Origin of the sequence: Streptomyces sp. NRRL F-5630, from assembly GCF_000719475.1 — a bacterium.
Lineage (GTDB): Bacteria > Actinomycetota > Actinomycetes > Streptomycetales > Streptomycetaceae > Streptomyces.
The window spans coordinates 1-42837 of the sequence record NZ_JOGO01000052.1; the positions used below are offsets into that span (position 1 = coordinate 1).

Consider the following 42837-nt stretch of genomic DNA (forward strand, 5'->3'; position numbering starts at 1 on the left):
CACGGCCCTCCCGCTCGGCCATAGGATTGCCCCCGTAGTCCATGAACCGAGACCCCAGAAGGATCGCCGCATGCCTGGCATTACGCGCGAGGAGGTAGCTCACCTCGCACGGCTGGCGCGCCTGGAGCTGTCCGCGGAGGAGCTGGAGCACTTCGCAGGACAGCTGGACGACATTCTCGGCGCGGTGGCCCGCGTCTCCGAGATCGCCGACCAGGACGTACCGCCGACCTCTCACCCGTTGCCGCTGACCAACGTCATGCGCGCGGACGAGGTCCGACCCTCGCTCACCCCCCAGCAGGCGCTCTCCGGGGCCCCCGCGCAGGAGCAGCAGCGATTCAAGGTTCCCCAGATCCTCGGGGAGGACTGACGCGATGACCGACATCATCAGGCTCACCGCCGCCGAGACTGCCGAGAAGATCGCCTCCGGCGAACTCACCGCCGTCGAGGTCACCGAGGCCCACCTCGCCCGGATCGAGGCCGTGGACGAGAAGGTCCACGCCTTCCTCCACGTCGACCGCGAAGGCGCGCTCGCGCAGGCCCGCGCCGTCGACGAGAAGCGGGCCCGCGGCGAGAAGCTCGGTCCGCTCGCCGGCGTCCCGCTCGCGCTCAAGGACATCTTCACGACCGAGGGCGTGCCCACCACGGTCGGCTCGAAGATCCTCGAAGGCTGGATCCCGCCGTACGACGCGACCGTCACCCGGCGCCTCAAGGACGCCGACGTCGTCATCCTCGGCAAGACCAACATGGACGAGTTCGCGATGGGCTCCTCCACCGAGAACAGCGCCTACGGTCCCACCGGCAATCCCTGGGACCTCACCCGCATCCCGGGTGGCTCCGGTGGTGGCTCCAGCGCCGCGCTCGCCTCCTTCGAGGCGCCGCTCGCGATCGGTACCGACACCGGGGGCTCGATCCGCCAGCCGGCCGCCGTCACCGGCACCGTCGGCGTCAAGCCGACCTACGGCGGTGTCTCCCGCTACGGCATGGTCGCGTTCTCCAGTTCCCTCGACCAGGGCGGCCCCTGTGCCCGTACGGTCCTGGACGCGGCGCTCCTCCACGAGGTGATCGCCGGCCACGACCCGCTCGATTCCACGTCCATCGACGCCCCCGTCCCGCCCGTCGTCGAGGCGGCGCGCAACGGCAGCGTCGCGGGCATGCGCGTCGGCGTCGTCAAGCAGTTCCGCGGCGAGGGCTACCAGGCCGGTGTCGTGCAGCGCTTCGACGAGTCCGTCGAGCTGCTCAGGGAGCTGGGCGCCGAGATCGTCGAGCTGGACTGCCCGTCCTTCGACCTCGCGCTCTCCGCCTACTACCTCATCGCGCCCTCCGAGTGCTCCTCGAACCTCGCTCGCTTCGACGCCATGCGGTACGGGCTGCGCGTGGGCGACGACGGCACCCGTTCGGCCGAGGACGTCACCGCGATCACGCGGGGTGAGGGCTTCGGGCCCGAGGTCAAGCGCCGCGTCATCCTCGGTACGTACGCGCTCAGCTCGGGCTACTACGACGCGTACTACGGCTCCGCGCAGAAGGTCCGCACGCTCATCACCCAGGACTTCGAGCGCGCCTTCGAGCAGGTCGACGTCATCGTCTCGCCCACCACGCCCACCACCGCCTTCCCGATCGGTGAGCGCAGCGACGACCCGATGGCGATGTACCTCGCCGACCTGTGCACCATTCCGGCGAACCTCGCGGGCAACGCCGCGATGTCCCTGCCCTGCGGTCTCGCGCCGGAGGACGGGCTCCCGGTCGGGCTCCAGATCGTCGCCCCGGCGATGAAGGACGAGCGTCTCTACAAGGTCGGAGCCGCCGTCGAGGCCGCTTTCATGGAACGCTGGGGACACCCGCTGCTTGAGGAGGCACCGTCGCTGTGAGCAACGCACTGAGCAAGGCCAAGGGTTTCAAGAAGTCGAAGACCGGCACCTACGTGTCGATCGGCACCACCGCCTTCGGCGCGATCAACGTCGTCAAGCAGGTCAAGCGCGCCCGTAGCGAGGGCGACAAGCTGCGCCTGGTCGACGCGGTCGTGACCGGCGTCGGCATCATCACCGGGCTCGCCATCCTCTACCGGGAGCTGAAGCGCCTCGGTGACGACGACGTCCTGCTGGGCTGAGAGGGAAAGTTTCACCGTGACCGTCACCGCTGACCTGGTGCCGTACGAGGACGCCCTCGCGTCCTACGACCCCGTCATGGGCCTTGAGGTCCATGTCGAGCTCGGCACCAGGACCAAGATGTTCTGCGGGTGCTCCGCCGCTCAGGGCGCCGAGCCCAACGCGCAGACCTGCCCCACCTGCCTCGGCCTGCCCGGCGCACTCCCGGTGGTCAACGCCGTCGGCGTCGAGTCCGCGATCCGTATCGGCCTCGCGCTCAACTGCTCGATCGCCGAGTGGTGCCGCTTCGCCCGGAAGAACTACTTCTATCCGGACATGCCGAAGAACTTCCAGACCTCCCAGTACGACGAGCCCATCGCTTTCGACGGTTACCTCGACGTACAGCTGGAGGACGGCAGCGTCTTCCGCGTGGAGATCGAGCGCGCCCACATGGAGGAGGACACCGGCAAGTCCCTCCACATCGGTGGGGCCACCGGACGCATCCACGGCGCCTCGCACTCGCTGCTCGACTACAACCGCGCCGGCATCCCCCTCATCGAGATCGTCACCAAGCCGATCGAGGGAGCGGGGGAGCGCGCCCCCGAGGTCGCCCGTGCCTACGTCGCCGAGCTTCGCGAGGTCATCCGTTCCCTGGGTGTCTCCGAGGCCCGGATGGACAAGGGGCAGATGCGCTGCGACGTGAACCTGTCGCTGCGCCCCAACGGGACCACCCCGCTCGGCACCCGCAGCGAGACGAAGAACGTCAACTCGCTGCGCTCCGTCGAGCGCGCAGCTCGCTACGAGATCCAGCGGCACGCCGCCGTGCTCTCCTCCGGGGGCGCGATCGTGCAGGAGACCCGCCACTTCCATGAGGAGGACGGCTCCACGACCTCCGGGCGGATCAAGGACAACGCGGAGGACTACCGGTACTTCCCGGAGCCCGACCTCGTGCCCGTGGCCCCGCCGAAGGAGTGGGTCGAGCAACTGCGCGGTGAGCTGCCCGAGCTGCCGCTCGCCCGCCGCAACCGGCTCCGCGAGGAGTGGGGTGTCGGCGCGCACGAGATGCAGTCGATGCTCAACGCCGGCGCCCTCGACCCGATCGTCGCGACGATCGATGCCGGGGCCCCCGCTGACCAGGCCCGTAAGTGGTGGATGGGTGAGCTGGCCCGTCACGCGAACGAGTCCGGCCGTGCGCTCGAAGAGCTGCCCATCACCCCCGCACAGGTCGCTCGCGTCACCGCGCTCGTGGCCGCGGGCGATCTCAACGACAAGCTCGCCCGTCAGGTCATCGACGGCGTGCTGGCCGGAGAGGGCGATCCTGACACGGTCGTCGAGAAGCGCGGTCTCAAGGTCGTCTCCGACGAGGGCGCTCTCGGCACCGCCGTGGACGAGGCCATCGCGGGCAACGCGGCCATCGCCGACAAGATCCGCGCCGGCAAGGTCGCTGCCGCCGGGGCGCTCGTCGGCGCCGTCATGAAGGCGACCCGTGGCCAGGCCGACGCGGCTCGGGTCAAGCAGCTCATCCTGGAGAAGCTGGGTGTGAGCGAGTAGCCACTCGGCCTCTTCGAGGGCCGACGAGGGGCGGTTTCCCACTGCGAGGTGCGGAGCCGCCCCTTTTGGCGTATAGGTGTGCTCTCGGTGTGGTGAGCGGTAAGCGGGAATGCTCGGCGGGTTCGCCTACGGGTACGCCCTGATTGCGGCGGGTTCGGTGTGCGGGTGTTCACTGTGGCGGGTTCGGCGTACGGATGTGCACTGAGCTGCACTGTGCGCACAGGTGGTACACCCCGATCATTCGGTGTACGGACGTACACCGAACGGCGTTCGGGTGCGCGACTGCGCGCCCGACGGGTGTGGAGCGCCGCCCTCCTGAGAAAGTCCCGTAGGGCGGGAATAAGACACTGTGAGGCCGCACACGAAACGGTCAAACGATCAGGTTTTGCTGCCACAGTTTCCGAAACCGACCGCTCCAGGCCGGTTGCAGGGCCTGCCGCCTCGGGCGTTCGCCGTCGCGTTCGCGCCATGTGGCTCCCTCCGCACGTCCACGAAGCCCCCGGGAGCCGTCCGTGGCAGCACTCGCCCGCTGGTGCGTCAAGCACCGTCTTCTCACCGTCGTCCTGTGGCTCGTGGTCCTCGCGGGCACCGCGATGGGCGGGCTGCTCGCCGGTTCCGCGTACTCGAACGACTACGACGCCCCGGGCACCGAGTCCGGTCGCGCGACGCGGCTCCTGGAGCAAAACTTCCCCGGGCTCGCGGGCGACAGCGACACCGTCGTGTGGCACACCGACGAGGGCTCGGTCCGTGCCGCCGCCGTCGAGCAGACGATGGGCCGCACCCTCGACGACCTCGCCGACCTGCCCGGCGTCGCCGCCGTCGCGGGCCCCTACCAAGGCGCCGGCGAGGGCGGCGGCATCAGCGCCGACGGCCACACCGCGTACGCCACCGTCACCTTCGACAAGTCCGCCGACGACCTCCCCGCCGGACAGGCGCGAGCCGTCGTCGACACCGCGCGGGACGCGGCGGGCCCCGACCTCCAGGTCGAACTGGGCGGCAGCGCCGTGGCCAGCACCGAATCCTCCGGGCTGCACCTGAGCGAGGCGATCGGTGTCGGCGTCGCCGCCGTCGTCCTCTTCCTCGCCTTCGGCTCGCTCCTCGCGAGCCTCCTGCCGATCGCCACCGCGCTCGTCGCCGTCGGCACCGCCTACAGCGCCATCACGCTGCTCGGCCACGCCATGACCGTCGCCGACTTCGCGCCCATGCTGGGGATGCTCGTCGGCCTCGGTGTCGGCATCGACTACGCGCTCTTCATCGTCACGCGCCACCGCAGGGCCCTGCGGCGCGGCGCGGACCCCGACGAGGCCGTCGTCGACGCGACGGCGACGACCGGGCGCGCCGTCGTCTTCGCCGGGGCCACCGTGTGCATCGCCCTGCTCGGCATGCTCGTCCTGCGGCTCTCCTTCCTCAACGGCGTCGCCATCGCCGCCGCGCTCACCGTGCTGCTCACCGTCGCGGCCTCCGTCACGCTGCTGCCCGCGCTCCTCTCGTACACCGGCCCCCGCGCCCTCAGCCGCCGTGAACGGCACAGGCTCGCCGAGCGCGGGCCCGAGCCGGAGACGCCGAGCGGCTTCGCGGCGCGCTGGTCCGCGTTCGTCGAACGGCATCCGCGGCTGCTCGGCGCGAGCGCCGTCGCCGTCGTCGCACTGCTCGCCCTGCCCACCTTCTCGCTGCACCTCGGCACCTCCGACCAGGGGAACAACCCCGCGACGTCCACGACGCGCAAGGCGTACGACCTCCTCGCGGGCGACGGCGGCGAGGGCTCCGGCTTCGGGCCCGGCGCCAACGGGCCGCTCACGCTCGTCACCCACGTCGACGGCGCGCAGGACCGGCTCGCGCTCGACCGGCTCCACGCCGAGCTCTCCGACGTGCGGGGGGTCGCCTCCGTCAGCCCCGTCACGTACGACCAGCGCGGCGACGCCGCGTACCTCACCGTCGTGCCCGCGTCCTCGCCGCAGTCGAAGCAGACCAGCGCGCTCGTCGAGCGGCTGCGCGACGACGTCCTGCCGCGCGCGGAGAGCGGCACCTCGCTCGACGTCGCGGTCGGCGGTGTCACGGCCGGGTACGACGACTTCGCCCGGCTCATCGTCGGGAAGATGCCCCTGTTCATCGGCATCGTCGTCGCCCTCGGCTCGGTCCTGCTGCTGCTCGCCTTCCGCTCGCTCGCGATCCCGCTCAAGGCCGCCGTCATGAACATCGCCGCCGTCGGCGGGGCCTTCGGCGTGGTCGTCGCGATGTTCCAGTGGGGCTGGGGCAGCGAACTGCTCGGGCTCGGCGCCTCCGGGCCCATCGAGCCCTTCCTCCCGGTGATCATGGTCTCGGTGCTCTTCGGGCTTTCGATGGACTACCAGGTCTTCCTCGTCAGCCGCATGTACGAGGAGTGGCGCGAAACCGGCGACAACCGTCGCGCGGTGCGCGTCGGCCTCGCCGAGACCAGCCGCGTCATCAACTCGGCGGCCGTCATCATGATCTCGGTCTTCCTCGCCTTCGTGCTCTCGGGCGACCGCGTCATCTCGATGTTCGGCATCGCGCTCGCCGTCGCCGTAGCCCTCGACGCCTTCGTCCTGCGCACCCTGCTCGTGCCCGCGCTCATGCACATGCTCGGCGGCGCGAACTGGTGGCTGCCGAGGTGGCTCGACCGGTGGCTGCCCCGGCTCACGATCGAAAAGCCCGTGTCGGACGACGACGCCGCCTCTAGAGTCGTCCCCCGTCCGTGTCCTGCGGACGGGAGCGGGCGCGAGGACGCGTCCGTCCACGAGGACGACCGGGTACGGACCGGCTGACCGGCCCCCCCACCCTGGAGGCACCTTGTTCGCCATTCCGCTCGGAGACGACGACGCCCAACTGCGCCCCCTGGAGACCTGGCACGCCGCGGAGTTCCTCGCCCACGTCGGGCGCGGTCGCGCTCTCATCAGCACGTACATAGGTTTCGTCGACACCGTCGTCTCGGAGGACACCGCGCGCGACCTGCTGCACAGGTACGCGATCAAGCGCGCCGCCGACGAGGGTTACCTGTACGGGATCTGGACCGGCTGCGGGCAACCAGGAGGCGGCACGCTCGTCGGCGGCGTCCTCTTCCGCGTCTTCGACGCCAAGACCGGCGTCTGCGAGATCGGCTGCTGGCTCGAACCCGCCGGGACGGGGCGCGGTCTGGTGACGCGCGCCTGCCGGGTCCTCGCCGACTGGGCCTTCCACGAGCGCGGCATGCACCGCATCGAGTGGTGGGCCGCCGCCGCGAACACCGCGAGCACCGCCGTCGCCCGCCGCCTCGGGATGACGCGCGAGGCGGTCCTCAGGGAGAGCAATCCGAGGGGCGGGGTGCGCCACGACATGGAGGGATGGGCCGTGCTCGCCCACGAGTGGGACGCGCAGAAGGACGGCGAGCCACGCGCGTAAGCCCCCGGCGCCGGACGTAGGGCCCCGCACAACCGCATCGTGCTGAGGTTCCGCACGCCCCGCTCCCGCACCCGCCGGGACACCCGGCCTCGCCGCGCGGGAGGCGCCGGTGCCGCGCGGCGTCGCCACGCTCGGCGTGACGGGCGGGCGGCGTCCGTGGCGCACCGGCTGCTGCTCGCCCTGGCCGCGAGGAGGTGGGGGGCACCGCACCTCTCGCGGTCTCTCGCTTTCACTCGAACGGGCTTACGCTGGCAGGACGGGCACCCTGCCCGGGGCGGGAGGCCCACCGTGTTCAGCGCGTTCGACATGCTCTTCAACCCCGGCCGCAAGCACACCGAGGACGAACACAGCCGCCTGGAACTCACCCGTGAGGACGTCGGCGACGGCGACCCCGGGCACGGTCCCATCGACCTGCGCTCCGGCAAGGTCACCGTCCGGGTCACGGCGACCGGCCTCGTCCCGCCCACCACGGAGAACACTCCCGAGGAGACCCCCGAGCCCACGGACCCCGAGCCGCGCGCGGTGACGGACCCGGGTGCCTGGCGGATCTGAGGGCCGGACCGTGGCGCGCTCGGGTGCGCGGCGACCGGACGGGGTCACGTCACGCGCAGTTCGAGGATCTTGTCGTCCCCCTTGGACGGGGTGCCGCGCGAGTCGGTCTCGTTGGTGAGGAGCCAGAGCTTGTCGCCGCCCGCCGCGACGACGGCGCGGAGCCGCCCGTACTCGCCCTTCAGGAACGCCTGCGGCTTCGCGGCGGCCTCGGTCCCCTTGAGCGGCACGCGCCACAGGCGTTCGCCGCGGAGCGAGGCGAGCCACACCGAGCCCTCGGCCCAGGCGACGCCGCTCGGCGAGGCGTCGGCCGTCTTCCACTGCTCCAGCGGGTCGGTGAACCCGGACTTGGCCGCCTTGCCCTCCGCGTCGGGCCAGCCGTAGTTCCGGCCCGGCCGGATGAGGTTCAGCTCGTCCCACGTGTCCTGGCCGAACTCCGAGGCCCACATGTGCTTGCCGGGGTCCCAGGCGAAGCCCTGCACGTTGCGGTGGCCCCAGGACCACACGGGCGAGTCGGGGTCGGGGTTGCCGCGCGCGGGGGTGCCGTCCGGGTTGACGCGCAGGATCTTGCCGGCGAGCGACTTCCGGTCCTGCGCGAGGCCCCTGTCGCCGGTCTCGCCCGTGCCGATGTAGAGCATCCCGTCGGGGCCGAAGGCGATCCGGCCGCCGTTGTGCGTCACGCCCTTCGGGATGCCGCGCAGGACCGTGCTCGGCGCGCCGAGCCGCTGCCCGGCGGGCTTCTTCGCGTCGTAGAGCATCCGCGCGACGCGGTTGTCCGACGCGGTCGTGAAGTACGCGTAGACCAGGTGGTCCGTCGCGAAGCCGGGCGACACCGCGAGGCCGAGCAGGCCGCCCTCGCCCTCGTGGACGACGCCCGGCACCGTCCCCGCCAGGGTCTTCTTGCCGGACGTGGTGTCGACGTCGAGGATCTGGCCGTTGTCGCGCGAGGAGACGAGCAGGCCGTCCTCGGGCAGCGGCGCGAGCGCCCACGGCGCCTTGAGCCCCTCGGCGACGGTACGGACCACCTTCACCGAGCCCTTCGCGGGCGCCGCCGACGCGCTCGCCGATGCCGTGCCCCGGGGCGCGCCGCTCGCCCCGGACCCGCTGCTCTCCGCCCCGGAAGGGGACGCGCTACGGATCGGGTCCCACGAGCCGTCGGAGCCCGAGGAGCAGCCCCCGAGCAACAGGGCCCCGGCGGTGGCCAGCGCGGCGCAGGTAAACGGAATGCCTCGCACGAAACGGTCCTCTCGGTCGGGCTCGCCCGGTCACGTCCACACGACGCGTTCCCGCGTCGGCTCCCAGCATGACGGCGCGGAGCGGCTTACGGGGCCTCGCGCGGCACTCACGTCGCGCGTCGCACGCGACGTGGGGCGGGACGTGGCGTGGGGCTAACGCGGCGTGGGGCGGCCCCGGGTACGTGATGTCGCGCGGTACGCGGCGCGTCCGCGTACGCGACGTGCTTGGGCACGCGACGCGCCTGCGTACGCGACGTCTCCCGCACGCGACGGGATGGCCCCCGCGCGACGTACACCCGTACGCGACGTGCCGCCGCCCCGCGACGTGCCGCCGCCCCGCGTCGTCCCGCACCCTGCGCACCCGCACCCCCCTGCCGCCCCCTCACCCGCCGCCCCGTCACCCCCACGCGTCCCAGCTCTCCCGCGCCCGTGGGAGTGCCGCTATCTCGCACAGGTCGTTCTCGTCGAGGCGCAGCGCCGATGCCGCGGCGTTCTCGGCGGCGAAGGAAGCGCGCTTCGTGCCCGGGAGCGCGACGACGCGCGGGTCGGTCGCGAGGACCCACGCGAGGGCAATCTGGGCGACCGTCGCGCCGTGGCGCGCGGCGACGCGGCGCAGGCCCGCGACGACCGGCTGGTTGGCGGCCATCATCTCCGCCGTGAAGCGCGGGTGCCTGGCCCGTACGTCGTCCGGCTCGAAGCCCTGGCCCGGCGTGAGCGTCCCGGTGAGGTAGCCGCTGCCCAGCGGTCGTGCCGCGAGGAAGCCGACTCCGCGCGCCACGCACCAGGGCAGCAGCACCCGCAGGGACTCGGGCGACCACACCGACAGCTCCGCCTGGACGGCGCTCACGGGGAAGACCTGCTGGATCCGCTCCAGGACCCTCACCGTCGGCGCGTACGGGGCCTCGCGGGGCGCCGCGAGCACGCCGCGCGCCGTCCGCACCGTCACGCCGCCCTCGCGCGACGTACCCCCGCGCGGCGCGGCACCCCCGCGCGCGGCGTCGCCCCTTACCGTCGCGTCGCGCACCGCCCGCGCGTCGTGCGCGCACAGCCCGAGCGCGCGGACCTTTCCCGCCGCGACGAGTTCGGCCATCGCGCCCCACGTCTCCTCGACCGGCACCTCGGGATCGGCCCGGTGCAGCTGGTAGAGGTCGATGACGTCGGTGTGCAGACGGCGCAGCGAGGCGTCGCAGGCGCGTCGTACGTACTCGGGACGGCCGTTGGCGACGAGGTGCCCGTCGCCCACGAGCAGCCCGCACTTCGTCGCGAGCAGCGCCTCCTCGCGCCGCGCGCCGAGCGCCCGCGCCAGCAGCAGTTCATTGGTGAAGGGTCCGTACATATCGGCCGTGTCGAAGAGCGTCACGCCGTGGTCGAGAGCGGTCCGCACCGTCCGCTCCGACTCGGTGCCCGAGCGCTGCGTACGCGTGTAGGCCCAGCTCATCGGCATGCAGCCGAGACCCACAGCCCCCGCGCGCAGCGCCCCGGAGCCCACCGCCCTGCGCTCCACCTGGTCTTTCCTCCCCGCCGCACGTACGCGCACCAAATTATCCGCAGTGCCCCGCGCGCCCCGCCCCGGCCTCCCCGGGGCTCCCCCGCGGTCGTTAGCCTCCTGACCATGACAGGCGATGTGTGGCTTCCCTATCCGGCCGACCAGATCCCGGGCCTGCCCGGCGAGAAGGAATCAGGACTGACGTACCGCCGCTGGGACGGTGAGGAGACGTTCCCGGCCGACCCCGCCGACTGCGTGTTCTACGTCGTGCCCTACCTGAGCGCCACCGACGTCGCGTTGCGCCCGCTCCCCGCCATGGAGAACCTCCGCGTCGTGCAGACGCTCTCGGCGGGCACCGACAACGTCGCGCCGACCGTCGCCGCGCTGCCCGAGGGCGTCATGCTGTGCAACGCGCGCGGTGTCCACGAGGCGAGCACGGCCGAACTCGCCCTCACGCTCACCCTCGCCTCGCTGCGCGGCATCCCGCGCTTCGTCGCGGGACAGCGCGCGGAGGAGTGGCGGTCCGGCTTCTACCCGGCGCTCGCCGACCGGACGGTGCTCATCGTCGGGTACGGGTCGATCGGCGCCGCGATCGAGGACCGGCTCACACCCTTCGAGTGCGCGCGGGTCCTGCGCGTCGCGCGCTCCGCGCGTGCCACGGAGCGCGGTGAGGTGCATCCGTTCACCGCGCTGCCCACGCTGTTGCCCGAGGCCGACGTCGTGATCCTCTCCACGCCGCTGACCGAGCAGACCCGCGGTCTCGTCGACGCGGAGTTCCTCGCCCGGCTCAAGGACGGGGCGCTGCTCGTCAACGTGGCGCGCGGCCCCGTCGTCGATACCGAGGCGCTCCTCGCCGAGGCCGGTACGGGGCGCGTGAGCGCGGCGCTCGACGTCACGGACCCCGAACCGCTCCCGGCCGGACACCCCTTGTGGCACGCGCCCGGCGTCCTCGTCAGCCCCCACGTGGGCGGCTCCACGTCCGCCTTCGAGCCCCGCGCGAAGCGGCTCCTGGCCCGTCAGCTCACCCGTTTCGCCGCGGGCGGACAGCCGGACAACATCGTCCTGACGGCGCGCGGCTAGGGTCCGGCCGCGCCTCGGCCCGCCGCGAGGAAGCGGCGCGGCGACCCCCCGCGCCCCTGCCGCCTCTCCCGCCCGCGTCGTCCCCGTGCGGGCGTGCTTGTTCCGTTCCGGACCCCCGTGGATGGTTTTCGCCCCACCCCGGGCCGGGAACGGAACCAGCGGACCGGCTACCGGCACGTACCGCGCACGGCTCGCCCCGCACCGTAGGCAATACGTCGGGGCAGTCACGGAGAGTAGAGAGACTATGTCGCTCTGTGACTGTTCTGGTGTATCGTCGCCGCAGGGGTGCCGTCGCGGACGGTGACGGTGCCAGGCACGAGCCGCCGGGCGGCCGGGCCGAGGACGCCGGAGACAGGGACACCGAGGGGGCGACGGGGCATGCGGGGCCTTGAGACACGGCAGCCGAGCACGTACGGGGCACGGCCCATACAGCGCGGCGGACGCGAACCGCTGCCCGGACGCACCACTTCCTGCCGCCCCACCGGACGGGTGCTCATCCCGCCCACGGGAGAGGTCCGGTGAACGCGCCCCAGGCCGTGCGCGACGCGAGCCCCGAAGAAGGCGCGAGCCCCGGGAAGCGCGGGACCCGCCGTCCCGCCCCCGGCCTCGTCGGCCAGATCCTGCTCGTCCTCCTCAGCGCCGGCTACGCGGTCGGCGCGGTCCTCGGCTGGGGCTCGCCCCGGATCGCCGCCTTCATGGGCGACTTCGGGCTCAGCCTCGCCGGGCTCGTCGCCTGTGCCTCCTGCGTGCTCTACGCGCTGCGTGGCCGCACCCGCTTCCGGCCCGCCTGGCTCCTCTTCGCCTTCTCCTCGGTCATGGCCGCGGGGGGCAACGCGGTCTGGGGCTGGTACGAGGTCGTCCTCCAGCAGAGCGTCCCGGTCCCGGGGCTCGCCGACCTCTTCTTCCTGCTCTTCGCCCCACCCGCCATCGTCGGCCTCCTCGTGCTCGCCAAACGACCCGTCACCCGCGCGGGCTGGGCCTGCCTCGCGCTCGACTCCTGGCTCATCGGCGGCTCGCTCCTCACGCTCTCCTGGAGCCTCGCGCTCGCCCACACGACGCAGTTCCGCGGCGAGAGCGTGCCCCGCGCGGCCCTCTCGCTCGCCTACCCGCTCCTCGACATCGCGCTCGTCTCGATGGTGCTCGCCCTGCACTTCAAGCGCTCGGCCGCGGGCAGGTTCGCGATCAACACGGCCGTCGGGGCCTTCGCCCTCACCGTGCTGTGCGACGCGCTCTTCACCTCGCCGCTGCTGCGGGACACGTACCGCTCGGGCCAGCTTCTCGACGCCGGCTGGTTCGCCGGCTCGCTGCTCCTGGCGTACGCGCCCTGGGTCCGCTCCACGCGGCGCGCCCCGGCCGCCGAGGAACCCGTCAGGACCCCGCCCGCGACGCGTGCGCGCACCACCACCTTCGCCGCGCTCACCCCCTACCTCGCCGCCGCCGTCTGCACCCTCGGCCTCCTCTACAGCGCCGTCAACGCGCCGAGCGTCGACCGCGTCGTGCTCATCACCGCCTGCACCGTCGTGCTCGCCCTCGTCCTGCGCCAGGGCATCATGCTCGTCGACAACATCGCCCTCACGCAGGAACTGGCCCACAAGGAAGAGCACTTCAGGTCGCTCGTCCAGGGCTCCAGCGACGTCATCATGATCGTCGCGCCCAGCGGCGTGCTGCGGTACGTGAGCCCGGCGGCGAGCGGCGTCTACGGGCGCGAGGCGGAGTCCATGCTCGGCTGCGAACTCGCCTCGTTCATCCACCCTCAGGACCTCGGCCAGGTCGTCCACGAGATCCGCCGGTTCCTCGCCTCCGACCCGGGCTCGGAGCCCGCGACACGCATCGAGTGCCGCTTCAAGTCCGGCTGCGGCGACTGGCTCAACGTCGAGTCCACCGTCAACCGGCTGCACGGCGGCCTCATCCTCAACAGCCGCGACGTCACCGAACGCGTCCGCCTCCAGGCCCAGCTCCAGCACAACGCCGAGCACGACCCGCTCACCGACCTGCCCAACCGTGCCCTCTTCACGCGCCGCGTGCGCCGCGCGCTCAAGGGCCGCCGCACCGGCGACACCGGGGTCGCCGTGCTCTTCATCGACCTCGACGGCTTCAAGGGCGTCAACGACTCCATCGGCCACCAGGCGGGCGACGAACTCCTCGTCCAGGCCGCCCGCAGGCTCCACGAGTCGGTGCGCTCGGGGGACACCGCCGCCCGGCTCGGCGGCGACGAGTTCGCCGCCCTCATCGTCGGCGACGGCAGCCGCGACGTCGCGGCCCGCGAGCGGCAGATCAAGGAGCTCGCCGAACGGCTCCGCGTCGCCCTCTCGCTCCCGTACACCATCGAGGGCCAGGAAGTGCGCATCGCCGCGTCGATCGGCGTCGCCTTCGCCGAGAACGGCCTCGGCGCGGGCGAGTTGCTGCGCAACGCCGACCTCGCGATGTACCGCGCGAAGGGGCTCGGCAAGGACCGCGTCGAGTTGTACGCCCCCCAGCTCCAGACCGAGGCCGCGCGGCGCACCGTCCTCGCCGGGCGGCTGCGCACCGCCCTCGAAGAGGGCGAGTTCGCGCTCCTGCACCAGCCCGTCGTATGCCTCCACACCGGCGCCGTCGATGTCGTCACCGCCGAGGCCCGCTGGCGCTCCGCGCAGGGCATCCTCTTCACGCCGGAGGAGTTCCTGCGCGGTCCCGGCGACGGCGAACGCGGCGGAGCACTCGGCCGCTGGCTGCTCGGCGAGGCCGTCGCGCAGGCCGCCGAGCGTCGCGACGAGGGCCACACGACGCCCGTCTCGGTACGGCTCGGCGCCCGGGCCCTGCTCGACCGGGCCACCCCGCTCAGCTCCGTCGAAGCGCTGCTCACGCGGTACGCGCTGCCCTCCGGCGCCCTTCAGATCGCCCTGCGCCTCGACGACCCGCGCGTCCCGCTCGAAGCCCTCGAACGGCGTCTCAACGTGCTGCGCAGGCTCGGCGTACGGGTCGGGCTCGACGGCTTCGGCGCGGGGCACGCCACGATCGAGGCGCTGCGCCGCCTCCCCGTCGACGCGCTCACCCTCGACCGCGGTCTCGTCGGCGGCGTCGTCGACTCGGCGCGGCACTACAAGATCACCGCCGGGGTGCTGCGGATCGCCACCGACCTCGGCCTCTACACCGTCGCCGAGGGCGTCGACCGCGCCGAACAGGTCACCGTCCTCCAGGCCCTCGGCTGTACCCACGCGCAGGGACTCGCCTTCTCCGGGCCGCTCGACGAGCACCGTCTGCGGCGAGCGCTCGCGCACGGCACCTACCCCGTCCCGGGCCGGCGTCCCGAGCCGGTACGGGCCGCCGCTGCCGGCCGCCCCTCGCTCAATGTCCTCGCGCGTTCCGCGCGGCACACGAGCTCCGCCCACCACACGGCCACCCTGCCCCTCGTCCCCACCGCCGTCCCCGTCCAGGTCCGCCCGGGGCACACGACCCGGACACCGCCCGCCGGCACCCCCGTGACCGTTCGCCCGGGCGCTCAGCACTCCGCGCCCCCGCTGCCCGTACGCGTCACCGAGGCGGCACCGCGGCTCACCGGCATGCCCTGGAGCGACCCCACGGGACGCGCGCCCCTGCCGGACGCGGGGGTGCGGGACCCCTTGGCGGGGGCGACGGGCACGGCTACCGCGAGCGACGAGGCGCCGGGCCTGCTCGTGGCCGACGGCGGAGCCACGGCGGCCGAGGCGGCCGTGGCGGAGGTCGTGGCGGGACGGGGGCCCCAGGACTCCGGCGGGGTCTACGCCGGGGCCGCGGCGCTGGCGCCGGGGGAGCCGTGGGGGACACCCGGCGGGCAGAGAAGCGGCTCTCCGGGCCAGATTCTCCCGGTAACGGCCCCGGAGCTGTCCACGGCGCCGCCCGGGGTGGGCGCGGACACCTCCTCGTCCCCGGCCACCCTTTCCTTGGCGCCTCCCGCTTCCTTGTCCCCAGCCGCCGCCCCCGTGGCTTCCGCGCCCACGGTCTCCCTGTCCCCGGGCGCCTCCCCGGCCGCCGGGACCGTCCCCCTCCAGCCGTCCGGTCCCGGAGAGGGCGAGGCCGCGCCGTCCCCTCCCGCGTGCGCGCTCACGGCCTCGGGGCTCGGCGTCGTGCAGCCCGTACGCACGTGGCCCGCCGTCGGCGCCCGGCCGCCCGTGGCACCGGTTGTCCTCGTACCGGGCGTGCTGCCCCCCGGCCTCCCGGAGGCCGTGGCGGCGCTCGGGAGCGGGCTCGCCGCGTTCCTGGGCAAGCGGCCCGGAGAGCGGCCCGGCGGGCCCCGTACCGCCGCCGAGGGAGCGGGCGCCGGACAGCCGGACGCCGCCGCGCCCCCGCAGTAACCGGCCACGGGGCCGCGACCGCCCGCGCGGTGGCACCCCGGGCTCCGCCTCCCGTCGTCAACCCGGGGCCCGTCCCCCGTCGCCAACCGGCCCCGCCCCCCGTCGCCAACCGGGGGCTCCGTCGTCAACCCGTCGCCCGCCCGGTCCCCCCGCGGTCAGCGACCCGTCACCCACCCCGCCCGGCCCCCCGCGTCAGCGACCCGTCACTCGCGCCCCCGTCGTCAACCCGTCGCCCGCTCCCTCGCCCCACCGTCCGCATCCTGGTACGTGGCCTTCACCACTCCGGTCTCCTCGCCCCGCCGAACCCCTCCCGGCCCCGGTCGGGGGCCCTTCCGGGCGGGCTCGCCGGGTGCGTGCCACACCCCCTCTGATGACCACATCGTGAGATCCACATCCCATCGGCTTGACAGTTGACAGCCGCTGGGAGGAGGGTCACTGCCATGCGCACCCGAATTCTCGTACTTGGACAGCGCGTCGGCTGAAGCCGGAGAACGAACTCCGGCACCCGCACCGACGCGCTCCCCTCGCTTGCCACCCGGCACGAGGGGTTTTTTGTTGCACAGGTGCCCGCCGGACCGGCCCCCACCGCCGCGCGAACCACCACGAAGCACACCCGCCCACCCGTACCGAGAACGCAAGCCTGAGAAGAGAATGCCGATGACCGAGCAGGCCACCGGGGCCCCGCATCCGCAACCGCGGCCCCGTTCCGGCGGACAGCAGTCCGGACACGTCGAGCGCGTGACGGGTGCGCAGTCCCTCATCCGCTCCCTCGAAGAGGTCGGGGCCGACACGGTCTTCGGCATCCCGGGCGGCACGATCCTCCCCGCCTACGACCCGATGATGGACTCGACCCGTGTGCGGCACATCCTGGTGCGCCACGAGCAGGGCGCGGGCCACGCGGCGACCGGTTACGCGCAGGCCACCGGCAAGGTCGGCGTGTGCATGGCGACCTCGGGGCCCGGCGCGACCAACCTCGTCACGCCGATCGCGGACGCCAACATGGACTCGGTGCCGCTCGTCGCCATCACCGGGCAGGTCGCCTCGGCGGCCATCGGTACGGACGCCTTCCAGGAGGCGGACATCGTCGGCATCACGATGCCGGTCACGAAGCACAGCTTCCTCATCACCAAGGCCGAGGACATCCCGCACGCCATCGCCGAGGCGTTCCACATCGCCTCGACCGGCCGCCCGGGCCCCGTCCTCGTCGACATCGCCAAGGACGCGCTCCAGGCCGACACCACGTTCAGCTGGCCGCCCACCCAGGACCTGCCCGGCTACCGCCCCGTGACGAAGCCGCACGCCAAGCAGATCCGCGAGGCCGCCCGGCTCATCAGCGCCGCCAAGCGCCCCGTGCTCTACGTCGGCGGCGGGGTCCTGAAGGCGGGCGCGACCGCCGAGCTGAAGGTCCTCGCCGAGCTGACCGGAGCCCCCGTCACGACGACCCTGATGGCCCTCGGCGCCTTCCCCGACAGCCACCCGCAGCACGTCGGCATGCCCGGGATGCACGGCAGCGTCACCGCTGTCACCGCGCTCCAGAAGGCCGACCTCATCGTCGCGCTCGGCGCCCGCTTCGACGACCGCGTCACCGGCAAGCTCGACAGCTTCGCCCCGCTCGCGAAGATCGTCCACGCCGACATCGACCCCGCCGAGATCGGCAAGAACCGCACCGCCGACGTCCCGATCGTCGGCGACGCGCGAGAGGTCATCGCCGACCTCGTGCAGGCCGTCCAGAGCGAGCACACCGCGGGCAACAAGGGCGACCTGAGCATGTGGTGGGCCGACCTGGACCGCTGGCGCGCGACGTACCCGCTCGGTTACGAGCAGCCCACCGACGGCACCCTGTCGCCCCAGCAGGTCATCGAGCGCATCGGCAGCCTCGCCCCCGACGACACGATCTTCACGGCGGGCGTCGGCCAGCACCAGATGTGGGCCGCGCACTTCATCGAGCACGAGAAGCCCGCGACCTGGCTCAACTCCGGCGGCGCCGGGACGATGGGTTACGCGGTCCCCGCCGCGATGGGCGCGAAGGCCGGTCAGCCCGGTCGCACCGTGTGGGCGATCGACGGCGACGGCTGCTTCCAGATGACCAATCAGGAACTGACCACCTGCGCCCTCAACAACATCCCGATCAAGGTCGCCGTCATCAACAACGGCGCCCTCGGCATGGTGCGGCAGTGGCAGACCCTCTTCTACAACCAGCGCTACTCGAACACGGTCCTGTCCGGCGACCCGACCGGCACCGACGCCGCCGTGCCCGGCCAGCGCGACGCCGCGCCCCGGCCCGCGGGCACGCGCGTCCCCGACTTCGTCAAGCTCGCCGAGGCCATGGGCTGCGTCGCCCTGCGCTGCGAGGACCCGAGCGAGCTGGACGCGGTGATCGCGAAGGCGAACGCGATCAACGACCGCCCCGTCGTCGTCGACTTCATCGTCCACCAGGACGCGATGGTGTGGCCGATGGTCGCCGCCGGAACGTCCAACGACGACATCATGGCCGCCCTCGGGGTCCGCCCCGACTTCGGCGACGCCGCCGACGACTGAGACGGAAGAGCAGAAACGCACATGAACATGTCCAAGCACACGCTCTCCGTCCTGGTGGAGAACAAGCCGGGCGTCCTCGCCCGCATCACCTCCCTCTTCTCCCGCCGCGGGTTCAACATCGACTCGCTCGCGGTGGGCACCACCGAGCACCCCGACATCTCCCGCATCACCATCGTGGTCAACGTCGAGGAACTCCCCCTGGAACAGGTCACCAAGCAGCTCAACAAGCTGGTCAACGTCCTCAAGATCGTGGAGCTGGAACCCGGTTCCGCGATCCACCGGGAGCTGGTCCTGGTGAAGGTCAGGGCCGACAACGAGACCCGTTCGCAGATCGTCGAGATCGTCCAGCTCTTCCGCGCGAAGACCGTGGACGTCTCGCCGGACGCCGTCACCATCGAGGCGACCGGCTCCAGCGACAAGCTGGAGGCCATGCTCAAGATGCTCGAACACTTCGGCATCAAGGAACTCGTCCAGTCCGGCACCATCGCCGTCGGGCGCGGCGGACGGTCCATCACCGACCGCTCGCTGCGCGCCCTGGACCGCAGCGCCTGAGACGGCGGAGCGCGCGACGGCCGGCCCCACCCCGCAGCCCCCGCCGCCGCACCCCGCCCCTCGGACGTACCGCCCCCTCGCGCGCGACCCGCGCGGGCGGCCCGCCCAGGACGCACCCCGCGCGTGACCCGCGCACAGGTCTCCTTCGCACCACCCCGTCTCGCCCCGCGCGCCGGTCCCCGCCGGCGTTCGTATTCCGAGACCCGAGCACACACCAGACGGACCCCGCCGTACGGTGGGACGCACCATCCGCATACAAGGAGATAAACCAGTGGCCGAGCTGTTCTACGACGACGACGCAGACCTGTCCATCATCCAGGGCCGCAAGGTCGCGGTCCTCGGATACGGCAGCCAGGGGCACGCGCACGCGCTCTCGCTGCGCGACTCGGGCGTCGACGTGCGGGTCGGTCTGCACGAGGGCTCCAAGTCCCGTGCCAAGGCCGAGGAGCAGGGCCTCACCGTCCTGACCCCCGCCGAGGCGAGCGCCTGGGCCGACGTGATCATGATCCTCGTGCCGGACCCGATCCAGGGCAAGATCTACGAGGAGTCCGTCAAGGACAACCTGAGCGACGGCGACGCCCTCTTCTTCGGCCACGGCTTCAACATCCGCTTCGGCTTCGTCAAGCCGCCGGCCGGAGTGGACGTCTGCATGGTCGCCCCCAAGGGCCCCGGGCACCTCGTGCGCCGCCAGTACGAGGAGGGTCGCGGCGTCCCGTGTATCGCGGCCGTCGAGCAGGACGCGTCCGGCAAGGCCTTCGACCTCGCGCTCTCGTACGCGAAGGCGATCGGCGGCACCCGCGCCGGCGTCATCAAGACGACCTTCACCGAGGAGACCGAGACCGACCTCTTCGGCGAGCAGGCCGTGCTGTGCGGTGGCACCGCGGCGCTCGTCAAGGCGGGCTTCGAGACCCTCGTCGAGGCGGGCTACCAGCCGGAGATCGCCTACTTCGAGTGCATGCACGAGCTGAAGCTCATCGTCGACCTCATGTACGAGGGCGGCCTGGAGAAGATGCGCTGGTCCATCTCCGAGACCGCCGAGTGGGGCGACTACGTCTCCGGCCCGCGCATCATCACGGACCAGACCAAGGCCGAGATGAAGAAGATCCTCGGCGAGATCCAGGACGGCAGCTTCGCCAACACCTGGATGAAGGAGTACGAGGCGGGCCTGCCGAAGTACAACGAGTACAAGAAGGCCGACGAGTCGCACCTCCTGGAGACCACCGGCAAGGAGCTGCGCAAGCTCATGAGCTGGGTCGACGAAGAGGTCTGAGCCCCCTGCCCCGCCGCAGGGCGGGCGTGACGACGCGGGGGCCGGGCGACCGGCCCCCGCGTCGCGGGGTGAAGACGGAAAGAAAACAGGGGGAGCACGGGGGCGCGCGGGAGGAGCGCGGCCCGGCGCGAGGCATCCGGAGCGGACATGCGTGCTATGGACACGTAGTCCGGTCCCGAACGGGTGAACCCTCCGTACGGGCGGATTGAGCCCCCCGGTGCACCACTACACTGCACTTCCATACGCGTCAGGCCCACAGTGTCGTGCGTCTTCCACGCGGCCAGAACCCCCTCCACCGCATGCGGCCGTCGGGACGGCCGTCCGCATAGGACTTGTGAGGACACACGTGAGCGCGCAAGACAAGCCTGTCGTACTGATCGCCGAGGAACTCAGCCCCGCCACGGTCGACGCCCTCGGCCCCGACTTCGAGATCCGTCACTGCGACGGCGCCGACCGGTCCCAGCTCCTGCCGGCCCTCGCCGAGGTCGACGCGGTGCTGATCCGCTCGGCGACGAAGATCGACGCCGAGGCCGTGGCGGCGGCGCCGAAACTCAAGGTCGTCGCCCGCGCGGGCGTCGGCCTCGACAACGTCGACGTCTCGGCCGCCACCAAGGCCGGCGTCATGGTCGTCAACGCCCCCACCTCGAACATCGTGACCGCGGCCGAACTGGCCTGCGGGCTCCTCATCGCCACGGCGCGCAACATCCCGCAGGCGAGCCAGGCGCTCAAGGGCGGCGAGTGGAAGCGCTCGAAGTACACGGGCGTCGAGCTGGCCGAGAAGACCCTCGGCGTCGTCGGCCTCGGCCGCATCGGTGTCCTCGTCGCGCAGCGCATGTCCGCCTTCGGCATGAAGGTCGTCGCGTACGACCCCTACGTGCAGCCCGCGCGCGCCGCGCAGATGGGCGTCAAGCTCCTCACCCTCGACGAGCTGCTCGAAGTCGCGGACTTCATCACCGTGCACCTCCCCAAGACCCCCGAGACGCTCGGTCTCATCGGCGAGGAGGCGCTGCACAAGGTCAAGCCCTCGGTCCGCATCGTCAACGCCGCGCGCGGCGGCATCGTCGACGAGGAGGCGCTCGCCTCCGCGCTCAAGGAAGGCCGTGTCGCGGGCGCCGGGCTCGACGTGTACACCAAGGAGCCGTGCACCGACTCGCCGCTCTTCCAGTTCGACCAGGTCGTGTGCACCCCGCACCTCGGCGCCTCGACCGACGAGGCCCAGGAGAAGGCCGGCATCGCCGTCGCGAAGTCCGTGCGCCTCGCGCTCGCGGGTGAACTCGTCCCCGACGCGGTCAACGTGCAGGGCGGCGTCATCGCCGAGGACGTCAAGCCGGGCCTGCCGCTCGCCGAGCGCCTCGGCCGCATCTTCACCGCGCTCGCGGGCGAGGTCGCCGTCCGCCTCGACGTCGAGGTCTACGGCGAGATCACGCAGCACGACGTCAAGGTGCTCGAACTCTCGGCGCTCAAGGGCGTCTTCGAGGACGTGGTGGCGGAGACCGTGTCGTACGTCAACGCGCCGCTCTTCGCGCAGGAGCGCGGCGTCGAGGTCCGTCTGACCACGAGTTCGGAGTCCCCCGACCACCGCAACCTCGTGACGGTGCGCGGCACCCTCGGCGACGGCGGCGAGGTCGCGGTCTCGGGCACCCTGGCCGGTCCCAAGCACCTCCAGAAGATCGTCGCGATCGGCGAGCACACCGTCGACCTCGCCCTCGCCGACCACATGGTCGTGCTGCGCTACGCCGACCGTCCCGGCGTCGTCGGCACGGTGGGCCGCGTCCTCGGCGAGTCCGGCATCAACATCGCGGGGATGCAGGTCTCGCGCGCCGAGGAGGGCGGCGAGGCACTCGCCGTCCTCACGGTCGACGACTCGGTCCCCGCGGACGTCCTCGCGGAGGTCGCCCAGGAGACCGGCGCGACATCGGCGCGGGCGGTCAACCTGACCTGACCCGGCCGGGAGGCGCCGCCCCACGGCGATGCGCCTCCCGCGCGGAGCGCCTCCCTCATGGCGCGCCTCCCGCACGGAGCGCCAAGGGCCCGCTTCCTCCCGCCCGACGGCGGCGGGGGAGCGGGCCCTTCGACGTGCGCGGGAACTCGCGCGGGGTCCGAAGGCGGGTACGGGGGAGGCGAACTCTCGCGGGCCGCGAGGGCGCGGACCACGCGTCTTCCGGCAGTGGCGGCAGCGCGTCTCCCGCGCCCCCGCCGGCCAGAGGTACCCGCCGGGCACGGACGACGGTTCGCGGCGACGTCAGGTACGCGGCGTACCCGCACCTGTCCGCGCGTCGAGCACGTACGCCGCCCAGCGGTCCACGAGCACGCGCTCCGGGTCCCCGGGCGCGGCCAGAAGGACGACGGCGTCGGCCTCGGACAGCTCGCGCGCCGTCAGGGGGACGCACAGAAGCCCGGCCGGGTGGGCGGAGGTCGCGGCGCGCGGCGCCACGGCGCGCACGAGCGCGCCCGCCGCGTGCAGGAGGGCGGCGAGCGGCGGCGCAGGGTGCGCCCCGTTCCCACGGTGCTCCAGGAGACCGAGCAGGAGGACCCGGGCGCCCGCGAGCGCCACGCCGCGCGCGGCGAGGCCCTCGGCGAGGCGGTCCACGACACGACCGGGGCCGGGCGCGGAGCCGGCGAGGGCTGCGGCGACATCACCTTCCGTCATGGATGTATATGACCTGACAAAGTGACCGGCGGGGGAGCGGATGCGGCGTGCACGCCCCGCGCGCCACCCGGACGCCCCAACGGGGCGCTCCCGCCCCTTTCACCCCCGCGACTCCCGCCACCGCACCCGGCCCTCACCAGTGCGGGCCTTCCCCCCACCCCTCACAACCGCGCCGCCTTCACCCCCATGTGCAGCAGCAGCCGGTGCTCCCCGTCGTCCAGGTCGAGGCCCGTCAGCTGTTCCACCCGGGAGAGCCGGTAGTACAGCGTCTGACGGTGGATGCCGAGGGCCGCCGCCGTGCGGCCGGCCTGGCCCGCGTGGTCCAGGAAGACCTCGACGGTGCGGGCGAGCTCCGCGTGCGCGGGGGAGAGGAGGTCGCGCAGAACAGGGTCGTGCGCCGCGCCGGGTGGGAGCGCGGTCAGGAGGCGGTACGGGCCGAGGGCGGACCACTGCGCGACCGGGCCCAGCACCGGTTCGGCCGCCGCCGCGCGCGCCGCCGCCGCGGCCTCCCGCCACAGCTCCGGCACCTCGGCGGGCCCGCGACGCGGCGCGCCCACGCCCGCCGCCGCGCCCGCCGCGAGCTGACCCGCCGCGGAGAGCACCGAGGCCGGGACGCCTGTCCCGGTCCGTACCCGTACGAGCACCGCGAGGCGCCGTCCGCCGCCGGCCGTCGGCAGCACGCACGCCGCCGCCGTGCCCGGCACCCGCCGCGCGGGCGGCGGCTCCTCGGCGGGCCACGGCACGACGCAGACCACGGTGTAGAGGTCGTCGGCGTGCGGACCGAGCGCGGCGCGGAGCGCGGCGAGCGCCGTGTCGCGCTCCCAGTCGGTCGTCGTCGTCACGGCGCGCCGGAACTCGCGTGTCGCGGCGTCCTCCGCCGTCGCCTCGTCGGCGAGCAGCTCACCGATCCGGTCGGCGACCTGCATCGCCGAGGCGAGCCGCGACGCGGTGGGCCCGTGCGCGCTGTCGAGCAGCCACACGTAGCCGTACACCGTCCCGCCGTGCCGCACCGGGAGGCAGACGCGGTCGCGCAGGACGCCCGCCTCCGGCGCGGCGGGGATGCGCACGGGGCCTGTCGCGCGCGCGATGCCGAAGCCCTCGAACCACGCCCGGACGGCGGCGGACGAGGTGCGCGTGAGGATCGTGCGGGTCCGCACCTGGTCGAGCGCGTCCTCGGGGCCGCTGTCGTGGGCGCCGAAGGCGATGAGCCCGAAGTCCTTGTCCTCCAGCGTCGCCGGGGCACCGAGCAGGGCGGAGATCTCGTCCACGAGTTCCTGGTAATCGGCCTTCACCCCGCCATTGTCGCGCGTCCGCCCTGCCTTTTCATACAAATGTCTGAGAAGCGGAAGGGGGATGCGTGACAGGTGTCGATGGCATACGCGGTGCGGGGTCCCGAGAATCGGCAGTGACTGCGGTGTGTCCCTGTCCCCCAGGGGACGTGCGCACACCGGCAGCACCTGTCGCTTCCCCCGCGACAGGCCCTCGACCCGCTTTCCCCACCCCGCCCGGCGGGGGAGGCGCCCGTCCGCATCGTGGAGGTCCCCGTGCTGGGTCCCGTGATCCTCGCCGCGTCGCGCAGCGACCGGCTGCGCCGCGTCGTCTCGGCCGCGCCCGTCACCAAGCCGGTCGTGAACCGCTTCATCCCCGGCGAGACCGTCGACCAGATCGTCCCGATCATCGTCGACGCCACCAGCAGGGGCCTGGAGCTGACGATGGACGTCGTCGGCGAGGACATCACGACGCCCGAGCAGGCCGCCGCCGCGCGCGACGCCTACCTGGAGCTGATCGAGCACCTCAAGGTCCTCGACCTCGGCACCCGCGCCGAGATGTCCGTCAAGCTCTCGATGTTCGGCCAGTCCCTCCCCGCGCCCGCCGCCACCCCCGGTGGCGGTGGCTCCGCGCCCGCCTTCCGGAGCGGCCACGAGCTGGCCCTCGCCAACGTGCGCCCGGTCGTCGAGGCCGCCGCCGCGATCGGCACCACCGTCACGCTCGACGCCGAGGACCACACGACGCTGGACTCGATGTTCGCGATCCACGAGGAACTGCGGAAGGACTTCCCGCAGACCGGCTGCGTCATCCAGGCGTACCTCTTCCGCACCGAGGACGACGCGCGCCGCCTCGCCGCGGCGGGCAGCCGCGTCCGCCTCGTGAAGGGCGCCTACAAGGAGCCCGCCTCGGTCGCGTACCAGGAGAAGGCGGAGATCGACAAGGCGTACATCCGCGTCCTGCGCGTCCTCATGGAGGGCGACGGCTACCCCATGGTCGGTTCGCACGACCCCCGTATCGTGGAGATCGCGCAGGAACTGGCGCGCCGCGCGGGCCGCAAGCCCGGCGACTTCGAGTTCCAGATGCTGTACGGCATCCGCTCCGAGGAGCACGTACGGCTCGCCCGCGAGGGCCACCGCATGCGCGTCTACACCGCGTACGGCACCGACTGGTACGGCTACTTCATGCGGCGCCTCGCCGAGAAGCCCGCCAACCTGCTCTTCTTCCTGCGCTCGGTCCTCACCAAGAACTGAGGACCGGGGCTCCGTCCTCGCCCGGCACCGCCCGCGCGGCGGCCCCCGCACCGCGCACCCCCCGACCCCAAGGAGAACGGACACGATGGACGCTGTGACCCAGGTCCCCGCCCCCTACAACGAGCCCGTCCACGGCTACGCGCCCGGCAGCCCCGAGCGCGCCCGCCTGGAGACCAAGCTCAAGGAGCTGGCCGAGAACCCGATCGAGCTCCCCATGACCATCGGGGGCGTCAAGCGCCTCGGCGGTGGCGAGGAGTTCCGCGTCGTCCAGCCGCACGCCCACGCCTCCGTCATCGGGACGGGCCGCGGCGCGACGCGGCAGGACGCGCAGGACGCGATCGACGCCGCGCTCGCCGCCGCCCCGGCGTGGCGCGCGATGTCCTTCGACGACCGCGCCGCGATCCTCCTGCGCGCCGCCGACCTGCTCTCGGGCCCCTGGCGCGAGACCATCGCCGCCTCGGTCATGCTCGGCCAGGGCAAGACCGCGCAGCAGGCCGAGATCGACGCGCCGTGCGAGCTGGTCGACTTCTGGCGCTTCAACGTGCACTACGCGCGCCAGATCCTCGCCGAGCAGCCCCCGGCGAACTCGCCGACCGTGTGGAACCGCATGGACCACCGGCCGCTCGAAGGCTTCGTCTACGCGATCACGCCGTTCAACTTCACGGCCATCGCGCTCAACCTGCCGACCGCACCCGCGCTCATGGGCAACGTCGTCGTGTGGAAGCCCTCCCCGACCCAGACCCACGCCGCCGTCCTCATGATGCGGCTCCTGGAGGAGGCGGGGCTGCCCCAGGGCGTCATCAACCTCGTCACGGGCGACGGCATCGCCGTCTCGGACGTCGCGCTGAACCACCGCGACCTCGCGGGCATCCACTTCACCGGTTCCACCAAGACCTTCCAGCACCTGTGGAAGACGGTCGGCACCAACATCGAGAAGTACCGCGCCTACCCGCGCCTCGTCGGCGAGACCGGCGGCAAGGACTTCCTCGTCGCCCACCCGAGCGCCGACCGCGCCGTGCTCAAGACCGCGCTGACGCGCGGCGCCTTCGAGTACCAGGGCCAGAAGTGCTCCGCGACGTCGCGCGCGTACATTCCCGCCTCGATCTGGAACGACGGCTTCAAGGAGGAGTTCGCGGCCGAGGTCGACGGCATCGCCATGGGCGACGTCACCGACTTCAAGAACTTCATCGGCGCCGTCATCGACGAGCGCGCCTTCGCGAAGAACAAGGCCGCGATCGACCGAGCCAAGGCCGACGCCACCTGCACGATCGTCGCGGGCGGCACGTACGACGACTCCGTCGGCTACTTCGTGCGCCCGACCGTCATCGAGTGCGCCGACCCGGAGAACGAGGTCTTCACGACCGAGTACTTCGGCCCGATCCTCGCCGTGCACGTCTACGAGGACGACCAGTACGAGGCCATGCTCGACCAGATGGAGTCGGTCTCGGACTACGCCCTGACCGGTTCGGTCATCGCGAACGACCGTGCCGCCGCCGCCCTCACGATGGACAAGCTCCGCTACGCGGCCGGCAACTTCTACATCAACGACAAGTCGACCGGCGCCGTCGTCGGCCAGCAGCCCTTCGGCGGCGGCCGCGCCTCCGGCACCAACGACAAGGCCGGGGCCCCGCAGAACCTCCAGCGCTGGACGCTCACCCGCGCGATCAAGGACGCGCTGGTCTCGCCGACCGACTACACCTACCCCCACATGGGCTGACACCCCGCCCGGGCCCCAGGCCCGTCCCCGCGCGCCGGTCCCCGTCCGGGCCCGTCGCGCCCCTCGCCCCCGCCCCCGGCCCCGGTGCTCGTACCGGCCGGGGGCGGTGCCGTGTCCGGGGGCGGGCCAAGGCGCCCTTGCCGCCCCGCACCCCATCCGCGCCACCCCTGTCCACGGGGCTAAGCGTCCGCTTAGTATGGCGCGAGCGGCCGTACCCCGTGCCGCACCGCGCAGCCCCGGAGAGGACCATGGCGAAGAACGCGAAGACCGCCGAGAAGAGCGGCTCCCTGCTCCTGTCCCGCAGGGACCTGAGCTTCCTCCTGTACGAGTGGCTCCACGTCGAGGACCTGACCGCCCGCGCGCGCTACGCCGAGCACGACCGCGCGACGTTCGACGCGGTGCTCGACCTGAGCGAGACCCTCGCCGCTCGCCACTTCGCGCCCCACAACAAGCTCGGCGACGCGCACGAGCCGACCTTCGACGGCGAGCGCGTCCACCTCGTCCCCGAGGTGGGCGAGGCGCTGAAGGTCTTCGCCGAGGCGGGGCTCACGAGCGCGGGGCTCGACGCCTCGGTCGGCGGGATGCAGCTCCCGCGCGTCGTCACGGACGCGTGCTTCGCGTGGTTCCAGGCCGCGAACGTCGGCACGTCCGCGTACCCCTTCCTCACCGTCGGCAACGCGAACCTCCTCCTCGCGCACGGCAGCAGGGAACAGGTCGAGACCTTCGTGCGGCCCATGGCCGAGGGCCGCTGGTTCGGCACGATGTGCCTCTCCGAGCCGCAGGCCGGTTCCTCGCTCGCGGACGTCCGCACCCGCGCCGAGCACGCCGGGGGCGGCACGTACCGCCTCTTCGGCAACAAGATGTGGATCTCGGGCGGCGACCACGAGCTGACCGAGAACATCGTCCACCTCGTCCTCGCCCGTACCCCGGACGGCCCGGCGGGGGTCAAGGGCCTCTCGCTCTTCGTCGTGCCCAAGTACCTCGTGGACGAGGACGGCGGCATCGGCGCGCGCAACGACGTCGTGCTCGCCGGGCTCAACCACAAGATGGGCTACCGGGGCACGACCAACACCCTCCTCAACTTCGGCGAGGGCGCGCACCGCCCCGGCGGGGAGCCGGGCGCGGTCGGCCACCTCGTCGGCGAGGAGAACAAGGGCCTCGCGTACATGTTCCACATGATGAACGAGGCCCGCATCGGTGTCGGCCTCGGCGCGACAGCCCTCGGCTACACCGGCTACCTGCACGCGCTCGACTACGCGCGCACGCGCCCCCAGGGCCGCCCCGTCGCAGCGAAGGACCCCGAAACGCCGCAGGTCCCGATCATCGAGCACACCGACGTGCGCCGCATGCTCCTCGCGCAGAAGGCGTACGTGGAGGGCGCGCTCGCCCTCACGCTCTACTGCGCTCGCCTCGTCGACGAGCAGCGCACCGCGCCCGAGCGCACCGCGCGCGAGGAGGCCGGACTGCTCCTCGACATCCTCACGCCGATCGCCAAGAGCTGGCCGTCCCAGTGGTGCCTGGAGGCGAACAGCCTCGCCATCCAGGTGCACGGCGGCTACGGCTACACGCGCGAGTACGACGTCGAGCAGTTCTACCGCGACAACCGCCTCAACCCCATCCACGAGGGCACCCACGGCATCCACGGCCTCGACCTCCTCGGCCGCAAGGCGGTCATGAGGGACGGCGCCGCGCTGCGCCTCCTGCTCGGCCGTATCGAGGACACGGCGCGCCGCGCGGCGTCGGCGGGCGGCGACGCCGCGACGTACGCGACGTCCCTGCGCGAGGCGGCGGCGCGGCTCGGCGCCGTGACGGCGCGCCTGTGGGAGAGCGGCGACCCGCGCACGGCCCTCGCCAACGCCTCCGTCTACCTGGAGGCGGCCGGGCACGTCGTCCTCGCCTGGATCTGGCTCGAACAGCTCCTCGCGGCGAGCGCGGGCGAGGGGAGCTTCTACGCGGGCAAGCGGGCCGCCGCGCGGTACTTCTTCCGCTACGAGCTGCCCCGCACGGCGCCGCAGTTCGCGCTCCTCGAAAGCCTCGACACGACGGCGGCCGACATGGAACCCGACTGGTTCTGAGACCTCGGACCGCTTCCGGGGCCCCGGCCGGTAGGAGGACCGCGAGCGGCACGCGGCACCCGGCCGCTCTGCGAGCCCCGGCCGGTTCGGCAGGCCGCGACCGGCCCCCCGCACCCCGTCCGGGGGAGCGGTGAGGCGGGCGGCTCCGGCGCGCGCGGCGTGGCGCGGGCGCCGAAGCCGTCTCAGATAGTAGGAAGTCCGAGTAATTGTAGAGACAGCGACGCCGCGCTGCCCTAGCTTTGTAGGAGCCGGACTGTTCTCGCCCGACCTGGCGAAGGCGGTCGTGTGCCGTGGCCCCGCGCAGGCGAACCCTGCGGGCCCGGTCCCCGCCCCGGACGGCGCGCACCCCGTGGTCCCCGTACCCCGGCTTCCCGCCGGAGTGCCCGGCCCTCCGGGTCCCCGTCGCCCCAGTCCATCCCTCACGCCCGACCGGCCGCGCCCCGGCGCGGACCTGACCGGCGTGCCCCCCACCGCCCACGGGTCACCCGTGGACCTGGACCTGCAAGGAGTCGATCCTCATGGCCGCAGAGACGACCGTCCGCCGAGTCCGCCACTCCGCCCCGCGCAGCGAGGCCGAGCGCCGCAACGCCGCCGCCGCGCTCCAGCGCGCCCTCGACCGTCGCGACAACGGCGGCCAGACGGGCCACTGACGCGACCTCGCCCCCGCGCGGGCATGTCGCCGGGCCGCGCCGCGCACCGACGCGGCGCCGCCCCCTCCCCGTACCGCCGCGCAGCTGGTACACATACGCCACCGGGAGCCGCCGGTCGCCCGGCCGGCCCGCGAGGACGCGGGCCGGCCGGCACCTTCGCGGCGGCGCGCCGGTTCAGCGCGTGATCGTGAAGTGGTCCACGCGCTCACCCGTCTCCGCGAGCGCCGTGACCTCCAGGCGCGGTCGCGCCCCGGTCGTCACCCGCACCGCGAGGAACGAGAAGCCCGTGTACCGCACGCGCGACCACTCGACCGCCTCGCTCGCCTTCCCCGCCTCCGTCCAGTGGTACGAGGCCACGGAGTCGACGTGGTGCTCGTGCCCCTCGTACGAGTCGGGCGCCGGGAAGTCGTAGAGCGCCTTGCCCGCGCCGCCGGCCGTCACGTAGACGATGCCGTCGCGGGTCGACGAGACCGATTCGCCGACCGGCACGGTGCGCGCGATCCGCCCGCCGCGCAGCGCGTCGGTGCGCTCGTAGACGTGGTTGTGGCCGTTGACGACGAGATCGACGCGGTACCTGTCGAAGAGCGGCACCCACGCGTCGCGCACGCCGCCGTCCGAGGCGTGCGCGTTCGTCGTCGAGAAGGCGCAGTGGTGGAAGAAGACCACGACGAAGTCGATGTCGCGACGCGCGCGCAGTTCCTTGAGCTTCCTCTCCAGCCACTTCGTCTGCGCGCCGCCCGTGTACCCGGTGTTCGCCCTGATCTCCAGGCTCACGTCGTTGGCGTCGAGCGCGACGACGCCGACGTTGCCGTAGACGAAGGAGTAGACGCCGGGCGACTTCTCGGCGTCGAGCCCGCCCTTCGGCAGCGACCAGCGCGCGTTCTGCCCGCCGTAGCCGTTCGGCGAGTACCACGCCTCCATGTCGTGGTTGCCCGTCGTGACCATCCACGGCACCTTGGACGCGACCGACTCGGTCTGCGCGAGGAACTGGTCCCACACGCGGGCGTCGTAGGTGTCGCCCTCCTTGCCCTGACCGCTGCTGTCCGCGTAGCAGATGTCGCCCGCGTGCAGGTGGAAGGAGGGGTTCTGGCCGAGGATCAGCGCGTCGTTGGCGAGCGCGTCGTAGGAGACGCCCTGGTCGCCGAAGGCGGTGAAGGTGAACGACTCCGGGCGCGCGGGCGCCGTGCGGAAGCTGCCGATCGTGCCGATGTTGCGGGGGTCGGCCGGGTCGAAGCCGGTGTGGCCGACGCCGTAGTAGTACGTCGTGTCCGGGCGCAGGCGTTCCAGCCCGACGTGCAGGTAGTACTGGTCCACGGCCGGGAGCTTCGAGGTGAGCGCGGGGGTGTGCAGCGCCCGTACCTCCGCCTCGATCTTCCGGCTGAGGTCCCACGGACGCGTGCCGACGCGCAGGAAGGGCCGCTTGACCGGCAGCGGCACCTGCCAGCTCACCGTCATCTGCGTGCGCGGGTCGGCGCCGAAGGCGAGGTGGCGCGCGAACGGGGCGACGAGCGAGCCGTCGACGCGGGACGCGGCGGAGGACGGCAGGAAGGCGGGCGACGGGGTGGGGGGAGGCGCCGCGACGGGATGCGCGGCGTTCGCGCTGCCGCCGAGCACACCGAAGCCCGCGACGGCGCCCGCCGTGACGGTGCCCGCGCGCAGCGCCGAACGCCGCGTCAGCTTGCGGCGCAAGTACTCGTGCTGCTCGGGCATCGTCATCCGGGAAGCGAGGTGGTCGGGGATGCCGACCCGTGGTGTCTCCATGACCGGAAGGTCCCACCCGCGCATGGCCCAGGTGTGGCGTACAGGTGTCCGCGACGCGACCGGACGGCAATGTGTCCGCATGATGGACGCGGTGTGTCATGCAGTGGGACGAGGAGTACGGTGCCCGCATGTCGCGCAGCATCAATCTCGCAGTCATTTCCGGTGACGGCATCGGCCCCGAGGTCGTGTCGCAGGGCCTGAAGGTCCTGGGCGCCGTCCTCCCGCAGGACGCCAAGCTGGAGACCAAGGAGTACGACCTCGGCGCCCAGCGCTGGCACCGCACGGGGGAGACCCTCCCGGACGCGGAGCTCGAAGCGCTGGCCTCGCACGACGCGATCCTCCTGGGCGCGATCGGCGATCCCTCGGTGCCCTCGGGGGTCCTGGAGCGCGGGCTGCTCCTCAAGCTCCGCTTCGCGTTCGACCACTTCATCAACCTGCGGCCCTCGCGCCTCTTCCCGAACACGCCGACGCCGCTCGCGGGCAGCCCCGAGATCGACTTCGTCGTCGTCCGCGAGGGCACCGAGGGCCCGTACACGGGCAACGGCGGCTCGCTGCGCACCGGCACGCCCGCCGAGATCGCCACCGAGGTCAGCGTCAACACGGCGTACGGCGTCGAGCGCGTCGTCCGCGACGCCTTCGCCCGCGCCCAGGCCCGCCCGCGCAAGAAGCTCACGCTCGTCCACAAGAACAACGTGCTCGTCCACGCGGGCCACCTGTGGAAGAACACCTTCGACAAGGTCGCGGCCGAGTACCCCGAGGTCAGCACCGACTACCTGCACGTCGACGCCGCGACGATCTTCCTCGTCACGCAGCCCGAGCGCTTCGACGTCATCGTCACCGACAACCTCTTCGGCGACATCCTCACCGACCTCGCCGCCGCCGTCACCGGCGGCATCGGCCTCGCAGCCTCGGGGAACATCAACCCGAGCGGCGCCTTCCCCTCGATGTTCGAGCCGGTCCACGGCTCCGCACCCGACATCGCCGGGCAGGGCAAGGCCGACCCCACGGCCACGATCCTCTCCGTCGCGCTCCTGCTGCGGCACCTCGGCTACGAGACCGAGGCGGCGCGCGTCGAGGAGGCCGTCACGGCCGACCTCGCGGCCCGCGACGGCTCGCCCCGCACCACCGAGGAGATCGGCGACGCCCTCGCCGCCCGAGTAGCCGGCTGACCCGGCAGGTACGACCGTACGAAAACGGGGCCGTACCACCCCGCTCCACCGAGCACCACAGCCGCCGGGCCGCGCACCACCGCCCGGCGGCTGTGGTGCGTCCGGGGGCGCGTGGCCCGTGCGGCGTCCCGCCCTCCGCGCCCTGATTCCGCGCCCGCCCCGTTCCGCTGTTCGAGCGGGGGAGCGATAATCGGACACGGGGCCGCGACATCGCACGATGCTCGGACGTCCTACGACCCAGACGAGAACGTGAAGGAAGAGTCATGACGCCGACGATCGAGCTGAAGCCCACCGCAACGCCCCTCTCCGACGCCGAGCGCGAGGCGATCCTCACCGCCCCGGGCTTCGGCCGGTACTTCACCGACCACATGGTGACGATCAAGTGGACCGAGGGCCGCGGCTGGCACGAGGCCCAGCTCGTCCCCTACGCGCCGCTCTCGCTCGACCCCGCGAACATGACGCTGCACTACGCGCAGACGATCTTCGAGGGCCTCAAGGCGTACCGCCGCCCCGACGGCTCCGTCGCGACGTTCCGGCCCGAGGCGAACGCCGAGCGCTTCCAGCGCTCCGCGCGCCGGCTCGCGATGCCCGAACTGCCCGTCGAGACCTTCGTCGCCGCGTGCGACGCGCTCGTGCGCCAGGACAAGGCATGGGTCCCCCCGCACGGCGAGGCCAGCCTCTACCTGCGCCCCTTCATGATCGCCACGGAGGTCGGGCTCGGCGTCCGGCCCGCCGACGAGTACCTCTTCGTCGTCATCGCCTCGCCCGCCGGCGCCTACTTCCCCGGCGGCGTCCAGCCCGTCTCGGTCTGGCTCTCCGAGGACTACGTGCGCGCCGTCAAGGGCGGCACGGGCGCGGCGAAGACCGGCGGCAACTACGCCGCCTCGCTCGTCGCGCAGGCCGAGGCCGCGGCCAAGGGCTGCGACCAGGTCGTCTGGCTCGACGCGGTGGAGCACCGCTGGGTCGAGGAGATGGGCGGCATGAACCTCTACTTCGTCTACGGCGACCACATCGTCACGCCCGAACTGAGCGGCTCCCTGCTCCCGGGCATCACGCGCGACTCGCTCCTCACGCTCGCCCGCGACCTCGGCTACACCGCCGAGGAGCGCCGCCTCTCGACCGAGGAGTGGAGGCGCGACACCGAGGAGGGGCGCCTCACCGAGGTCTTCGCGTGCGGAACGGCGGCCGTCATCACGCCGGTCGGCACGGTCAAGTCCGCGGGCGCCGAGTGGACCCAGGGCGACGGCACCCCCGGCACCGTCACGATGCGGCTGCGCGAGGCGCTCCTGAACCTCCAGTCCGGCGCGGCCGAGGACACGCACGGCTGGATGCACGAGCTGGGCTGACCGTGTCCCGGCGAAATCTTCCCGCCGTGAACAGGCTGTGAGCAAGGGGCGTCATCCTGGATGACGCCCCTTGCCTCTGGGCACCGTTCCCGCATGGAGCGACAGCGGGGTCAGCAGCACTGGAAGAAGATCTGGGCCGGTTCGGCCGGGAACATGGTCGAGTGGTTCGACTGGTTCGTCTACGCGAGCTTCGCGACGTACTTCGCGGGCGCCTTCTTCCCGAAGGGCGACGCGACGGCACAACTCATGAACACCGCGGGCATCTTCGCGGTCGGCTTCTTCATGCGCCCCGTCGGCGGCTGGCTCCTCGGCCGCGTCGGCGACCGCAGGGGACGCAAGGCGGCGCTGACCCTCACGGTCTCGCTCATGTCGGCGTCGGCGGTCCTCATCGCCGTCGCACCCCCGTACGACGTCGCGGGCTACGGCGGCGCGGTCGTCCTCCTCCTCGCGCGACTGCTCCAGGGGCTCTCGGTCGGCGGCGAGTACGCGGCGAGCGCGACATACCTCACGGAGGCGGCCGACCCGCGCCGCCGCGGCTTCGCGTCGAGCTTCCAGTACGTCTCGATGACGCTGGGCCAGATCCTCGGCCTCGCCCTGCTCCTCCTGCTCCAGCACACGCTCAGCGACGCCGCGCTGCACGCCTGGGGCTGGCGCGTGCCCTTCGCCGTGGGCGCGCTCGGCGCGGGCGTCGTCTTCTGGCTGCGCCGCTCGATGCTGGAGACGGAGGTGTACGAGGCCGACGCGGGGACGGGGGACAGGGGCACCCTCCGCGCGCTGCTGCGCCACAAGCGCGAGGCGCTGCTGGTCGTCGCGCTCACGACGGGCGGCACGGTCGCGTACTACACGTACACGACGTACCTCACCAAGTACCTCTCGAACACCGCCGGGCTGCCGAAGCGGACGGCGACGCTCGTCTCGCTCGTCGCGCTCCTCGTCTTCGCGGCGCTCCAGCCGCTCGCCGGGGCGCTCTCGGACCGCGTCGGCAGGCGCCCGCTGCTCATCGGCTTCGCGGTCGGCTCGACCTTCCTGACCGTCCCCCTCCTCACCCTGCTCGCCCACGCGAAGACGTTCTGGCCCGCCCTCGGCCTCTCCCTGGTGGCCCTGGTCCTCGTGACGGGCTACACCTCGATCAACGCGTGCGTGAAGGCGGAACTCTTCCCCACGGGTGTCCGCGCCCTCGGCGTCGCCCTCCCCTACGCCCTCGCGAACGCCGCGTTCGGCGGCACGGCCGAGTACGTCGCGCTGTGGTTCAAGAACGCAGGCGTCGAGAGCGGCTTCGCCTGGTACGTCGCGGGCTGCGCCGCCGTCTCGCTCGTCGTGTACGTGACGATGCGCGAGACCCGCGACCTGGACCTGACCCACGTCACCCCCGAACCCGCCCCGGACCCGGCCCCCGCGCGGCGCACGGAACCGGCCTGAAAGGGCCCGGCGCCGCGTACGGAACCGGCCCGGAGAGCCCCCGGGCCGTGCGCGAAGCCGCCGCGAGCGGCCCGCGGCCCGCATCCTGAGACGCCCCCTCCACCCGGGCGCGCCGCTGTGGCAGACTGCCTCCATGCTCGTTCGCGCCATGATTATCGGCCGCAGCGCGCCGGTCCTTCGTGGCCGCTGACCCGCGAACCACCCTTCGCGGTCACGGCCACCGAGCCTCGGACCCGCGCGCAGACCTCTCGCACCCGCGAGGGGTCTTTTTCGTTTCCGGCCCCACCCGGCCGGCCGACGGAGCGAGCGAGTGGAGAGGCGACGGAGCCACCACGCAGCCCCCTTTCCGATTCCCACAGGAGCAAGCAGCCCATGACCGCAACGCCCGAAGCCCAGGGGACGGCCCCCACTCCCGGCGGGGCTCCCACCGCCGACGCCGCCGTCGCCCGTGACTTCCATGTCTTCGACACGACCCTGCGCGACGGTGCCCAGCGCGAGGGCATCAACCTCACCGTCGCCGACAAGCTCACCATCGCCCGCCACCTCGACGACTTCGGCGTCGGCTTCATCGAGGGCGGCTGGCCGGGAGCCAACCCGCGCGACACCGAGTTCTTCGCCCGCGTCCAGGAGGAGGTCCCCTTCCGGCACGCCCAGCTCGTCGCCTTCGGCTCCACCCGCCGCGCGCACACCAAGGCCGCCGACGACGCGCAGGTCCAGGCCCTCCTCGACTCGGGCGCCCCCGTCATCACGCTCGTCGCCAAGTCCCACGACCGCCACGTCGAACTCGCCCTGCGCACGACGCTCGACGAGAACCTCGCGATGATCGCCGACACCGTCGCGCACCTGCGCGCCCAGGGACGCCGCGTCTTCCTCGACTGCGAGCACTTCTTCGACGGCTACCGCGAGAACCCCGCCTACGCCAAGGCCGTCGTCCGCACCGCGCACGAGGCGGGCGCCGACGTCGTCGTGCTCTGCGACACCAACGGCGGGATGCTGCCCGCGCAGATCGGCGCGATCGTGCAGACCGTCCTCGCCGACACCGGCGCGCGCCTCGGCATCCACGCGCAGGACGACACGGGCTGCGCCGTCGCCAACACCCTCGCCGCCGTCGACGCCGGCGCGACCCACGTCCAGGGCACCGCGAACGGCTACGGCGAACGCGTCGGCAACGCCAACCTCTTCCCCGTCGTCGCCGCGCTGGAGCTGAAGTACGGGCGCAAGGTGCTCCCCGAGGGCGCGCTGCGGGAGATGACGCGCATCTCGCACGCCATCGCCGAGGTCGTGAACCTCACCCCCGCGACGCACCAGCCCTACGTCGGCGTCTCCGCCTTCGCGCACAAGGGCGGCCTCCACGCCTCCGCGATCAAGGTCGATCCCGCGCTCTACCAGCACATCGAGCCCGAACTCGTCGGCAACCGGCTGCGCATGCTCGTCTCCGACATGGCCGGTCGTGCCTCCGTCGAGCTGAAGGGCAAGGAACTCGGCATCGACCTGTCGGGCGACAGGGAACTCGTCGGCCGCGTCGTCGCGCGGGTCAAGGAGCACGAACTCAAGGGCTACAGCTACGAGGCGGCCGACGCCTCCTTCGAACTCCTGCTGCGCACCGAGGCCGAGGGCCGCGCGCCGCGCTTCTTCCGCACGGAGTCCTGGCGGGCCATCGTCGAAAACCGCCCCGACGGCAGCCACGCCAACGAGGCGACCGTGAAGCTGTGGGCCAAGGGCGAGCGCCTCGTCGCGACCGCCGAGGGCAACGGCCCCGTCAACGCGCTCGACCGCGCGCTGCGCGTCGCCCTGGAGCGCATCCACCCCGAGCTGGCCGGCTTCCGCCTCACCGACTACAAGGTGCGCATCCTGGAGGGCCGCCACGGCACCGAGTCCACGACGCGCGTCCTCATCTCCACGGGCGACGGCGTCACGGAGTGGTCCACGGTGGGCGTCGCCGACAACGTGATCGCCGCCTCGTGGCAGGCCCTGGAGGACGCCTACACGTACGGGCTGCTGCGCGCGGGGGTCACCCCGTCCGAGTGAGGCGGGGACCGTGCGCGGGTGAGGAGTGACCCGCACGGGTGGACGAGGGAAAAGACCCGGGCCGCAAGGTGTAAAAGGAAGCTTTTGCCGCTCGGCCCGGGGCTCCCCCTCGGCTAGCGTCGAACGCATGAACCAGATCAGGCCGGGCCGCCCCGCGGTCGCTCTCCGGCCGGTCGCCCCCGCCCCCGCCCGTCCCCCCGCGGCGTCGGCCGCGCGCGGGCCCCGCATCCCCGTGGTCCCGGCCCCGCCGGGGCGCCGTGCCCCCGTGGGGCCCCGGCTGCTCGTGCCGCTCCTCAGCCTCCTGCTCGCCCTCGGCGCCGTCCTCGCGGCCGCCCCGGCGGCCCCGGCGGCGGACGCCGGGGTGCGGTCCGTCGCGCGGGCCCTGCGCGCCGATCCGGTGTACGTGGACCCCGCGATGCGCGCCCAGTTCTCGAAGGCGGGGGAGCGGGCGCTGGAACGGCGCATCGAGGACGGCGACCGCGCCGTCTTCATCGCCGTGCTGCCGGGCGGCAGCGGCGCTGGGCGACTCCTCGACGAGTTGCGGCGGTCGACGGGCATCGCCGGGGTCTACGCGGTACGCCTCGGCGACACCCTGGACGCGCGCGCCGACGCCGCGGTCCTGCCCGCCGAGACGGTGCGCCGCGCCGTCTCGGCGGTGCGCGGGCGGGCCCTGCCGCGCCAGCTCGACGCCTTCGTACGGCTCACGCTGCGCTCCGCGCGCGGCGCGGCCCCCGCCTCCTGGGGCCTCACCGCGGGCGACGGCAGCGGTCCGCTGATCCCGGCCCTTCTCGTCTCCGGGGCCCTCGTCCTCGTCCTCGCGGGGACCTGGGTGGTGCTGCGCCGCCGCCGGAACCGGCGTGAGCGCGCCCGCGCCGACGTGCTCGACCGACTGCGCGCCGCCGCCGAGGAGGACCTCGCCGCGTTCACGGCGCGACTCGAAGGGCTCGACTTCCATCCCGCCGAACCCGGCGCGGACGACATCCGCCGCGCCGACCACGAGCGCGCTCTCGACGCCCTCGACCAGGCCCGTTCCCTCCTCGCCGCCGTGCTCGTGCCCGCCGATCTGCGCCCCGTCACGCGTGCCCTGGCGGAGGGCGGCCACAGCCTCGCGACCCTGCGCGCCCGCCGCGCGGGCGTCCCGGTCCCCGCTCGCCGGCCCCCCTGCTTCTTCGACCCGGGCCACGGTCCTTCGGCGCACGACGTGATCTGGGCCCCGCCCGGCGCCGCGCCGCGTCCCGTCCCCGTCTGCGCCGCCGACGCCGCGCTCCTGCGCGCCGGCGAGGCCCCCGCGGCGCGCACCGTCCCCACCGTCCTGGGGCGCCGCCCCTACTGGGAGGCCGACCCCGCCTGGTGGGGGCCCTGGGCTGTCGGCTGGTACGGCGAGGACCTCGCTCCCGCCCTCCTCACCGGCACCCCCCTGGCCGCGGGCCTGCCCCACCACGCCCCGGCCTGAGCCCCCACGCCGCGCCGGGGCCTGAGGAGCCCCGCCCCCGGCCACGGCCGGGGCTCCGGCGCCCGCCGCCTCGCGCTCACGAGCCGCCCCCCGCCCACGCCACCCGCGCCGCTGCGCGCCTCCTCCGCCCCGCCGTGCACGGGCACGACGATGCCCCCCTCGCCGTCCTCCGGCCGGGCCGGAGGGCGCCGAGAGGGGCACCGGGGCAGGGAAGCGGGGCGGCCCCGCGTCGCTCACGCGTTCTTGATCGCCGAGATCTCCAGCGTCAGCTTGATCTTGTCCGAGACGAGCACACCACCGGTCTCCAGGGCGGCGTTGTACGTGAGGCCCCACGCCGAGCGCAGGATCTCCGCCTTGCCCTCGAAGCCGACGCGCTCGTTGCCGAAGGGGTCCTTGGCGGAACCGTTGAACTCCAGGTCGATCGAGAGCGGCTTGGTCGTGCCGTGGATCGTGAGGTCGCCCGTGATGCGGTACTCGTCGCCGCCGAGGGCCTCGGCGGAGGTCGAGCGGAAGGTCATCAGCGGGTGGTTCTCGACGTCGAAGAAGTCGGCGCTCTTGAGATGACCGTCACGGTCGGGCGCGCCCGTGTCGACGCTGTCGAGCTTGACGTCGAGCGAGGCGCTAGAGCGCGCGGGGTCGGCGCCGTCGAGGTGCAGCGTGCCCTCGAAGTCCTTGAAAGAGCCCTTCACGTTGGTGACCATGGCGTGGCGCGCCGAGAAGCCGAGCGTCGAGTGCACCGGGTCGATCGTGTAGTCACCGGTCAGGGCGGCGAGGTCGGGGCTGACGGCGGCGGCCTCGGCGGGGGCGGTGTTCTCGTTCTTGCGGCCGAAGAGACCCATGGTTGCTCCTTGGAAAACGAAGGGGGACGAAAGAGGTCGAAAGCCCGGTTCCGCACTCCGCGGAAAGTTGAACTTTCAATAACACCGACAGTAGACCCATTCCGTTCAAAGTTCAACTGCTAGCGAGGAGTGCCCGCGCGGATACATGAGGAACCGCGCTCCATGGTCACGCTTCCCCGTCCCGCCCGGCACCCGGCACGCACCCGGCGGAGTGAAGCCGGCCCCTGAGGCCCTCTGGCGCCCCGGCCGCTCCGTGCGGCACCATCACCCCTGCTCCACCGCGCCACCCCCATGACCCGACGCGTGCACAGGAGACCGCCTTGCCCTCCTCCACCCCCCGCCTGCGCTCCCTCCTCGCCACCGGAGCCCTGCTCGGCGCCGCCCTCTTCGCCCCCGGCGTCGGCGCGCTCGCCGCCGCCCCCGCCTTCGCCGTCGACAAGATCAGCCACGCGACCGCGACCTCGATGTTCAGCGCCTCCGGCATCACGTGGTCCTCGTCCGGCGGCTGCTCGAACCGCGACGTCTCCACCTGTACGTCCTTCGACCAGCTCAATCTCGCCACCGCTCAGGGCGCCCAGACGCTCAAGTCCGCCTCGGGCTGCGCCCTCAACATCACCGGTGGCACCGAGACGGGCCACGCCTCGGGAACGTACTCGCACTGGAACGGCTACAAGCTCGACTTCGGCAAGAACACGTGCCTGACCGGTTACGTCCAGAACACGTTCACGTACATCGGCCTGCGCGGCGACGGCTATCCGCAGTGGCAGGCGGCCTCCGGCAACCTCTACGCCGACGAGGGGAGCCACTGGGACGTGACCTTCAAGACCTGCGGCGGCTGCTGAGCCGCACCGCCCACGCCGTACGCGGGGCGCGCGCCACCCCCCGCGTACGGCGTGGGCCGGAACCCGTGCGGCGGGACCGGACAAGGCCGCACCCCTGTGGCGCATCTCTCGCCCCAAGTCGTCGGCCCCTCTTGTCGGACCCCGACAAGAGGTGTGTCCCTCCGAGCGGGGACGATCGGCCCCCTCCCCGTGTTTCTGTGCAAGGACACCAGGAAATGCCGCGCGAGACTGTGCGGACCCGACGGACCCTTTGCCGCGCCCGATTTCGTATGGTCGCTACATGACCGTTTTGGACGAGACGCCGGACGCGACCCCGGACGAGCCCAAGGACGCCAAGGGCCGTGTGGCGGAACTGCTCGCCGTACGTGCCGAGGCGCTGCGAGGCCCCAGCGACCGGGCCACCGAGGCCCAGCACGCCAAGGGGAAGCTCACCGCGCGCGAGCGGATCGAGCTGCTCCTCGACCCCGGCTCCTTCCACGAGGTCGAGCAACTGCGGCGGCACCGCGCCACCGGCTTCGGCCTGGAGGCGAAGAAGCCCTACACGGACGGTGTGATCACCGGCTGGGGCACCGTGGACGGACGTACCGTCTTCGTCTACGCGCACGACTTCCGGATCTTCGGCGGCGCCCTCGGCGAGGCCCACGCCGAGAAGATCCACAAGATCATGGACAAGGCCATCGCGGCCGGGGCCCCGCTCGTCTCGCTCAACGACGGCGCCGGTGCCCGCATCCAGGAAGGCGTCTCCGCGCTCGCGGGCTACGGCGGCATCTTCCAGCGCAACACCAAGGCGTCCGGCGTCATCCCGCAGATCTCCGTCATGCTCGGCCCCTGCGCGGGCGGCGCCGCCTACAGCCCGGCGCTCACCGACTTCGTCTTCATGGTCCGCGAGACCTCGCAGATGTTCATCACCGGCCCCGACGTCGTCAAGGCCGTCACCGGCGAGGAGATCACGCAGAACGGGCTCGGCGGCGCCGACGTCCACGCCGAGACCTCCGGCGTCTGCCACTTCGCGTACGACGACGAGGAGACCTGCCTCGCCGAGGTCCGCTACCTCCTCTCGCTGCTCCCGCAGAACAACCGCGAGACGCCCCCGGCCGCCGAGAGCGAGGACCCCGCGGACCGCCGCGGCGACGTCCTCCTCGACCTCGTCCCCGCCGACGGCAACCGCCCCTACGACATGCGCAAGGTCATCGAGGAGATCGTCGACGACGGCGAGTTCCTGGAGGTCCACGAGCGCTGGGCGACCAACATCATCTGCGCCCTGAGCCGTCTCGACGGCCAGGTCGTCGGCATCATCGCCAACCAGCCGCAGTCCCTCGCGGGAGTCCTCGACATCGAGGCGAGCGAGAAGGCCGCGCGCTTCGTGCAGATGTGCGACGCCTTCAACATCCCGCTCCTCACCCTCCTGGACGTCCCCGGCTTCCTCCCGGGCGTCGACCAGGAGCACGGTGGCATCATCCGGCACGGCGCGAAGCTCCTCTACGCGTACTGCAACGCGACCGTCCCCCGGATCTCGCTGATCCTGCGGAAGGCGTACGGAGGTGCTTACATCGTCATGGACTCCCAGTCCATCGGCGCCGACCTCACCTACGCCTGGCCCACCAACGAGATCGCCGTCATGGGCGCCGAGGGCGCCGCGAACGTCATCTTCCGCCGCCAGATCGCCGCGGCCGACGACCCCGAAGCCATGCGGCAGAAGATGGTCAAGGAGTACAGGTCGGAGCTGATGCACCCGTACTACGCGGCCGAGCGCGGCCTCGTGGACGACGTCATCGACCCCGCCGAGACCCGCGAGGTGCTCATCGCCTCCTTCGCGATGCTCCGCACCAAGCACGCCGACCTCCCCTCGCGCAAGCACGGCAACCCGCCGCAGTGAGCGTCCCCGAGGCCACCCCGACCCCCTACGAAGCAGAACGGAACGACATGAGCGAGCCCGTCACCGTCGACCCCGGCCTCCTGCGCGTCGAGAAGGGCAGCGCCGAGCCCGAGGAACTCGCGGCCCTGACCGCCGTCCTCCTCGCCCGCGCCGCCGAGACCGCCGCCGCGCCCACCACCCCCCGCTCCGCCCGCGCCGGCTGGCGTCGTCTGGAGCGCGAGAACGGCTTCCACGCCCCGCACAGCTGGCGCTGAGCCGCATAGCCGGCGCCGCTGAGCCGCCGAGAACGCCGAAAGGGCCCGTACTCCTCGGGAGTACGGGCCCTTTCGCGCGCGGTTCATCACCGCAGGCGGGCCATGAGGGCGTGTTCGACGAGGGTGATGAGGGCGGATTTGGCGTCGGCGCGGTGGCGGGCGTCGGTGGTGATGATGGGGGTGTCGGGTCC

The 42837-nt window shown here is 72.8% G+C and carries 30 protein-coding genes and 2 pseudogenes; 25 read left to right on the top strand and 7 right to left on the bottom strand.

Annotated elements, in window-relative coordinates; translation table 11 throughout:
• Positions 1–70: 70 nt before the first annotated feature.
• From gatC to IF99_RS0122030, 7 genes are all read left to right on the top strand, one after another.
• Entirely contained in the window at positions 71–367 is a 297-nt protein-coding gene (gatC, locus tag IF99_RS0122000; RefSeq protein WP_007821802.1) for an Asp-tRNA(Asn)/Glu-tRNA(Gln) amidotransferase subunit GatC, read from the top strand.
• 4 nt (positions 368–371) lie between these two features.
• Positions 372–1865 (top strand): Asp-tRNA(Asn)/Glu-tRNA(Gln) amidotransferase subunit GatA, encoded by a 1494-nt coding sequence (gene gatA / locus IF99_RS0122005; RefSeq protein WP_030998449.1) that lies wholly within the window; start codon positions 372–374, stop codon positions 1863–1865.
• Positions 1862–2104, top strand: coding sequence for a hypothetical protein (locus IF99_RS0122010; RefSeq protein ID WP_030998451.1), 243 nt, complete (start codon positions 1862–1864; stop codon positions 2102–2104). Before gatA ends, IF99_RS0122010 begins: the two co-directional genes overlap by 4 nt.
• A 16-nt stretch (positions 2105–2120) precedes the next feature.
• Positions 2121–3632, top strand: a complete 1512-nt coding sequence (gatB, locus tag IF99_RS0122015; protein ID WP_030998453.1) for an Asp-tRNA(Asn)/Glu-tRNA(Gln) amidotransferase subunit GatB — start codon at positions 2121–2123, stop codon at positions 3630–3632.
• Positions 3633–4144: 512 nt separating this feature from the next.
• A complete protein-coding gene (locus IF99_RS0122020) occupies positions 4145–6415 on the top strand; it encodes an MMPL family transporter (RefSeq protein WP_030998455.1) in 2271 nt (756 codons plus the stop codon).
• A gap of 25 nt (positions 6416–6440) precedes the next feature.
• Positions 6441–7028 (top strand): GNAT family N-acetyltransferase, encoded by a 588-nt coding sequence (locus IF99_RS0122025; protein WP_030998457.1) that lies wholly within the window; start codon positions 6441–6443, stop codon positions 7026–7028.
• A 288-nt stretch (positions 7029–7316) separates the two neighbouring features.
• Positions 7317–7580: a DUF6191 domain-containing protein gene (locus tag IF99_RS0122030; RefSeq protein WP_030998459.1), complete on the top strand. Its 264-nt coding sequence runs from the start codon at positions 7317–7319 to the stop codon at positions 7578–7580.
• Positions 7581–7624: 44 nt separating this feature from the next.
• On the opposite strand, the gene IF99_RS0122035 is transcribed toward IF99_RS0122030, so the two are convergent.
• Together IF99_RS0122035 and IF99_RS0122040 are read right to left on the bottom strand one after the other, a co-directional pair.
• Positions 7625–8812, bottom strand: a complete 1188-nt coding sequence (locus tag IF99_RS0122035; protein ID WP_030998461.1) for a PQQ-dependent sugar dehydrogenase — start codon at positions 8810–8812, stop codon at positions 7625–7627.
• Positions 8813–9209: 397 nt separating this feature from the next.
• Entirely contained in the window at positions 9210–10316 is a 1107-nt protein-coding gene (locus IF99_RS0122040; RefSeq protein ID WP_030998463.1) for an aldo/keto reductase, read from the bottom strand.
• Between the two features lie 108 nt (positions 10317–10424).
• Between IF99_RS0122040 and IF99_RS0122045 the strand changes: the two genes are divergently transcribed.
• The 6 genes and pseudogenes from IF99_RS0122045 to serA all read left to right on the top strand — a co-directional run bounded on the left by IF99_RS0122045 (position 10425) and on the right by serA (position 21990).
• The gene (locus IF99_RS0122045; RefSeq protein ID WP_420705696.1) at positions 10425–11378 is read left to right on the top strand and encodes a 2-hydroxyacid dehydrogenase; all 954 of its coding nucleotides are present in this window, start codon (positions 10425–10427) and stop codon (positions 11376–11378) included.
• A gap of 518 nt (positions 11379–11896) precedes the next feature.
• A pseudogene (locus tag IF99_RS0122050) lies at positions 11897–14698 on the top strand (putative bifunctional diguanylate cyclase/phosphodiesterase); the annotation flags it as partial.
• Positions 14699–16345: 1647 nt separating this feature from the next.
• A complete protein-coding gene (locus tag IF99_RS0122055) occupies positions 16346–18226 on the top strand; it encodes an acetolactate synthase large subunit (protein WP_030998469.1) in 1881 nt (626 codons plus the stop codon).
• 27 nt (positions 18227–18253) lie between these two features.
• Positions 18254–18778: an acetolactate synthase small subunit gene (gene ilvN / locus IF99_RS0122060; protein WP_009068835.1), complete on the top strand. Its 525-nt coding sequence runs from the start codon at positions 18254–18256 to the stop codon at positions 18776–18778.
• Between the two features lie 271 nt (positions 18779–19049).
• On the top strand, positions 19050–20048 hold the full coding sequence (gene ilvC / locus IF99_RS0122065; protein WP_030998471.1) for a ketol-acid reductoisomerase: 999 nt from the start codon (positions 19050–19052) through the stop codon (positions 20046–20048).
• Between the two features lie 346 nt (positions 20049–20394).
• Positions 20395–21990, top strand: coding sequence for a phosphoglycerate dehydrogenase (serA, locus tag IF99_RS0122070; protein ID WP_030998473.1), 1596 nt, complete (start codon positions 20395–20397; stop codon positions 21988–21990).
• Between the two features lie 300 nt (positions 21991–22290).
• On the opposite strand, the gene IF99_RS0122075 is transcribed toward serA, so the two are convergent.
• Together IF99_RS0122075 and IF99_RS0122080 are read right to left on the bottom strand one after the other, a co-directional pair.
• Positions 22291–22698, bottom strand: a complete 408-nt coding sequence (locus IF99_RS0122075; protein WP_030998475.1) for a hypothetical protein — start codon at positions 22696–22698, stop codon at positions 22291–22293.
• A 161-nt stretch (positions 22699–22859) separates the two neighbouring features.
• Positions 22860–23990 (bottom strand): PucR family transcriptional regulator, encoded by a 1131-nt coding sequence (locus tag IF99_RS0122080; RefSeq protein ID WP_030998477.1) that lies wholly within the window; start codon positions 23988–23990, stop codon positions 22860–22862.
• Between the two features lie 252 nt (positions 23991–24242).
• Between IF99_RS0122080 and IF99_RS0122085 the strand changes: the two genes are divergently transcribed.
• The 4 genes from IF99_RS0122085 (at position 24243) to IF99_RS35490 (ending at position 29659) form a co-directional block, all read left to right on the top strand.
• Positions 24243–25217, top strand: coding sequence for a proline dehydrogenase family protein (locus IF99_RS0122085; protein WP_030998479.1), 975 nt, complete (start codon positions 24243–24245; stop codon positions 25215–25217).
• Positions 25218–25302: 85 nt separating this feature from the next.
• Positions 25303–26934: an L-glutamate gamma-semialdehyde dehydrogenase gene (gene pruA / locus IF99_RS0122090; RefSeq protein ID WP_030998481.1), complete on the top strand. Its 1632-nt coding sequence runs from the start codon at positions 25303–25305 to the stop codon at positions 26932–26934.
• Positions 26935–27182: 248 nt separating this feature from the next.
• A complete protein-coding gene (locus IF99_RS0122095) occupies positions 27183–29009 on the top strand; it encodes an acyl-CoA dehydrogenase (protein ID WP_030998483.1) in 1827 nt (608 codons plus the stop codon).
• Positions 29010–29527: 518 nt separating this feature from the next.
• Complete coding sequence (locus tag IF99_RS35490; RefSeq protein ID WP_267882251.1) at positions 29528–29659, top strand: hypothetical protein; 132 nt, start codon at positions 29528–29530, stop codon at positions 29657–29659.
• Positions 29660–29833: 174 nt separating this feature from the next.
• On the opposite strand, the gene IF99_RS0122105 is transcribed toward IF99_RS35490, so the two are convergent.
• On the bottom strand, positions 29834–31420 hold the full coding sequence (locus IF99_RS0122105) for a purple acid phosphatase family protein (protein ID WP_030998485.1): 1587 nt from the start codon (positions 31418–31420) through the stop codon (positions 29834–29836).
• A gap of 128 nt (positions 31421–31548) precedes the next feature.
• Here IF99_RS0122105 and IF99_RS0122110 point away from each other — a divergent pair, with 128 nt between their 5' ends.
• From IF99_RS0122110 to IF99_RS0122130, 5 genes are all read left to right on the top strand, one after another.
• On the top strand, positions 31549–32589 hold the full coding sequence (locus IF99_RS0122110) for a 3-isopropylmalate dehydrogenase (RefSeq protein WP_030998487.1): 1041 nt from the start codon (positions 31549–31551) through the stop codon (positions 32587–32589).
• 263 nt (positions 32590–32852) lie between these two features.
• The gene (locus tag IF99_RS0122115; protein WP_030998489.1) at positions 32853–33935 is read left to right on the top strand and encodes a branched-chain amino acid aminotransferase; all 1083 of its coding nucleotides are present in this window, start codon (positions 32853–32855) and stop codon (positions 33933–33935) included.
• A 93-nt stretch (positions 33936–34028) separates the two neighbouring features.
• Positions 34029–35354, top strand: a complete 1326-nt coding sequence (locus IF99_RS0122120) for an MFS transporter (protein WP_030998491.1) — start codon at positions 34029–34031, stop codon at positions 35352–35354.
• Positions 35355–35726: 372 nt separating this feature from the next.
• Positions 35727–37382: a citramalate synthase gene (gene cimA, locus IF99_RS0122125; RefSeq protein WP_030998492.1), complete on the top strand. Its 1656-nt coding sequence runs from the start codon at positions 35727–35729 to the stop codon at positions 37380–37382.
• Between the two features lie 127 nt (positions 37383–37509).
• The gene (locus tag IF99_RS0122130; protein WP_030998493.1) at positions 37510–38835 is read left to right on the top strand and encodes a hypothetical protein; all 1326 of its coding nucleotides are present in this window, start codon (positions 37510–37512) and stop codon (positions 38833–38835) included.
• A 233-nt stretch (positions 38836–39068) separates the two neighbouring features.
• On the opposite strand, the gene IF99_RS0122135 is transcribed toward IF99_RS0122130, so the two are convergent.
• Positions 39069–39674, bottom strand: a complete 606-nt coding sequence (locus tag IF99_RS0122135; RefSeq protein ID WP_030998494.1) for a YceI family protein — start codon at positions 39672–39674, stop codon at positions 39069–39071.
• Between the two features lie 320 nt (positions 39675–39994).
• Between IF99_RS0122135 and IF99_RS0122140 the strand changes: the two genes are divergently transcribed.
• The 3 genes from IF99_RS0122140 to IF99_RS0122150 all read left to right on the top strand — a co-directional run bounded on the left by IF99_RS0122140 (position 39995) and on the right by IF99_RS0122150 (position 42646).
• Positions 39995–40516: a hypothetical protein gene (locus IF99_RS0122140; protein ID WP_030998495.1), complete on the top strand. Its 522-nt coding sequence runs from the start codon at positions 39995–39997 to the stop codon at positions 40514–40516.
• Positions 40517–40796: 280 nt separating this feature from the next.
• Positions 40797–42392, top strand: coding sequence for an acyl-CoA carboxylase subunit beta (locus IF99_RS0122145; RefSeq protein WP_030998496.1), 1596 nt, complete (start codon positions 40797–40799; stop codon positions 42390–42392).
• A gap of 47 nt (positions 42393–42439) precedes the next feature.
• Entirely contained in the window at positions 42440–42646 is a 207-nt protein-coding gene (locus IF99_RS0122150; protein WP_030998497.1) for an acyl-CoA carboxylase epsilon subunit, read from the top strand.
• Between the two features lie 86 nt (positions 42647–42732).
• Here the strand turns inward: IF99_RS0122150 and IF99_RS0122155 are convergent.
• Positions 42733–42837 (bottom strand): annotated as a pseudogene (locus IF99_RS0122155) (ATP-binding protein); the annotation flags it as partial.

Coding starts and splice junctions, on each gene's coding strand:
- IF99_RS0122045 (WP_420705696.1), top strand. CDS start 10,425: ATGACAGGCGATGTGTGGCTTCCCTATCCGGCCGACCAGATCCCGGGC.
- gatA (WP_030998449.1), top strand. CDS start 372: ATGACCGACATCATCAGGCTCACCGCCGCCGAGACTGCCGAGAAGATC.
- IF99_RS35490 (WP_267882251.1), top strand. CDS start 29,528: ATGGCCGCAGAGACGACCGTCCGCCGAGTCCGCCACTCCGCCCCGCGC.
- IF99_RS0122115 (WP_030998489.1), top strand. CDS start 32,853: ATGACGCCGACGATCGAGCTGAAGCCCACCGCAACGCCCCTCTCCGAC.
- IF99_RS0122135 (WP_030998494.1), bottom strand. CDS start 39,674: ATGGGTCTCTTCGGCCGCAAGAACGAGAACACCGCCCCCGCCGAGGCC.
- IF99_RS0122075 (WP_030998475.1), bottom strand. CDS start 22,698: ATGACGGAAGGTGATGTCGCCGCAGCCCTCGCCGGCTCCGCGCCCGGC.
- IF99_RS0122055 (WP_030998469.1), top strand. CDS start 16,346: ATGACCGAGCAGGCCACCGGGGCCCCGCATCCGCAACCGCGGCCCCGT.
- IF99_RS0122130 (WP_030998493.1), top strand. CDS start 37,510: ATGAACCAGATCAGGCCGGGCCGCCCCGCGGTCGCTCTCCGGCCGGTC.
- IF99_RS0122150 (WP_030998497.1), top strand. CDS start 42,440: ATGAGCGAGCCCGTCACCGTCGACCCCGGCCTCCTGCGCGTCGAGAAG.
- IF99_RS0122145 (WP_030998496.1), top strand. CDS start 40,797: ATGACCGTTTTGGACGAGACGCCGGACGCGACCCCGGACGAGCCCAAG.
- gatC (WP_007821802.1), top strand. CDS start 71: ATGCCTGGCATTACGCGCGAGGAGGTAGCTCACCTCGCACGGCTGGCG.
- IF99_RS0122110 (WP_030998487.1), top strand. CDS start 31,549: ATGTCGCGCAGCATCAATCTCGCAGTCATTTCCGGTGACGGCATCGGC.
- cimA (WP_030998492.1), top strand. CDS start 35,727: ATGACCGCAACGCCCGAAGCCCAGGGGACGGCCCCCACTCCCGGCGGG.
- ilvN (WP_009068835.1), top strand. CDS start 18,254: ATGTCCAAGCACACGCTCTCCGTCCTGGTGGAGAACAAGCCGGGCGTC.
- IF99_RS0122095 (WP_030998483.1), top strand. CDS start 27,183: ATGGCGAAGAACGCGAAGACCGCCGAGAAGAGCGGCTCCCTGCTCCTG.
- IF99_RS0122120 (WP_030998491.1), top strand. CDS start 34,029: ATGGAGCGACAGCGGGGTCAGCAGCACTGGAAGAAGATCTGGGCCGGT.
- IF99_RS0122105 (WP_030998485.1), bottom strand. CDS start 31,420: ATGGAGACACCACGGGTCGGCATCCCCGACCACCTCGCTTCCCGGATG.
- pruA (WP_030998481.1), top strand. CDS start 25,303: ATGGACGCTGTGACCCAGGTCCCCGCCCCCTACAACGAGCCCGTCCAC.